Consider the following 57671-nt stretch of genomic DNA (forward strand, 5'->3'; position numbering starts at 1 on the left):
CAGATTCTTTCATGACATCTCCCAATTTTCCGGTCAATGTAAGATTTCCTTTACCAGGATAGATTGAAACTTCAATCGATAACGTATCACCACCAGCGGTCGTATAAGCCAGTCCGGTAGCAGCCCCGATTTGATCTTCCAGCTCTGCACGCCCATACCGGAACTTCGGACGCCCGAGTAGTTCCTCCAGCTGCTTTTCAGTCACGACAACCCGCTGTTTTTCGCCTGATACGATGATTTTAGCCGCTTTTCTGCAGAGGCTTGCCAGTTCCCGCTCCAATCCGCGGACGCCTGCTTCTCTCGTATATCGCCGGATCAATTTCAACAGGGCATCATCACGCAGCTGCAGTTGACCTTTCTTCAAACCATTCTCCTTGACCTGCTTTGGAAGGAGATGCTCTTTAGCAATATGGACTTTCTCAACTTCTGTGTAACCGGCAATTGTAATGATTTCCATCCTGTCTCTCAATGGGCCCGGGATGTTGGATATGTTGTTGGCTGTCGCAACGAACATAACCTTTGATAAGTCGTAATTCTCTTCAATAAAATGGTCACTGAACGTTCCATTCTGCTCCGGGTCAAGGACTTCCAACATAGCAGAAGACGGGTCCCCTCTGAAATCACTAGCCATTTTATCAATTTCATCCAGTAAAAAGACCGGGTTTACGGTTTCTGCACGTTTCATTCCCTGAATGATCCGTCCAGGCATAGCCCCAATATAGGTTCTCCGGTGACCACGAATTTCAGCTTCATCCCGAATTCCACCTAGAGATATTCTGACAAACTTCCGGTTGATGGACCTGGCGATAGACTTGGCAAGGGAGGTTTTCCCTACTCCAGGAGGGCCAGCAAGACATAAAATAGGACCCTTGATCGTCTGGGTTAACTTTTGAACGGCTAAGTATTCCAGTACACGCTCTTTTACTTTTTCCAAGCCATAATGGTCCTCATCCAAGATCTTCTCCGCACGATTTACATTGAGATTGTCTTCCGTCTCTTCCGACCAAGGAAGAGAAACGAGCCATTCAATATAGTTACGGATGACGGAACTTTCTGCAGAACTTTGAGGGATTTTTTCATACCTTCCAAGCTCTTTATAAGCGACTTCTTCGACACGTTCCGGCATGCTGGCTTGCTCGATTTTTTCTTTCAGCTGTGCTACCTCACCGCTTTTTCCATCTTTATCGCCAAGCTCATTCTGAATGGCTTTCATCTGTTCACGTAAATAGTATTCTTTTTGTGTCTTTTCCATCGATTTTTTCACTCGTTTACCGATCTTTTGCTCGATTTGCAGAACTTCCCGTTCATTACCGATCATATCTACGAGTTTTTTCAGACGCTCTTTAACATTTACGGTTTCCAAAACTGCCTGCTTTTCCTTTAGTTTTACAGGAAGGTGGGAGGCTACCATATCAGCCATATGACTTGGCTCATCAATATCGGAAACTGTGTTGAACGTTTCCTGACTTACTTTTTTGGAAACTTTGACAAACTTTTCGAACTGGTCCATCAACGTCCGCATCAATGCTTCTTCTTCGTTTTTATCTGCATGTTCATCCTCAATGACCAGAATATTGGCATGATAGAAATCTTCATCGTCTACCAATTCTTCAACCCGGGCTCTATTTAAACCTTCAACAAGCACGCGATTGGTACCGTTTGGCAACTTAACCATTTGCTTCACCCTGGCAATCGTTCCAATATCGTAAAGGTCTTCTTTCGATGGTTCATCAATGTTTACTTCTTTTTGTGAGACAAGAAAAATTTCATTATCATCCATCATCGACTGTTCCAGGGCTTGTACTGATTTTTCGCGTCCGACATCAAGATGAAGGACCATAGAAGGGTAAACGAGCAGTCCCCTTAGAGGAAGTAGAGGTATCTTTTTTCTCTGTTTGTCCGTCATATCTTGCACCTCCGATTATTGCAACTACGTATTTTCATCATATATAAATGTACATGGAAAGTAAACGAAACGGCACCCATTCATTCCAACACCGAAATCCCTTAACAATCACCGGTCAAGGGGTTCACTCCTATGGTACTTTATTATGGACAGAAACCTGCCTTTCATGCCTATGTACCGCTACTGAAAGCATTTATAAGCCATAACACAGAAGCCGTGCTACTTCACATTCGTAGCACGGCTTCTCAGATTTTTATTCCTTAAGATTTACGCACTCTCTTTAGGAGATTGTTTATTCTCATCTTCAACAGTGCCGTCTGTTAATACCAATTTAGGGCGTCCATTCTCAGCCGTAACGGTATCTTTTGTAATGATGCACTTCTCGATATCATCACGGGATGGAAGTTCATACATAACATCCAGCATGATTCCTTCAATAATTGAGCGCAGTCCACGTGCACCTGTTTTACGCTCAATGGCTAGACGTGCAATTTCACGAAGCGCTTCTTCTTCCATCTCCAATTCGACGTGGTCGATTTGGAATAGCTTCTGATATTGTTTGACGAGGGCGTTCTTTGGTTTTGTCAGAATTTCTACCAATGCTTCCTCATCCAGTTGCTCAAGACTTCCGATAACAGGCAGACGTCCTATGAACTCCGGAATTAGCCCGTAGCTCAGTAAATCTTCAGGAAGTACTTTCGTAAGCAATTCTTTTTTCTCTGCTTCATCCGCCGCTTGTTCAGAACCGAAGCCGATAACTTTGCGACCTAAACGACGTTTGATGATTTGGTCAATGCCATCGAAAGCTCCTCCGACGATGAACAGGACATTTGTAGTATCGATCTGGATGAATTCTTGATGAGGATGCTTACGGCCGCCCTGCGGAGGCACACTCGCTTGTGTACCCTCAAGGATTTTAAGAAGGGCTTGCTGTACACCTTCACCTGACACATCTCTCGTGATGGAAGGGTTTTCTGACTTTCGGGCCACTTTGTCGATTTCATCGATATAGATGATCCCTTTTTCAGCTTTCTCTACATCATAATCCGCAGCTTGAATCAACTTGAGCAGGATGTTTTCAACATCTTCCCCAACATACCCTGCTTCCGTCAATGACGTAGCGTCTGCAATGGCAAATGGAACATTAAGAATACGTGCCAATGTTTGGGCAAGAAGGGTTTTACCACTACCGGTAGGTCCCAGCATGAGGATGTTACTTTTCGCAAGTTCTACATCATCATTTTTTACACCTGCATTGATACGCTTGTAGTGATTATACACCGCTACAGACAGATTCTTCTTCGCTTGATCCTGCCCAATGACATAGTCACTGAGAATTTCACGGATTTCCTGAGGTTTCGGTACCTCTTTGAATTCCACTTCTTCTTCATTACCAAGCTCTTCTTCAACGATTTCTGTACAAAGCTCAATACATTCATCGCATATATATACGCCAGGTCCTGCTACGAGCTTACGGACTTGTTCCTGACTTTTTCCGCAGAAAGAACATTTCAATTGTCCTTTTTCATCGTTAAATTTAAACATACGTTTCACCCCTTATTATAATGACGCAATCGCTGCGACTGAAGTTTCATGATACGACGTCAACGTGTCAACTTCTTTTGCCCATCATATCAGATTAACTTCAAACAAAAAAGCAATACCTTTTCAGAGGTGTGCCCATCTTTTCTTGCACCATCCTCATTATGTAATTCAACTACAGATAAGTCAAACGATGAAGCACCATTACTATTGTATGTAAACATACAGAGAAGTATCAACTATCTTCTCCATTATACTCTTCCTATATACTCTGTTAGATAGAAATATATGAGAAGACAAGGTACAGGTGCACCTTGTCTTCTTAGTTTATTATTCAGCTTTAGAATTTGCAACTAGAACGTCAATAGCTTTGCGCACTTTAAGATCTTCTTTGATCATGTCCGTGTTTCCGCCAAGCATTTGTGTCAGTTGTGCAACATCTGTTTGATACATGGAAGCCATGTTCTCAAGTTCAGCGTTTACATCTTCTTCAGAAGCTTCAACATTTTCCGCTTCAGCAATTGCTTCCAGCGTCAAGTTCGTTTTCACACGCTTCGCTGCATCTTCTTTCATTTGTTCGCGAAGAGCGTCTTCATCCTGACCAGTGAACTGGAAGTACATGTCTTTAGTCATGCCTTGCATTTGCAGGCGCTGTTCGAATTCCTGAACCATACGGTCGAGCTCAGTGTCTACCATGGCATCCGGAACTTCAACTTCAGCATTTTCAGAAGCCTGAGTTACCAAGCTGTCGCGCTTGCTGTTTTCAGCATCTGTTTTCTTTTGTTCTTCCAGACGCTCACGAGTTTTCGTTTGAAGTTCTTCCAAAGATTCGACATCTTCGTCGACATCTTTTGCGAACTCATCATCAAGCTCAGGAAGCTCTTTCCCTTTCACTTCATGAAGCTTCACTTTGAATGTAGCAGCTTTACCAGCTAGATCTTCAGCGTGGTATTCCTCTGGGAAAGTAACCTCTACTTCGGTCTCTTCTCCAGCCTTTTTACCAACAAGCTGTTCTTCGAATCCTGGAATGAAGGAGCCTGAACCAATTTCAAGGGAATAGTTATCTGCCTGGCCGCCTTCGAATGCTTCGCCATCAACGAAACCTTCAAAATCCATAACGACTGTGTCGCCGTTTTCAACAGCCGCATCTTCTTTAACGACAAGCTCTGCCTGACGCTCCTGCATTTGCTTCAGTTCGTTTTGAACATCTTCATCTGTTACTTCTGTATCCTGCTCTTCAACTACAAGCCCTTTATAATCACCCAATTTAACTTCAGGCTTTACAGTTACTTCAGCAGTAAAGACAAGATCTTGACCTTGTTCAATTTGTTTAACGTCTACTTCCGGACGATCGACAGGCTCGATCCCTGTCTCTTCAACAGCTTCTGTATAAGCTTGTGGAAGAACGATATCAAGAGCATCTTGATAAAGGGACTCCACTCCGAAACGCTGTTCGAAAAGTTTACGTGGTACTTTACCCTTACGGAAACCAGGTACCTGTACCTGCTTGACTACTTTTTTGAAGGCCTGGTCAAGTGCTTTATCGAACTCACTTGCAGATACTTCTACAGTCAAAGTACCTTGATTGCCTTCTTGCTTTTCCCATTTTGCTGACATAAAAAATTCCCTCCAACATCTATTCATTCATTTCGTCCGAAGACGATGATCTGATGATTCTATGACTCTTTTTACATACGAATCTCGTTTGCAACCACTACATTATAACATAATCCTACAGCCTTTCAAGCCGAGACCTGCTCATTTATTCCCCTGCTATTAATACGTAATGTTGCTCACATAGTTCAATTTCTGATTTATAATGTTCAACGTTTTCTAAATCCTCTTTTGAAGATAATGGGATCTGCAAATATTCATGCCCCAATTGTTTTAATGCTTCTACAAGAGCGGGAACTTCCTTTTCGTTCGGAAAGAGCGGATATCTGACATAACAATAATGATATAGAAATCGATTGATCATTTCATACATTGTCGGATTGTTTTGTTCCACCTGACCGAGGCGCATTTGAATCTGTTTTATAATATAGTCCGAATGGAGCTGGGTCAACTCACCCGGTATCACTACGGCCGTCTTACCAAATTTATTGATGGTAACCTCCTGGTCCCAATCCTTTTCCCTAAACCATTCCAAAATCGCAGATTTAAGAATCGGATGAACAGATTCATCCTTTAATACCTTTTGCAGCTCTTCTGCAAAAGGTTCTGGGGATTGTTCTTTTAATTGCTGTACAGACCGCCATTGCTTATGTATATCATCAGTTTCCAGAGCATCCATTAACTCATCAAAGAATTTCGTACCCACTTCCTTATGACGATCCTCAAGAAGTTTCCGGCTCACTTCATACATCTGCCATAATTGCGTACGACTTTGGTGAGGGATATCCTCTGTTTCGAATACTTCTTCCAGCAAGTTAATAATTTCTTCGTATTGATTGCTTTGAAATAAAATCGTGATATAGATATGTAAATAATGGTAATATTGATCATAATCTTCTTTCATTTGTTTCTCACACAATTCTTCAGCCTCATCAAAAAAACCGAGTTCAATCCAACTCATTAAAAGTCCAGTCATGACATCCGTACTGGCAGCCCCATATTCCAAAAGTGGTTCAAATGCTTCTGCTGCATCTTTATACCTTTTGTCTTTCAAGGCTTCAAGCCCTACTCGCTCAAGAGTAGTTTTCCATTTAGGGAACATCACGAGATTCCCGTTTTTATTTTCCATAAGACACCCTTCCCTAGCATTACTACTTCCTCATTTTATCCTTATTGTATGTTTTTCAAACCTCTGTTCATTCAGCTTATTAGGATATACTAAAGTATATTCAATCTAAACACAAAGAATATACCTCTTCCTAATGCAAAGGTTACGATCTCTTCCATCATTCATGGAGGGCAGACAAGGGTCGACACAGGTTTTTCCCCTTCAAAATTTTTTTCGTCGAGCTTTGAACAAAATTTGTTTTTTATTCTCAAAAACAGGACTTTTTACTCATGATGATTTCGGTTTTTTTGCTAAAATAAGTGAATGTGAATAAAAAATATACCGAAAATTAAAATGAATAAGGAGATGTATCGTTTTGTCATTGCTTGATGATCAAACATTGCTGGAAACGTACATAGAGTCCGTGAAACTTCAATTAGATGATGAATTCGTCCACTTACTGACGAAGGAAATTGATAAGCGTTCTATGGAATTGCCTAAAGAAAATCTCCAACTGACATGAATAGACACCAAACGGCCCAATGAGGTTGCGTTTTTATAGAAGAAGATGGAAAGAGGGAGTGCTATAGCACTCCCTCTTTCTTTATTGATTAGAGGTCGGTGTATTCTGTTTTTGCCCGGACATTTTTGCAATGCCAGGGATGACATTTTGTAACTGCCCTGCCTGACCAGTCATCATGCTGTAGGTGGCAGCACCGATCCCGATGGAAGCGACAACCGGTAACCATTGAACATTTTTCTTTTCCATCCTGATCACTCCTCAAATCACTTGGCATTGAAGCCATTTCTATTGTGTGTGACCTAAGGGCGTTATATGTGAGTTAAATCCATGTTCCGTTCCCTTCATTTGCCTCTAAATAACAAATGAATTAAGAATAATGGCCAAAGAATCGTCCACCCTAATAAAACAAACATATATAAAGATCGTTCTTCTCTACTCTGGTCCATCGGTTCTTTTTGTTGGAAGCAAAAAAACAGCCCGATAACGATATAGACAAACGCTATCAAATGAATCACTCCTCTACACCATAGCGTATGAAGGAAACGCCGCACGTGCCTCCCCTGAACCAACCTTTTTTATGAATCATTAACCTGCCATGATAAAATGTGGGCAGAGGTGATTAGATATGGAGCGAATTATCCTATTCGACGGGGACTGCCATTTTTGTAATCAGAGTGTACAGTTCATTATTAAAAGAGATCCTGAAGGGCGTTTTAAATTTGCTTCTCAACAAAGCAAGGCCGGAAAGGCTTTTCTGAGGAAACATCAATCTCTAAAAGAATTCGACAGCCTCATCCTTCTTGAAGGTTCAAAGGCTTACCTTCATTCAACAGCTGCTTTGAGAATATGTAAAAGCTTACAAGGCTTTTGGAAAGTAGGATTTTTATTAACGCTCATTCCTAAGCCCATCAGAGATCGGGCATATAATTTCCTATCTAAGAATCGCTACAGGTGGTTCGGAAAGCAAGAGACTTGTTATCTTCCTTCACCAGAGATCAGGAAACGTTTCTTATGAAATATTAAAAGCGTCCAAATCCCTTGGACGCTTCTTTTAGTCTCATTACATAAGCAGAGCACTGTTCTCTCCTTACTTATTTCCTACCTAAGAGCACACACTCCCACATTATAATCAATATCATATTCCTCAGGAAGATCTCATAATCATCGAATTCCGACCGCCGCAATGCTGCTACAGAAGTCTATTGTTTATACAACGTTTGGAACAATGAGCATCCCCGTGTAAAAATAAATAAAGGTGGAGAGTTATTTTCATCTCACAACACTACACCCATGTATTATGTAACATTTTTAAGATAATGCTTTTTAAATTTAGGATAGTACTTTCTTCTAAACACCATAGCTATAAGAACAAATGGCAGGACCGATGCTAATGCTAAAAAGCTGTAAGGATGAATCACAATTCCCCCGATAATCGCATAAAGGCTCGCATAAAGAGCCATGCTGGAAACGACCATAAAAAAGGCATTGGAGTAAGTAAGAGTCATGAAGTTAGCTTTTGCTATATTGGATTCCCTTTTACTACGAAGCCAACATTCTCTACATTCTTTCCATGATTGTTTCAAAGGTTCTATAAAATATATGATCAAAATCTAACATCCTTTGACTAAATGAAATTAATTTCAGACTATCTTCCTTATTGTGATGCTCTCCATTCTTTATTCAAGCTCTCTTCCCTCCATTACTCAACTCTCTACAAAATAGTTTGTTACGAAGTCGGCGAAAGGACATAAATTTCCACCTTTATTAGGTCCCATTAATTTCAATAAATGACTACTAAATGGTATGCCGTTCGCGTATTTTAAAGGAGTATCGATTCTCTTGCTTTGCACGAATTCCACACAAAAGAACTCTGAGCAGACCAGAGATATAAAGAGGAGATCAAATATGAAGATGGAATTATCACTTCATGACCTTACAAACTTATGCGCCAAGCAACTACATAACCTTTATTACTTCCATCAAAAATCCGAGTTTTTACTATTAAAAAGATGTATAATTACGGCTGTTGAAAGAACTCGCTATAATTTTTCTTACAATAACAATAAATACTACACCAAGGATGAGAGAACATACTTCAATCCCTTTCACACCGGACAGTACTGTGTCTTTCTATACTATTTATCCAACACGCTTATGAGATACGGAGCTATTTCATTAGCCGAACGGGTGTACTGTTTAAACAAAGCCTTGAATGGGCTCGACCTTTACTATGAAGTTGAATTACCTGATATTTTCGCACTTGATCATCCTGTAGGATCAGTTCTAGGACGAGCTGATTACGCGGATTATTTCATTTTCTCCCAGAATGTAACGATCGGAAATAACGATAATATATTTCCAGTATTTGAGCCTAAGGTTGCTGTCCTGTCTGGTGCTACTGTGATCGGAAACACTCGTATAGGGACCAACTGTATCATCTCTTCCAGATCATATGTTAAAGATAGTCACATCCCTCCAAACAGTCTGGTTTTCGGGTCCTCCCCCAACTTGATCATAAAATCCCGGGATGACGCGTATTTCCAACAATTTTTCAGTACAAAGTTCAAATGCTCTCCTATAAAATGAATAAAACCTTCCTCTATACAAGTTCTACTACTTTAGCGGGGACTTTACCGGAAAGCATTAATCGGACCTGCAATTGCTTTGGATGCATGCTCCACTGAAATGAACAGAACTTTATCCAAGTCCACTTTAAAATACCTTCCTTTTTCATCGGAGAAATAATGAATTCCATCTGAGGGTATATTCATTAATGCTTTTTCAGCATCATCCGCCTCTACCATTTGTTCCGGGTTTTCAGGAGACCCAAAATGAAAGATGACTTTATATTTTTCCAAATGCCCACCTCCTAAACAATCAACACACAATAAATTCCAATTCTTATTTCACTACCCTCTTACACTATTCGTAAACCTTCCCTCTTTCATCAAGGAAAGACCTTACCTGAATTAGTACAGAACATGGATTATACGTCAGGTGGGGGGGACATAAAAAGCTGAAACCTATGTCATACATAGGTTTCAGTTTTTTATAAGACTCTGTTAAAGTTCAGTGTTGATATTTGCATCAACGGATGGAAGGGACAATGAATGATAGGATGGTAAAAGGGTATTTATTTCCAAGTGACGAATCCTTTAGATTTTCTACTTTCACGATCCAACCATTGAATCTTGTTGGATTATTATCTCGAAACGGAGCCTTTCGCTAAAGGAGCAGGATTGTTGAAGACTTGATTTCGAGACTTCTGTGGCGTGGATAGGGGCTGCGGGGAATGACTCGCTTTCCGCGGGAGCGCGGTGAGCCTCCTCGGACTACGTCCTGCGGGTTCTCATCAAGCACTCTCTTCCTCATAGATATCCGGTTTCTGCGCCTAGCGGCTAGTGTGAGTTCCTCGCTTCTGTACGAGGCGCATGAACACTTAAGATAGGAGTCGCGCCATTCCCCTTCGCCCCTTTGCCATATAAGTGTCTCGAAACTACTTTCAGAAGTAGGCGCTCACTATACAAATGGAGAGCTGTATCCCTTATCTCCATCGTATGGAAGGAGCTCATAACCGCTTGTTTTAGAGCACTTTCTTACTATAGGTAGTAATAGTGGAAGGTGCTTCTTCTTGGTGGGGGTTCGTTTCTCGCACGATCGAATGGGGTGGTTGGGAAGCTGCGAGACTCCCGTGGGAGAAAGGAGATCGGCGAGATGCCGCAGGGCGGTAGCCCGAGGAAGCTCGCCACTCCCCCACAGGAAAGCGAGTGGCTTCCCGGCCACCCCTTACGCTCAACCTGGCAATGACCCCCCTGGAACATCTCGAAATAGAGTCTTCAAGAAGAGGTGGGTTTCGTTGAATAAGCCAAATATAAAAATGAAGAACCTCCATAAAATTGGAAGTTCCTCATTTTGCAGTAATATCAACACTAAACTATAACAGAACCTTTTCTAAAAATAACAAGGGATAAAAATTCATTTGACAAGTTTCTCTACTTTTATGAAAAGAGTAAATTTAAGTCTCCACGCAAAGTTGAATTACGCCTGGTAGTAACTCCTACAAGTTATGGATTGAACCCTTAAGTGATCAATACACTGATAAGCAATGCAATCCACGAAACGATAAATGCCATGATTGTAAAAGGGAAGATATACCTGAGCCATCTTCCATAAGGAACCCGGCATAGACCAAGCATCGCCATTAATCCTCCAAGCGTAGGCGTAACAAGATTTGTAATGCCATCACCCACCTGAAAAGCTGATATAGTAGCCTGTCTCGAAACTCCGACTATATCACCAACGGGAATCATGATCGGCAATGTAACAAGCGCCTGCCCACTTCCACCTGGAATAAATAGATTAATAATCGATTGTGATATTGACATGAAAATGGCTGCAACGGTAGCAGGGAGATGCTCTAGTACCGACACAAGTCCGTATGCAATGGTATCACTAATGTTTCCATGATTCATTACCACTTGAATACCTTGAGCGACGCCAATCAAAATGGCAGCAAGTGCACTTGGTTCAAGGGCTTTGGAGAACGTCTGGGCGATTTGACTGCCGTTCATGCGGGCAATAAGTCCATTTGCAATACCAATCATCAGAAATATAGCTGATATCTCATTGATGTACCAGCCTCTCGTGAATACACCATATAACATGACGGATAGCCCTGCCAAAAATACAAGCAGCATGGCAATATCTTTATTTCTCATTTTATACGTTTCTAGAGGCTGAGTTAATTGCATGTCATCTGTATCGATATCGTCTCCAAGACTTTTTCCCCTGTCCTTCTGTATCTTTTTGAAATACCTTACATTATATGCCGAAAGAAGGCTTAATACGAGAACGACGAGAACGCTTCTGAAGCCCCACCCCGAGAATAAAGACATCTCTGCAATTTGATGGCCGACACCGACGGTATACGGATTAAAGGGGGATAGTCCAAAGCCGATCGATACCCCGCCAATCCCTATTCCAGCTCCAAGAATAGCGTCTCCACCTATTGCAATGCTGAGAAGTATGGCAATGGGAATAAGTGCGATATTATTTTCATACCCGACGAAAATCCCTAACAGACCGTAAATAAACGTCATGATTACGACAGCCAGATATCGTCTGCCTAACCCCAGTTTCCTTACAAAGGTGCCAACAGTTCGCTCCAACATTCCTGTCTTTTCCAATACTCCGAACATCATCGCTGCAGCGAATACGATAAAAACGATATTGGCAATTTCCTGGAACCCTTGCGGTATTGCTGTAAATAAATCAAGTGGATTGACAGGGTTCCTTTCTGTGAGTTCATAAGTTCCCGGGATTGTTCTTGTTGCATCGTCAATTTTCTCTCGATCATAGGACCCGGCTGGAATGATGTAGGTCAGTATTCCTGCAAATACAATAATATAAAACAGCAAAGCTAATGGATGAGGAATCCGATCCAGCCAATTTTTGTTCTTTTTTGACATAAGAATTTACACACCTTCCCGATGAGCTTTTGGACTAGTCTTCCTGGGTAACTTTCTCTAAAAAGTCCTTTAATACATGAACACCCTGTACGCAATCATTCAGCGATGACCACTCTTCCGGATCGTGGCTGACCCCATCCTTACTCCTTACAAACAACATGGAAATCGGCAGATGCCGTCCCAAAATCATAGCATCATGACCGGCTCCACTTGGCAGGAAAACGGGCTTTATACCGTGGTTCTCAACAGATGTTGCCATGGTCTGTTGCAACACCTCTTTGATTGGAACAGGCTTCGTCCGTGTCTTCTCCTCCCACTCCAGAGATAACTCATGCTTTTCCATGATTTCTTCGGCTTTTTCAATAACTAGATCAACGAGCTGGTCACGTGTGGATTCATAAATATCACGAATATCAACGTACATCTCCACTTCACCAGGGATCACGTTTACTCCGTTTGGATTTACGTGAGCCTTCCCTACAGTGGCTACAGCGGATGAGCTCACCTGTGCAGGGAGCGATGGAATGTTGTACACCAACTCACCGGCAGCGACCAAAGCATCTTTTCGATCATTCATTGGTGTGTTCCCTGCATGTCCTGCTCTTCCCTTTATAATAAATTTCAGCCAGCAAGGTCCTGCAATTCCTGTAACTATACCTACAGGGACATCTTCCTTTTCCAACTGTTTGCCTTGTTCGATATGAACTTCTACAAACATTTTAATTTCTTTTAAATGGCGTTCGGCATCAGGGAAGCGTTCAACCGACAAATCCACATGTTTCATAACGTCTTCAAAAGGCAGACCATCAATGTCAAACAATGATTTATGTTCTTCCACATCAAAGTCACCGACTAGAGCTTTGCTCCCTGTAAAGCCACGATTAAACCTTGCCCCTTCCTCATCAGAGAAAACTACAACTTCTAATGTCCTCATTGGCTTATAGTCATTTTCCTTCCAAGCCTCTACCACTTCCAAAGCACTCAGTACTCCGAGTACACCATCAAAATGACCACCGTTTGGAACCGTGTCTACATGAGATCCGGCTAATACAACTGGGAGCGTCTCATCTCGTCCTGTAAGTTGCCCAAAAACATTTCCAGCTTCATCGACCCACGTGTTCATTCCGGCTTCATCCATCCATTGCTTCACAAGGGTTTTTGCCTGTTTTTCTTCTTCGGAGAAACCTATCCGATGTGAACCCCCTTTTTCACCCTTTCCAATTTCAGATACTGACTGAATTCGACTGGCTAATCGTCGTCCGTTTACACCGGAATGATTAAACTGATCATCAAAATCTTTTAACAGATTTTCCTCTATCTCCTTCCATTCATTCACCTATTACAACCTCCTCCAGTTTATTTTTCTTTTAGACAAAACAACATTTTCTGAATCCGCTTTCAAATCTAAATACGGTTTATTTACGGCTATGTCCTTAATGTTATTTCGATTGTGTTTATGTGTCAATAACAAATATTTTAAAAATTAAAAAATGACAGAAACTATTGTTTCTGTCACAAAGAAAAGCGGTATATTTTTCTTGGACGTCCTCGTGGAAACGGGTTTTCTTCACCGACAACTTCCACATATCCCCCGGTTTCAAGTGCCATAATTATTCTTCGTGCACTTCTTGGCATGATTTGCATGTGCTGCGCTAATTCGAGTGCTGTCATTTCCGGCTTTCCCCATTTCTTCAAAATGGACTTAATTTTACTCAACGTTGAAACACTGAGGGAGGTTTTCTCACTGATTTCCTGGAGTTCGACGGAGGCATAAGAGTAAGAGATTTTTTCTGAACTACCGAGGGGACCGTTTATCGTTTTATCTTCATAAAGGACCATCCATGTCCCTTCTCCATATTCCTTAGCGTTTAACAGAGCTCTACCCGCATTGATTTCCGCATCATAAGCAGAATTTCCTATCCCTATACCACAAGTCACGGCATGCTTGCCAATCCGAAGTAGTTCTTCTATTTCGGGAACCACAGAGAAACTTTCAGTGATTGCATCAAGCTCGCCGCGAGTCGTAAAAATGACATATCTACCAGGTCCGGAAGTTTTCAGCGATCCCTGCACTTTCTTTGCATATGTCAATAATTTCTGCATATTTCTCAGTTCAACATTGGTGATTTCATCCGATGAAAATACACCTGTAGACAGGCCGGATAACGGATCGATTTCAAACATTTGAACGGCAATCTGGGTATTCTTAAAACGTACCATCTCATGAGTTCTCAATATGATATCCAAAATAGATTTGATAGCCGAGTTCGCAGGAGTCACCCTGAATACCGGGACTCCAAGGCGTTTCAACTCTGTATAAACAGCCCAGACACAAGTCACCGCCCCCTTCGTGTGATTACTACTCCATAGATCATAGTGATGCTTCACGAATTTACTGACGGACTTTTTGTAATGCTCCAAATAAGTTCGACTATGATCGATTTCGGATTCGTCAATAAATTCCACTAGATAAGATGGGTCATATTCCATTCCCAACTCGTCGAATATAGAATGTAATTCCGAGGAGTCGACGGCATCAAAACTAAGTTCATCAGCCTGAATATCTTCGCTGTTTAATACATGATAGAGGGTTTTATATAAACTTGAACCTGTATAGGGCGTATGATACATCGGTCGATTGGTTTTCCCGGACTTAATTGCCGTCGAGTAGGGAAGAAATCCGGAGAACAACCATACATCCACCTCCTGTGAATGCGCTTCCAAATGGTCTACAAGCTCTTCCTCACCTGAATGCAAAAATGATAAGCAACTGAACTCAGGGTACTCGTCTACAATGGATTGTATTAATCCCAGGTTATCTTCTGCTCCTATTAATCCTAATCTGATTTTCATAATAGCCAACTTTCTAATAGCGAGGTTTCACAGGCATTGCTGCCTATTGTGTAAAATAATAACATGAAAGTATTCCACTAGTAATAATAAAACGAATCAAAATGATTGCCGCCTCAACAGACAAGGTCCTAAAAAGAAAGTGAAGGTATTGGATGTAAGGATGAAGGAAGAGAGGAATTGAAATTGAAGAAAAGGCTATATAAACCTCTCTGTCTTTACTTGTTATTCTGATTCTAAAATTCTCTATAAACTATTATTCACATCCAAATATACCCTGCGATTTCATCCTCTATTGTTCTTATTATTTTCACGAGAAAAAAAGCTGAAACCTTTGTATAAAAGGTTTCAGCTTTTTTTGATAGCGTCCCAGGAGAGATTCGAACTCCCGACCCACAGCTTAGAAGGCTGTTGGAGTGGGTATGATTGGACAGAACGATTAACGAAAAAACACTATTAAATCAATGTTCTTTATGATTAGGCAATATGAATACAAGTAGAAATGGGGCAATAATAATGAAATTCAGCCCCATTTTCTGCCCCACACCATCTTTATACAAAATTCTTCTTAAAGACGAGTTCCTTCCTATTAAAGAATGCTATTTTAGAAAGTATTACAAATATCATATGCTCAACTTTTTAGAGCTGCGTTCAGTTTTATTCAGTGACTTCTTGATTGAGAGAAGCAATTTTGAACTAAAGGAACTTCGCTGGACGCTAAAATCCAACTGCTTTTTGTGAGATTTTTGTGAGTTTTTTATTCACATATTAAAAAGCCACTCTAAATCACATGAATACTCAGGCGTTAGGACGAAAATAAGCCCCCATGTAATTTCAAGGGGGCTCAAAACTTATATCACATTAAAATGATCCCTCTACCCTTATTTGCTTATTTGGCCAAAGAGGGAATAAGTGGTTAAAGCTTTCGTGTTCGTCTCTCATTACAGAGGCTCGAGAACTATAATGTACATCATAACTACCATTACTATACATTCCGTGCAACTCCCCAGGTAAATGACCTGCGTGCATCTCATGTCTAGGCGCACCATCATGCTCTCCCCAAATATTAAAAGAACCATTCTCATAAACATTTGCACTGTATTCATAAGTGATATTAGGAGAAGGGTTAGCTAAAGGGTCACCCGCATTGTGATATATAGAAAAAGAAGCTTTAGAAGGAGAAGTGCTTTTACTGTGTATATACACATCCTTCATGCTAGCTCTATCAGCATCCCATTTCAAACCGGATCCATTCCCATTAGCATAATAGGCTCCGTATGTGGTACCTACACCTTCGTTATATAAAATTTGTGCATTTTGCCCTTCTGGGAAAGTAACTTTAACATGTGTACGTGTTCGATATTTTTCAGAGTGCCCTGTATCATCCCAGCCTCTATTATCACCTTTGTAAAATTCATAAAGCCTTAAAGTGTCAGGTTCTACGTCAGGTAAAATTCCAGCAGGTGGTGGGTCGAAAAGGTTCATTGGAATAAAGGTAGTGTATATAAATTCTACTCCCTTATTATGGCTGTTCCATGATTCAGCGCTAATGAAATTATCGTTACCATCACGCTTTAAAGTTTTAAGAACTCTAGAAATTTTATACTCTTGGTATATATCTTCATTTTTTAATTCTTCAGGTATGCTCCCTTTAAATTCTTTTTCAGCTTTAGCTTTTATCTCTTTCTGCTTTTCTTTAGGAAGCTTCTCTTTAGTCAGAATTGAATACCTATATTTAGTATCAGGTTCTATATTTTTGTCTATAAAGAATTTTTTATTAAGATCTTCATATAGGATCTCTTCATTTTTTTTAACAGTCACCACGCTATCGCTGCTCGGCATATCCTCAATAAGAATTTTTGCTTCTTTGTCAGTATAAATAGCGCTTGTAGAAGCCATATTTATTTTTTTCTTTACCTTATTCTTCATTTCTTGGGTCTTTGAAGTTGATGTTTCAAAACTAATAACGTCAACTTTCTCATGATTTTTATACGCTTCTACCTTTATTTTATATGGTCTATCTTCATCTAAATCCTTAATAGTATATTTGCTCTTATCAATTTCTTCAATAAAATCTCCATCCAAAAACACTTTATAAGAATCTGCAATTGAACCCCAAGATATGTCTATTGATGAACTTGAAGTAATTAATTTAGCGTTATTAGTACTAAAAATGTCGTTTGATGCCCAACTGTCATGTTTAATTCCGGCAAATACAATAGAAAGTGCAATTGTAACAACCAATAAGTATCTTAACTTCCTCAACATCTCAACCCCTTTAGTTATTCTTTATTTTCTCTTCTAACTTTTGTTCAACGGCTTCTGATACTGCGCCAGTACCACCGACAATATAAATGTTATCTAGAAATCTTGCATTTCCCTCTCCCGTTAAATAATTATCAATAGATTCCGGGATACTATCAGTTTTAGTCAGGAAGTTATGGGATCCTTTAAGTGCAGCAAAAACACTGCCAGGAACTCCATCTACGAAATTATTAGAGATTACATATGATCTCGGTTTCCAATCGAAAGCTTTAGCAATTTGGATTCCAGTCTTATACCTGTCACTTCCACTTACCCTACGTACTGTACCGAAGTTATTCAATTCATCCTCAACATCTGTAGAAACAGCTCCAGTACCGCCGATAATAGTGAAATTAGTAAGGTTAGAGTTATCATTTAGAAATGCTTTTATTTCATCCGGCAAACGATTTTCCAATGTATATAGAATCGGTATGCCTCTTGAACCAGCAAAACTTGCTATGGAAATACCATCAGGCTCTGAGCTGCCATTCACAATAATAGCGTTCGAAGAATTATTATCTATCAACCTTTCCGCAACAGCTACAGATGTTGCTTCCCGATTAATCCCTGAGAGCCTTTCAACACTTAATCCCATGGCTATCAACTCATCCTTAACACTATCGGATACTGCTCCGGTTCCCCCTACAATGATAGCTTTAGATGCACCCAATCTATTAATCTCATCTACAACAGCGGAATTAAGTTTATCTTCATGAGTATGTAAAATAGGCGCTTTATTTTTTACAGCCAAAGGTACACTATAGACACCATCCACGAAGCTATACGCATTGGTAATAACTACTGTATCTATATCAAAGCCCTCTTTTTCTATCTCTTTACTAATTGCCACAGCTGACTTATATCGTGTACTTCCGCTTATCCTTTTTAGTCCAATAGAAGTAACTTCTTTTAAGTTGAAGATTTCATTCCCAGATTCTGTAACACCTGAGAAAGTTAAATTGTTAGGCCCTATTAATAAATCAGTATTAAATGAAAAGTTATTTGCTATTGAGACAGGTTCTTGATGATTTAACTTAAAAAAGTTTTGGTAAGCATCAGAATATCCACTTACATTTATATCTAAAGTACCTTTAGATAACCTACTAAAGTCTTTTGTTGGTTCTTCAACTGTTAAATTTGGTAAGTGATTATTACCTGTAAGACTGTCCCCGCCAATATTGATTTCGTACAGGGTAGTATCTTCACTAGCAGTACTAACTGACAATTTATAACTACCTACTGGAACAGTATCTTCGTCACGGTAGGACTGGCCATCGGCTTCTGAAGTGAATTGATATTCTACATCTCCATTTACAATTGAGACTGATAAAGGCCCTTCCTGACCAACATCAATACTATATTTATGCATTTCGTTATCAGTAAGGTTACCTGTATAAGTAAGCGAATCTGTAGCAGCTAATACTGGTCCGTTTAAATAACCTCCTCCTAAAAAACTAAAAACTAAAACAATAGTGAACATAAAATTCCTCATATTTTTCCCCTTTCAAAAATAATAACAACACGAAATTTAACATATCAGTATAAAGCTGTAAATGTTTCAACAACATTTCATTTTAATTTCATCGAATGGTGTAATATAAAAATACAAATAAAGCAAAGGTGAAAATCACACTGAATTTGGCGCTCAAATTTATATATTTTTGAGGTATTTTCTCCACCAGAGTGAGAATAACGGGGAAAACTATAGCTACTATGATAGCCATGGAGCCCCAATGTAATAATACTGGTATAAGTAGCACCATTGGAATTGTACCTAACAAAATATATAATCCTAATTTGACAAAGAACTTCCCTACATAAAGCTTTTCGACTACTTTTTCAATTAAAAATGAAAAAGGAAATGCTAACAAAAACAAACCTAAAAAAACCACACAAAAAATCCCATATAGGTTACTCAGGAACATACCCTAATATTCGTAAAATAAATTGCAAAAATAATTGACATAGCATTACCGCATAATAATGTCGATAGTAACTTGCTCACTTATAATCCCTCCTTTAAAACTAAAAAGTAATAATATCATAGATATACCAACTACTGTATCCCGTAAAAGACACACTAATTCTATAGTCACCGTAAAATTTTCGTAAAAAAATTGAAATAATAGAGATTCATTCTCTTTTTAATTTTCAACACTAAAGTAAATTGTTTAAAATAAGTAATTACTACTATGCGAAATCTGATAAAGTCGAAGCCTCATATGAAAGTGTGATTTATAAGACAAAATTCCCATTAACTAACCCCCTTACAAATGTAAGGGGGTTATTATTTAAGGCATAAAACGCTTTAATATAATAGTCCAAGATTCCAATTGCTCATATACGGTTGTAAATTTCCTAATAAAGGCACACAATATTCCATTCACTATCGCCGCCCTCTTTTATAAGAACGTTTGTTCTGACATTATATATGATATCAGAACTCATATAGTAATAAATTGGAAATTGGAGGCTGTTTATATGAAGATGTTCAGGGATTTAGAGGTGTCCATCTTTTACAATGATTATGCTACAAAAATAAAAATGAACGAAGAGTGGCTGGGAGAACAAATAAGGAACAGACCTGTTCTGGATGATCAAGGCGATCCGCTGATGCTTTCAATGAATTTTATGGGAATACCCGTGGAATTCAGTGAGGATGTTGAGGACTTCGAGTTAATTGTTCAATTTAAAGAAGACTAATCCTGGTATAGATGATTGCTGTATGGGACAATACCGCACTGCATTTTATTTATATGTTCAACACCATTACATGAAAAAAGACCCGCCAGGGGTTAGAAGGCGAGTCTTGCTCTGTTTGGAGACCGATCGATATTCAAAATTGTAAACAGCGTAATCGTATTTTACCAATAACAGGTTTACATATCAAAAACCCCTCTTACACCTAAGAGGGGACCCACTATGTCCTACCAACCAAAGTAAGTTTTGAACCCCACCACTGAGGTTCTTCCAAGAGTGGATAAAAACCATTCTAACTACACGATACTTAAAAGTAAATGGTAATAATCTAAAATAGCCCCTCTTAATCAGAGGGGCTATTAACTTTTAATACCCTTTACCTATACAGTCATAAGAGACAGTCTTATAATACTACAGTTAATTCAGATGTGAATATACACTTCATTCTACTAGAATTTCCTTTCCCGTCGCATACTCTACGCCTCTAACTACAAATGCAGCAGCTTCAGCACGTGTTACTGGACGATTAGGACCAAAAAAACCTTCCCCCACTCCTTCAGTAATTCCTGCCGCTTTGGCTTTAGTAATTTCCTTCTGTAAAAACGAGTCTTTCTCTACATCCTTGAATCCTGTTTCCTTCAAGTTTTTCTCCATTTGCTTTACCTCCTCTGATTTATCTTTTGCAGCTTTGTATCCATTCATAACCTTCTCCATCATGGCTGTTGTATGAGGTCCAAACCATCCGTCGGCTTCAATGCCATAATCTTTTTGAAATTGCTTCAACACACGATCCGTTTCACTTCCAAATAATCCATCAACAGACAAATCGTACCCCGCATCCTGTAGCTTTTGTTGCACCTGGTAAGTTTCATAACCAGAATGACCTTCTTGTAGTACACCTTTGTTCAACAAATGATCAGGACGTTGACCAGCTTTTAAATCACGCCAGGATAGTCCTCCTGTAAGTTCGAGATGAGGGTGGTCCTTCCACTACCAATCTCCTCCCCAGGAGAATCCGAGAGACTTCCCTATCTCAGCGACTCTTCTCCAGTCCTTGTTTACATTCCAAGTGGCTTTAGAACCATCCCAGGTTGTCAGGAAGTAGTCGATAGCTAAGCCATAGTTGTGCACTGACTGGCCCGACTCCGCATGAGTAACAATTATCCCAGGGTTTCCGTACCGCCCTTGGTTGAACAACTCTTTCTGTCTCTGGAAAGAGCGGAATCCTGAACTCATTTGGACATTAATTCCTTCGCCATAAGCTTTTCTGATGATAAGAATGGCTTTGTCTTTAACCGCCGAATGAACCTTTCCCATGTTCCTGATGGATCGATCAAGCAAAGTTTGAAGTTTTACACGCCCCATATTAAGCGTCCTCCTTTATTTTAGTGGTGCGTCCATTCCGTTTCTGGACCAATTCAAAAAGACCGGTTGCTGATAGTCCTGCTCCAGCTCCGGCCCATAATCGTAAAACGACATCCATGTTTGTGAATGGGTATGAAACCAAACCTAGTGTCACACCAATGGTTACTGCAATAAGAGGAATGAAGTTTTTTGGTAATCCTGCCAGACGTTTAATAACCTCAAGTAAACCTGTAACAAAGGGGCTAATAACAGTTGCAAATATCAAAACCTTTGTCATGATTTCATTTTCCATAAAGAAAACCTCCCATTGTAATATTGGTTTCTGGTGACTGCAAAATAAACCCTAAAATAGCCAAAATAATAGCTCCTAGAATAAGGCGCAATATCCATGTCGTATTATCTTCAATCTTGTCCAGCTTCTTCTCCATGTGTTCGACTCTTTGCTTTGTTTTGGTCTGCTCATTTTGCAAACGATCTACTTTTTCGTCCAAATCATTGAACTCTTTACGAGTTATATAGTCCCTATCCATAATTGTCCCCCTATATATCATTTAAGATCTAAATGATATATTCTGTAAATAAAACCCAAATACACTGGTCAAAATTAACTGTTTACTGCATAATAAATTTAGCTCACCCCTTCTGTGTGGAAGGTGGAACTTCCGGTGTGTGAGCATTTTAGGAGTGACTTGTTTAGGCGGTCACTCCTTTTTTTATAAAAAAAACACCTCTAAAGGTGTATATTTACGCTGTGTACTGGTCTCCTGTAATTTCTTGATACTCAGCTTCCGTGATTTCCTCATATCTCACAAAGTCCGCCACATCTGTTTTGTCATAAAAACCCTCGTTATAAAATTTTTTAATCCATTCAAAGTACAATCACATGACCTCCTTTAATTGATACCGTTTCGTGCCATTTTGAGAAGCAAATCGGAAGTGAGTGCCTTTACGCTCTTTGTTTCATTTCTAGCATTTGATATATCTTTCAAATTCATCGCATTAAACATTTTAATGTTTTGCAATTCACTTTCCAACGCTTCTTTGTCAGCCTTCAACTGTTCGAATTCGTCTAACTGGATCGCCGCTCTATCGGGCAGGAATTTTTCCTGTGACCAGGTCCCTGTCTGCGTATCGTACTTGCGCCAGAAAAGGTCGTTATCGGACGCTTCGATCTCTACATAGTTTTCCTTCTCGATCGGCTTCGGTGAAGTTAGAAGCCCGATACACAGATTATTTGTATTTAATTCAGCATATACGATTTCGCTCATCTTTCATCCTCCTTTATGGGTAAACGACCAAAAACCACTGAATCGTATAAGGGTAAGAAGCTACGGCGCGCGTAAATTCTATATAGTTTGTCCCGTACACACGCCCTGCGATATATATATCCCTTACGTCACTACTTGTGATATCGTCAGCTTTATATGTGTAGTACAGCATCGCTTTGTTAGAATCGAAAGACGACGTAAAAATTTTCGAAAAGGTACCCGTCTCATCCATCGAAAATTTCCCTTTCGATACCCTCACGTCGTCAACGAATTCAACGACTTCCCACATTACGACAGGGCGTACGTCTTCCGGGAAATCCCTTACCATAAAACTTATTTCTGTACTGCTGGTAAATTCAGCAAGTACAAAGTTTTCGGGCGGGTTGAAGTATTCTGTCGAAGTCCCGTCGTCAAAACGTAAGCCTGTGATTCTTACAATCGACTTCGGTAGGTCTACAGCGCTGATAGAGACAAGGCGGGTTGTTCCCAGCATTTTAGCTTCGCCACGCTGCATACTATTGATTGGGCTTGTCGTGATCCCATTGACCCCATCCATCAATTCTTGAAAGGTCGGTATTCCGTCACTATCGGCGTCCGCGACTGTTCCCCCTTTGCCAATAACGGCGTCACGGACCTGTTGTTTCCCGTTACTGACAGATTGCTTTAAATTGACACCGCCCACGGTTACGGATTTAAAAGAAACATCGTCCCCTTCACGCGGAAGCTTCTTCCACGCGCTCCAGGCGTTGTTATACCAATAGCGTTGTTGAGGTGCTTCAGTGCCTTGATTGTGATAAATCGTCTGAACGAATCTATTGTCATTGTCTTTGACGTTTAAGGCGGTCCCATAATTAAAAGGGTAAGTTATGTTGTTGGCCCAGTCGAACATAGTTACACCCACGGGGTACGTGTTCCCCGATTGACTTCCGTCAATAACCCCGATATGCGTCACTTGTTCGCTATCAACCGCGTCCGCTCTCTCCTGTGCGCCTGTGGTCGTCTCTAACGTATTCCACGCTTTCCAACTGTTTGTGTTGACGTCCCAAACCCGTTGGTAGATACTATTTCCGGTCGCGAAGAATATCTGCGAAAGGTAGTTTGATCCCCGAGACGTTTGAACAATACCCCATTGTTGCGGGAAAGTATTATCGTCCGTCCTAAACACAGTTAAACCGAAGGGGTATTCATCCCCTCTAGCGCTCGCGGTTTTAAAGTTGTTACTCTCCATGTTCACCTGGTCGCTGTCTACCGTATCCACTTTCGCTTGCGCGCCGTCTGTGGTTTCAATCATTTCCCAATTGCTCCAACTCACCCCGTTATTTATGCTTGTACGAAAATGCATTGTGTTCGCTGAATAGTATATGAGTTGTTGCGAAATGATATTTGTACTCCTATCTTGCACAATTAACAAGCTACTTGCCGCGGACGGTATGTTTGCCGTAGATGCAGAGGTGTTATAAATGCCTGTTGTTTTCACTGTATTAGCATCTGAAACATACCCGAAAGCGGACCCATCATCGTTAGTTAATCTATGCACTTGCGTAGCATCAACTTTCGCCTGTGTACCTTTTTCAGTTTCTAGGTTTTCACTTTTCCATGATATATCCCCTGATCCCGCACTTGCCGTTTTAACCTGGACACCCCCTTGATCTTCGCGTAATTCTATCAAAACAGAATCACTCGTTGGGTCGTGACGCTTCCATGCATTATCAAAATAAGCGTTAGAGGCTATATAAGTCCCGCGTTTTGAAGTTAAAACAAAGTATTCATCAGAAGATACATGAGGGAAGGAATTTCCCGAAAAATTAAGGTCTCCTGTCATGGTGTCGCCTGTTTTCTCAACTCGTTCATCGGCTTTGGCTTGCGCTCCTGCGGTTGTTTCGTGTTCCGTCCACGACTTCCAACCATCAGCGTCCCGAAACCTTGCGTAAAATTGATTCCCCGTTACTTTGTAAAATAGTTGTTTTTTGTAATCATTGTTATAACTCATGTGAATGATGAAACCGTTACCCGCAGGGGAATTCGTTGCGTTCAACGCGTAAACAATCTGCGTTTCGTTTAAGGCGTTTAAATCCTCGCTATAACTATGAGCGTTTAGGCTACCGCCCAAACCAACGTATTTCACCCAATCAATCGCGGATTGTTCTGCATCATCCGCCTTTTGGGTCGCTCCTGCTTTTGTTTCTACATCCGAAGCTGCTGGCATAGCATTCAACTTCGTTTTATCGACCCCAGACATAAAGCCCGATGTTGTTGTTGTCGCGCCGCTGTGACCGTGACCCGTAGGCGAAGCTCCCACCTGAGACGCTGTTACACCGTGGGGGTTCTGACGGTTCTGATTATGAGAATCAAATTCTGTTTTAGATACTTGTTTCACATTATCTACATTGCCTAATCCCACTTGGGCTTTCTTAACTTGGTGAGGATTCGTTTGATTGTTTTTATGATTATCAAAATCTTGTTGAGAAGCTGCCTTTTCAGCTAAGTCGTTTAAGGCGTAATATGACGTTGAAAAGAACCAGTTGAAGTATTCTGCCGCAGGTTTCTGACCTTCTTCCCAACCGTTTGTACGTAAACTTTCAGGAGGTTGCACTCCTGTGGCTAACCAATCGGGTAATGTTGTAGTGATTGGCAATGATACCCCTCCTTATATAGGTAAATCTTCATTTGATGCAGGCACGAATGCAGATCCAAAATAACCTCCACTGTTCGAATTAGCTATGCTTGAGAACCCAGCATCTGCATCTATCTGTAAATCAGTGGATCCAAATTCAAATGTTCCGGAAAGTTCTATGGAATTAACTTTCACACCCGCAGATACCGTTTTTTGGATGATTCTCGCAAACTGATCAGCTGGTAATCCCACCTCATTCAACCTTCTCAACGGAACTTGGATCACGCTTATTCCTGCAGGTCGTGGATTAACGTCGTCGGCCCATGTTTCTTTTATCGAAACATCTGTTGGCTTCGAATCCAAAGCCAATGAAAGAACTCGTATGATTGTATTAATATCCCCCGTTGAAAGGTTACGAGCGATTTTGGACTTAAGTAATACCCGGTATACCTCATCTGTCGCTACACCTCTAGACTGCAGAACGTTTTCCCCTATCAAATCGAGGGCAACGCCCTCAGCATTATCAATTAAACGCCATTCTTTAATGCGCCGATTATTAAACTGTAAGTCTTCAAGCTGTTCTGAGAATATCTTGAATACCTTTCCGATGTTGCTGTCTTCCTTCTTTGCTAAAGAATCGGCAAATTTACTGAGAATGGATGGTAGTTTATACATTGATTGTCACCTCTATATAATCGATATCCGTTTGAGCTACCTCTTCTGGACCCACAGCAATGTTGCTCTGCATAAAGGTGGTATTATCCTTCGATAATTCAAGGGTAAGGTCTTCCACACCCTCCACCTGGAACACTTTAGCTATGAGTCTGGAATAAATAACATCTTCACCCATGTTCAGTCCACTATAGAGAGCCCCACTACCGTCCACTCCTCCGACGAACTGGACGATATTACGACGGATGCGATCAGCCCCGTCTGATGGAAAAGCAGCTGACTTCGATATGGTAATCCGAGAGTATATGGGAATTTCAACCGCCCGTGTAAAACCAACAGTGTGAACTTGGCCACTTTCATCCATTACCTGTCTGGTTGTTACTCCATAGGGACGTATGCCGCCGGCTTTTGTGTTAAAAATCGTCTCCGCAATGACTTGGTCATCTCCACCTAACACAAAAGCTTGGATTGAATGAGGAGGCTGACCATTCACAACTTCATTTTCATAGTTTTCTATGACAGTCGCAGCTCGTATATCCGGCCTTTCCAAAAGTCGCGCACGAATCGATGGAACCGTTGCAGCACCCAATCCTTCGATTGAGATATCCCTACGTTGCCGAACTTCCAAATCGGTTTCTTTCTCCCTACCTTTTGTTGTTGGTTCATTATTAATGACAGTTTCCACATTGGCATCTGGATTTACAATCGTATTGATATCTCCTGAAGCAACATTACCTGCACGCCCAACTTCCAAAGCTCGAATCCTTGCTGTTCCAGTCCCTGTATTATCTAAAGTGATATCTTGAGTCGTCTCAAAGAAGACACCTGAAGAGGTCGTTACTTGAAACCCTTGTTCAACGACATATCCAGCCGTCCCGGTCAGGGTCACTTCGCCCTTTGCGAACTGAGACAAATTACGAGTGATTCCCGAATAAGGTAAAAGACGGTCCAGGTTAACTCCGGTCGCCTGGTTGGGGTGTGCTGAATGGTAGACATCCTCGTTATCCTTCCAGACTAATGAAAGGAACCAGGCCATCAGCATTATAAAAAGCCCGACTGGAGAACTTTTGGTGAGATTAATTTTCTCTCCAAACAGCTCTCTTGCCCGGCTTTGCATCTCTTCTAAAATTTCACCGTATGTCTTTCGTCTATAACCATTTTCATCAAGCATTGACGCTCACCTCACTCTCCACCTGTTCATTCGTTGAAGTCGTCACTTTGAAATGAATATAGATAACACGTTTTTGTCTGTCCTGGATGATTTCTATGTGATCAATAGACTGAACCCTCGGCTCCTGGCTAATAGCTTCAATCACTGCAGCTCGAATACGAGCGTCTGTAGGCTTATCTAACAAAGCACTAAAATCCAATCCCATTTCAGGATCCAAGAACCACTCGCCTTTGTTAGTAGATAGTATAAGAGAGAGTGATTGTTTTATATCTTCAACCTCTTCAATAACAACAAATTCGCCATCTTGAAATAACAAATCCCCTCGATCATCCAAAGCAAATGTCTTCATGCAATCACTCCAATCACAACGGCATCCCTTAACCTGAACAGTTTTGAAACATCTGGATAAGAAGCTTGCCCATTCAGAACGTCATCAATAGCACGCTGATTAATGGCCACTTGAACCACCTGCCCCTTATAAAGCACAGGATAATAGGTTTCAATATTTTCATTCACCTCGGATGCTAGCCATTTTACTTTGTATGCTGCCCTCCCCTATCACATGATTAAACGGTATGACCTTGACGATCCTGAGATCCTTGATCGATGGGCTCATGATTTTAAGGTGTCATATGAATTATGTGAGGAACGTCTTGCACAGATAAAGAGGCGTTCAGATTGTACCAATCAGTTTTATGTAAGCTATTAAACTATTATTAGGAGGTGAGACCATGGGAAGCATTGAAAAGCGTGGAAAGGGGTCATTTAGACTTTCAGTGGTGACTGGTTACGATGCGAAAGGGAAACCAATACGTGAAAGAAGGAACGTCAAGGTGAAGAATAAAACCTTAGCTCGACAGGAACTTGCAAAATTCGAATCTGAAGTGTTGAGTGGGGACTATATAAAGCCCAACTACTTACGGTTAGAAGACTTTTATCCTGAATGGGTTAAAAAGTATGCCGCGGACAGACTCTCACCTAGGACCTTGAGTGAGAGTATAAGTATCATAGAAAAAAGAATCTTACCTGAGTATGGGCATCTTAAATTGTCGGATATTAAGCCTATGCACATTGTTAACTTTCTCGATGATTTAAAGGGTAGTTCTAGAAGATTAGACGGTAAAGAGGAGTCCTTGTCCCCTTCTACCATTAGAAACTGCTTCAAAGCTTTTAAAAGCCTACTAACAGCAGCTGATGAATTTGACTTAATAAAGAATAATCCTGCTCGAAATATTAAGCCACCAACTGTAAAACAAAAGAAACCCCTCTCCTACTCCAGAGAAAAAATAGATCATCTCATAAAGTGTATTAACCGGGAGCCGTTCGAAAAACAGGTGTTATTTTGGATTGCTTTTGTAACTGGATGTCGGGAGGGTGAACTTGTTGCATTAGAAGAAAAACATATACTTGAAGAGAAAAGCGCTATTCGTTTCGAACAATCGCTTTCTCAACAAAAGAGCGGCGAATTACTTATAAAAAGCATTAAGAATGGGATGGAAGGCACAGCTTCTATTCCTGGTGAACTGCTGGAGATGGTTACTCAGGTTAAAAAGAGGCGCAAGAAAGAATTTTTACGTACTAGGGACTTACAGTACGATCCTAATAGAGTTTTTCTTTTTGCTAATGAACTAGGTAAGCCCATGAGACCCGATAGTGTTAGTCAATGGTGGAGCAGGTTTAGAAAGCGTCATAATATAGAGGGCTTAAGGTTTCATGATTTAAGACACTACTCTGTTACTTACTTGATACAACAAAATGTACCTACCAAGTCCATAAGTCAACGTGTACGTCACAGGAAAATTGGAACTACGATGGACATTTACGGCCATCACATTGAAGAAGTTGATCAAGTAGCTGCAGATCACTTTAGTCAATTTTTTCAAAAGAAAGATCTTTCATAATGTAACAGCCTCCTTTAAGTCAAGGAGGCTGTCATTTCTTATTGCATGTTATTATATATATATCCTGTATTAGGATCCACTGCGTACCATCCCCATGTTGCCGTATGCCCCTCTTTTGTTTCAGGATCATCAATTACCACTTCATATACTCTATATACCCAATCGCCATGCTGATTATCATGGTCATATTCTACAAAGACATTCGGGTTATCTATTGGGACTTGAGCATACTCTACTACGTAGCTCACAGCCTGTTCTTTATTTAACTTAGAAGGTGTGGATTCTTCATCACTTTCTTTTTCTTGTTCCTTTTCCTTCTCTGCCTCAGCCTCTTTTGCAGCTTTTGCTTTTGCCTCTTCTTCTTTTTTCTTTCTTGCTGCCTCTTCAGCCTTTTTCTCAGCTTCTAATTTAGCTAAACGTTCTTCTTCGGCTTTCTTTAACTCCAACTGCTCAGATTCATGGTCTCTTTTGTTATTTGCAACACTTTCAATGGAAGAATCGATATTACTCATCAACTTCTTCTTATTAGGATGTGTGGTATTCTCGTTCTTTAACTCATTCAATAAACTCAGTGCATCATCATAATTATTTTCTTCTGCATATGAAAATGCGGTTTGTATCGATTTATTAATTTCATCTTCTTGAGTTATCCAACTGTTAACCTGTTCATGACTTTGATTTGCATACCGTTTAATTATAGATATCGATTTGTAATTATGTTCATTATTGTAACTTAGAATATCTTCATACAATAACTTTGCTGAAGCAAGCTCATCATCATTTTCAGTTTCTATAGCATACAATAATGAGTCCAAAAGATTTTGAGTTTCAGTGCTCTCCTCAGTTTCTTTAACTTCTATCACTTCACTCAATTTCACTTGTGCTTGATCAAATTTTTGCTCCTCCAGCAACAATTCTAAATCCTGCATTCCTTCAGTGTATTTCTGATTAGAACACGCACAAAGAATAAATAAAAGGATAACGCCTATTATTCCTTTTTTCAATATCTTCCCCCTCTTCTCTCACTTTGTAATACTATTATGTATATAGAATATTTTAACATTATTTCCCTTAAGTAGATGATCATCAGCAAAAATAATTAGTTTAAAATCACCACTTGAGATAAAAAAATGAGAAGGTTAAAGTACTTATAAAAAATCCTGCCCCATTTCTGCCCCAAATGGGGTTTTTTAATAATTACAACCTATATTGGTATCCATAAAGAAAAAAGCTGAAACCCTTATATATCAAAGGTTACAGCTTTTTCGCAGTTAGCGTCCCAGGAGAGATTCGAACTCCCGACCCACAGCTTAGAAGGCTGTTGCTCTATCCAGCTGAGCTACTGGGACATGAAATAGTATAAAATTGGTTGCGCAAACTTTTGTCGGCTGTCGTCCCGATTTCCTGGGTGGATTCAAGATGTGTTGAAATCGGTACGTTGTAGCATCGCTTCGAAGCATATTCGATCATGCTCTATCCAGCTGAGCTACTGGGACATCCTATTAAAATTAAAAAATATGTAATGGAGCGGGTGAAGGGAATCGAACCCTCGTCATCAGCTTGGAAGGCTGAGGTTTTACCATTAAACTACACCCGCATAATTTTTCACTATAGCCACATTGTCTTTCAATTTATGTATTGCCTTGTGAAGCGGACAAGAATTATTATATTAAGAATCTCCAATAATGTCAACAGATTGCAGCAAAGAATTTTAATTCTTCGCTGCAAGGGCTGTTGTCATGTGTAAATCGGGCATTGGATCTCCGTTTACATGATAAAACTGTACATGTACATCACGGATATCTTCCCATTGCATAATTACATAAGTTGGTTCCTTACGATCCCTTGGAAGTCTTGCGCTCCCAGGATTGATGAAAAGGGTCTCTCCTACCTTTTCTGCTGCTGCAATGTGGGAATGACCGAAACAAGCAACCTGTGCTCCGACTTCTTCCGCCCGGTATGAGAGTGGCATCAAGGTAGATTTGATTTGATGAAGGTGGCCGTGAGTAACCAGAAACGTTAAGTCTCCCACTCGAACGACTCTCTCCTCCTCCATAGCGGGCTCGAAATCACAATTGCCTTTGGCATACGTAAAGCCTTCCAGCTCTTCCGAATCATACGAAAGTTCAGAGTCCCCGCAATGAATCATAACATCGACATCATGATGTCTTTCTTTAATTTCGATTACTTCTTCTTTCAAGCCGTGAGTATCACTCACAATCAAAACTTTAGGCATAGTAACACCTCGCTCAGCTTTGTGTTTTCAACCATTCCTCAATTTTTTGAATGGCATGGTGACGATGACTGATGGCATTTTTCTCTTCCGAGGCATGTTCTGCCATCGTACGAGACGACCCTTCCGGAATGAATACAGGATCATAACCGAACCCATTGGTGCCTTGGGGTTCTGCAGCGATTTTCCCTTCACATGTCCCTCTTTCGACAAATGTATCTTTCCCGGGCCTGGCCACAGCAACCGCACATACGAAACGCGCCGTTCGCTTTTCTTCCGTAACAGCCTGAAGTTCTCTTAAGAGTTTTTTTGTATTTTCATCATCATCTTTTTCTATTCCTGCATAACGAGCGGAATAAACGCCTGGTTCACCGTTTAAGGCATCCACTTCTAAGCCGGAATCATCCGCTACGACTGGAACTTGGAAATGCTCAGCCATTGCTTCAGCTTTTATGATGGCATTCTCTTCGAATGTGGTACCTGTTTCTTCTATCTCAATCGAGCGATCGATGTCTAACAAGGATTTCACTAAAATCTCATATTTAGAAAACATCTGACGGAACTCATTTACTTTCCCTTGGTTCTTGGTCGCCACAATTAATTCTTTCATTTATTTCGCAGCCTCCGCTTTTGTACGGATGACATCCGACCATTCCCCGATAGCTTCTTCCTGAAGTTTGATTAAATTCGCAACTCCTTCTTCAGCGAGGGACAACATCTTCGTCAGTTGCTGCATGGAGAATGTCGCTTCTTCCCCTGTTCCCTGGAGCTCTACGAATTCACCTTTCCCCGTCATAATGACATTCATATCCACTTGTGCTTTACTATCTTCTTCATAGCACAGGTCAAGAATTTCGTTTCCATCAGGCAGTACCCCTACAGAAATGGCCGTTAAAAAGTCCGTAATTGGAAGTTCTTTGATAGCGTTCTTTTTCACCAATTTACCGAGGGCTAGGACTACGGCTACGAATGCACCCGTAATGGAAGCTGTACGTGTTCCACCGTCCGCTTGAATGACATCGCAATCGACCCAAATCGTACGCTCTCCAATCTTATCCAGGTCTACGACAGCGCGGAGAGAGCGCCCGATGAGCCGTTGAATCTCCATGGTTCGTCCTGAAACCTTTCCTTTGGAAGACTCACGAATATTCCTTTGTTCTGTTGCTCGTGGAAGCATCGCATATTCTGCGGTGATCCACCCTTTCCCTTGTCCACGTAAAAAAGGAGGTACACGGTCCTCTACACTCGCATTACAAATTACTTTTGTATCTCCAAAACTGATTAGTACAGAACCTTCTGGGTGCTTCACATAATCCGTTTCGATTGTCACTTTCCTAAGTTCGTTGACTTCCCGATGATCATTTCTCATCAGTAATGACCTCCTTCTCCTACACCATTATCCTTGCCCATCTTAACACAAAATAAATGCTGGAGGTAGTTAAAGCTTGAAATGGAAAAACGCTTCAAAAGTTTACCACTTTTGAAGCGTCCCATACATTCCCCTACTGTTTACATCGCTTCAGCACCGTTGATGTCCTGGCGTGAAACAGGTTCAGCCAGCGGCTCTCCTGCTTCATTGAAGACTTGCTCAGTTCCATCTACGTGCACTTCTACAGACTCAACTCCATCCTGGTCCGTCAGACTCATGACTAAACTTGCCAGGGCGGCATCCGACAAGGATGGCTGCTCCTCTACGCTCGTTAAAATATTCTCATTGAACGATACCATTAAAACACCATTTTCAAGTTTAGACTTAACCAGTTCAGCACCTTCATTGAAAGGATTAGCTAATGCACTACCTAATTCTGGTCCATCCAATAAGGCCTGTACCATAGCTGTGTACTCATCGCTTGCTTTAGCTACTCGGGTGGTTACAGGGACCTGGTATATTTGTTCACCGTTTTGTGCTGGAAAATATACCGTCACGGCTTCACTGTTCATGATATCTATTTTATTCCCCAAGCTATGATTGATCCCATCTGCACGGGAAACCCCTTTGGAGATCGGGGTCCCGTCGACAGGCATCACTTGTTGTTCATGACCGTTGATCCAAAGCTTGATTCGTTTAACACTATCAAACTGTGTTAAAGTGTAAGTCATCGCCTGAAGAATTTTTTGTTCATCTTCAGCTGCGTAATTTTTGAATTCCTCTGAAACGTCGACCACCAGTGTGCCGTCTTCTTTAGCATTCACCCCAAGAATTTCTGTACCTGCAGGTAGAACCGCCTCAAATCCATTAGGCAGTAAATTGGTGACTGGCCCGTCTTTCACCATATACTCAAGCGCCTGGGCTGCTACTTCTTCAGATACCGGCAGTTCAAGAGTTTGCGGAGCTACCATGCCGTTTGCGTCCATTAAATACAACTCACGAGCAACGGTAGCGGATGAAGCTTCTTCTTCTGCACCTTCTTCATCTTCTCCTTCTGTATTTTCACCTTCTCCTTCAGGTTGAGGTTCATCACTACTCGGATCGGGCGTTGTTGTAACCGCCTCTTCAGGTGTATCCATCTTTTCTAATGATTGTTCTCCTTCAAAAAGGCAGCCTGAAAGTAACCCTGCACTTACAAGCAGCAATACTGCCAAAATGAAGGGTTTGTAGCCGTATTTCTTCATAGTTTTCCCTCCTGAGATAGATTGTACTACCATATATACGAGCCCCTGGATGGATTAGACCAGAGAATTTTATGCTCCAAATAACCAATCAGTCTTCAGGAATATGCTAATTCCGTTGAAAGTATGGGGATAGACTTCCGTTTTCAAACCATGATCCGTCCATGTTTCATGTTAATATATCCAAAAAAAAGCTCTGCTTTAGTAAGCAGAGCTTGATACATGATCGATTTGTATAGATTTCAATATTCTTACCGGCTCTTCGAACCAGGTATTTGCCACAACTCGAAACTTCTCCAAATTACCGGTTGTATAAAATTCATGCACAGGACGTTCGCGCCCTTGTTCTAACAATTTGTGATAAGCAAGAATTAAACTTGCTTCACGAGCCGTCTCTTCTCCGGAGCTGATCACTTGTATATGATCTCCCATTTCGTTTTGGACAAGATTTTTGATCAATGGGTAATGAGTACAGCCCAATATTAAAGTATCGATATGATTCATCTCTTTCAACGGCTGCAACGTATGATGCACAATTCTTTCTGCCCGGGGACCTGAGAGAATTCCATCTTCCACCATCGGTACAAAAGGAGGACAGGCAAGACCATTAACCTTAATGGTCTGGTCGATGGATAAGAGAGCGTTTGGGTAAGCTTCACTTTCAATAGTCCCTTCCGTTCCGATGACCCCAATCCTTTTGTTGCGACTGACTTTGATTGCAGCCCGGGCTCCCGGCTCAATGACTCCTATGACAGGAATATCAAGCGTCTCTTGTAGCTCTTTGAGCGTGTAAGCAGTAGCGGTATTACAGGCAATGACCAGCATTTTAATATTTTTCTCCAACAGGAAGTTGACCATCTGCCAGGTAAAGGCACGGACTTCTTTCTCTGAACGGGGGCCATAGGGACACCTTTTCGTATCTCCTAAATATAGAAAGGTTTCATTTGGCAGCTGCCTCATTAATTCTCTAGCTACTGTAAGTCCTCCTACGCCTGAGTCAATGACTCCGATCGGCTGTTTCAATTCGCATCCCTCATTTGTCTCTTAGTTGTCTGTCTCTTTCATGTTTTCATGAAGCACGTGAAGCAGGCGGTTAAGAGTCTTCACATCCTCTTCAGGAACACCTTCCAAAACTTCTTCTAGATAATGTTGTCGTTTCTCGATCACTTCATGGATGATTCTTTGACCTTTATCTAAAACGTGAATGCGGACAACACGGCGGTCCTTAGGGTCACGAACCCTTTCGACAAGCTCATTCTTCTCCATACGATCCACAAGGTCTGTCGTCGTGCTGCACGCGAGATGAATATAGTTGGACAACTCACCAATTGTCATGTCTCCCTTTTCCAAAAGCCACTGCAAGGCCACAAATTGAGGAGCTGTAATTGGATAGTTGTTTAAAATGACTCGTCCTCTTTGTTTTATGATTCCGGCTATGTATCTCAATTCTTTTTCTACATCAGCCACCATGGTCGTCTGTTGTGAATTTGTCACATTCAGCACTCCTAACAAAATACTTTATAAAAACCATTCTCGTGGTTTACGAGGAAAAATTCAAGGTTTAACTATTCGTTATAAGAAAAACCCTTTCAGGTAAGGCTGCGTTAAACGCCACCCTACCTGAAAGGACCCCCTCCACCCCGAAGCAATGTTTTGCTTTTTCTATGGAGATCACAATTCCAGTTCCCCCATTCGCAACAGTTCTACAACTGCCTGGGAACGTCCTTTCACCCCTAGCTTTTGCATTGCGTTCGAGATGTGATTCCGCACAGTCTTCTCTGAGATGAAGAGCTCTTTTGCGATCTCACGTGTCGTCTTATCCTGTACTAGAAGCTCGAAAACTTCTCGCTCCCGCTTGGTAAGAATTTGTGTTGGCCGATAGCCGTCCTCCTTCACAAGCGTACCCCTCCTTGTTGTTCCTGAGCTTATATGAGGGGAATTATTTAGTCCCTGTATCGTATGAACGGAACGGCCGCCCTGTGCTACGCTTTCATGATTTAGACACAAGCCCGAGTTCCTGGGCTTTGAATAAAGCCTCGGTACGGGACCTCACATTAAGTTTATTAAAGATTCCAGTCAATGTGTATTCTACACTCCGTTGAGACATATGAAGGGTCTGGGCGATTTCCCTGTTCGTATAACCTGAAGCCACTTCCTGTAATATGGACTGCTCCTTTTCATTCAAGGAAAGTCCGATCCCCTCACTTGATTCTGAAGAAATACTGACACTCGCTTCAGACCTTCTCAATTGCTTAAATAAGTGTAAGGGGATAACGACTTCATCCCTCCATGCACATCGAATGGCTGTAGCCAACTGTTCACTCGTTGCCGTTTTACTGACGAAACCGTTGATATCAGCTTCAACCAGCATGTTAAAATGAGTGTTTAAGTCAAAACCGGTATATATTAAAAGCTTCAAATCAGGATGAGAATTTCGGATTTTCTTAGCCAGCTCTATTCCGTTCATTCCCGGCATATACAAATCCAATAGGACAATGTCATATGCTTTATCTTTCAATAACACTTCTACTTTCTCATTCTCATAAGTGACGTCTACTTGCATATCTCCTTCTAGTTCAAGCATCGACTTCGTACCGGCTCCCACGGCTGGATGATCATCAACGATTAATACGTTCATCATACTTGGACCTCCCTTTTGACTTCTATTGGAAACGTAATCAGTGTCTTGAACCCTTCACCAGGAGCTGTTTCAATATCCAAATGCCCATTCAAACCATGGACTCTTTGCTCAATGCCAGATAAACCGATATGGGAAAACAGATCCCGCTGAATGGAATAATCCATACCTCTTCCATTGTCGGAATAGAAAAGAGCGATTTGATTATCCCGGTTCGCCAACGATAGTTTGACTATTTTAGCATCTGAATGTTTCATAGCATTTGTCAATAGTTCCTGTACAATCCTGAATATCGCAAGTATCCGCTCCTGGTCAAGCTCAGCATTAAACCGGTCATCTGTAAAATAAACGGTGAAATTGGATCGCAGCTGGTATTGTTGAATTAAGTTCTTCAATGATTGAACAAGTCCCATTTCCTCAATAAAAGCTGGACGTAATTCATTGCATGTTTCCCGGATCAAATGAATGCTGTCCAAAAGAGACTCTTTATACATGACAAGTTCCGCATGAAGACTCTGTGTCAGATCTTCGCGATGCTGTACGAGATCATCCATCTTCCTATAAAGATAAAGCTGTTCCTGTAAGACAGTATCATGCAAATCAATCGAAAGCTGTTTCCTTTGATTTTCTGCAATCGAGAATAACAACCGGGAAAGCCAAGTGGGGTACTTTTGTGTCTGATCACTTCTCAACTTCCGAAGCTCTTTCAACAAATCTTCGATGGTATTCATATTTTGAATCGCGATATTGGCGTTATGAGAAATCGTTTGTAAGTAGGTTTTCTCATCACGATTTAAGTTCGTATAGTCTTTTTTCCCTTCACACCAGAACATCGTTAGTTTTTCAAGGGAATACCCAACGATGACTCCGAACCCCTTATCTGTTTCAATAACAGAACCCACATCATGATCTTTATTCAAATATTCGTCAAAGTGATCAATGATATCCTGTGGAATCTGATCATATACGCAATACATGTTTCTCTTATTATGTTTCGAATAGATATAAATGTCTCTGACATTCAGCACATTCTTCACTTCATCACGCATGACTTTCATTAAATCCACTGCATTGGACTGATCTTTCATATCCTGAGCCATTCTGTGCATACTTTCCTGATACCCATACCTTGCAGAGAACAAGTAGCGCTGAAGCTTAAAATCCAGAACTTCCTTTAACGAGAGAAATAGAACAAGTGACGATTGGAACAACAAGAACATTTGAATATAACTAACCACATATAAATCTTCGTCCACCAGCCAGCCAATGGTAAACATTAATGAAAGACTCGGTATAACAGATAGAATCATATAATAACGAACCCGTGTCATCACGAAATCAATATCAATTAATCTTTCACGCGTCACCAAATACATAAATGTAATGGGTAAAGCGATCAGAAAAGCTGCAGCTACTTCAAGAGTGATGACTTTGACTCCAAAAACAAGTGCTGGTATTAAATACAAAAGAATATATGGAAAAAACGCAACCATGCTTCCAATTGACATATATTTAAAAATAGGACCCACGGCTGTCCCTCTATGGATATAAAGTCCACGGTAAATTACAAAAAAGAAGATTATATAAAGAATTAATAAAAGCGCGCCAGGCACCGGTTCAAAAAATGGCGGATATGACTGTGTGAGTAAAAAATATCCCTCCAGCACTGATACTGAACCTACTGTGAAATATAAAAAATAAATAAGTTTTTTAGAAAACCAATAAATATTCAACTCTTGAAAATAATTGTACAGAAAATGAATTAAAATCACGGGTGAAAACAAAAAAAGTCCGGTATTTAAAAACAGACTGTACAAGTCATCCCGAACAGCTCCACTGTTGCTTAAGTAACCAGTAGCAATCGCCAAAAAGAACAAAATCAACTGTCCTGCTGAATATCTTTTCGGGACCCGTTTATGGACTAAATAAGATATTCCAAGAATAACCAAAAAGAAAAGTACAGGGAGAACAATATATAATAGCCAATGCAGAGGACTGGAATTATCGATATCATCGAAAAGGATTTCCTCACCATTGTGCCTTAAAGTAAAAGATTCCGCTCCTTCAAGCTCATCAAACATCGCTATGGAACGATGAGCTTCCGGAGACTTTTCATTTATAGCCATGACCTCCCCTCCAAGAGGAACCCCATGGCTATTTCCCCAGCTTCCGCGTTCAACCGAGGAAACTACCCATTCTCCGTTTCTTTCATTTACACTGATTCCTAAATACGGCTGAGTGACTGATAAAACGATCATATAACATGCGGATAGGATGAAAAACGATAAAACCAGCCACTGCGACCATTTAAAATTATTCATGTATTCATCCACCTTCGACATTATTCAACCATGTCTATTATACTACGAACCAAACTGTCTACAACCCACTAAATATATGGACATAAAGAAAAGAAGCCTCCATCAGCAATGGAGACTTCTTGAATCGTAGGTTTATACTCGCTGGTCGCTTCCGAAAAAGCTTTTGAAAGATTCAATAGCGGTGTCACGGTTGAGAGCAGCGATAGAAGTCGTCAAAGGAATACCTTTCGGGCAGGCTTGCACACAGTTTTGCGCATTTCCGCAACCCATGAGTCCTTCTTCATCCATGATGGTTTGCAGACGTTCACTCTTGTTCATTTCCCCAGTCGGGTGGGAGTTGAACAAACGGACTTGTGAAAGAGCTGCCGGGCCGATGAAATCCGATTTGTCGTTAACATTCGGACAAGCTTCCAGGCAAACCCCGCACGTCATACATTTTGACAGTTCATAAGCCCACTGCCGTTTACTTTCAGGCATTTTTGGCCCCGGGCCAAGATCATGTGTCCCGTCAATTGGAATCCACGCTTTTACTTTCTTCAATGAATCGAACATCCGGCTACGGTCCACGGCAAGGTCGCGGTTGACCGGGAATGTCGTCATTGGAGCAAGACGAATAGGCTGTTCCAGTTGGTCGACGAGAGCTGTACAAGATTGACGCGGCGTTCCATTGATTACCATGGAACACGCTCCGCATACTTCCTCAAGACATCCCATATCCCAATAAACAGGAGTTGTCGGTTCCCCGTCAGCGTTCACGGGGTTACGACGGATTTCCATAAGCGCAGAGATGACGTTCATATTTTCACGATACGGAATCTCAAATTTTTCTTCATAAGACGCTTCATCAGGATGATCCTGACGAGTGACGATAAACGTAATCGTTTTATTTTCGCTCATGATCGTTACCTCCTTTATTTACTTTTCGAGTAGTCACGTTTACGAGGCTCGATTAAGGATGTATCGACTTCGTCATAACGGAATACCGGCTTGTTGTTTTCCTTGTCATAGCTTGCAACCGTTGTTTTCAAAAATTCTTCATCATTCCGTTCAGGGAATTCCGGCTTATAGTGTGCCCCGCGGCTTTCATTACGATTGTATGCGCCTTGAGTTATGACACGTGCAAGCTGAAGCATGTTCCAAAGCTGGCGCGTAAACATCGCACCCTGGTTGCTCCACCTGGAAGTATCGTTAATGTTAATGCGGCTGTATCGCTCCATCAGTTCCACGATCTTCTCATCTGTTTTCAACAGTTTTTCGTTTTCACGGACGACTGTAACATTATCAGTCATCCATTCTCCAAGTTCCTTGTGAATCTGATAGGCATTCTCATCGCCATCCATGGCAAGAATTTCTTCAAACTTATCTTGTTCTTCCTTCACTTTTTCTTCAAACAGTTTCGATGTCATATCGTCAGCCAACTGTTCTAAACCGTCTACATACTTAACGGCGTTCGGTCCTGCGACCATACCTCCAAAAATGGACGAAAGCAGAGAATTCGCTCCCAGTCTGTTCCCGCCATGCTGAGTATAATCACATTCTCCGGCAGCAAAGATTCCGGGGATATTAGTCATTTGATCGTAGTCAACCCACATTCCACCCATGGAATAGTGGACAGCAGGGAAAATTTTCATAGGTACTTTACGTGGATCATCCCCAACGAACTTCTCGTAAATCTCGATGATTCCACCAAGTTTAACATCCAATTCTTTTGGATCTTTATGAGAAAGATCCAAGTAGACCATATTTTCGCCGTTGATCCCCAACTTTTGATTCACGCACACATCAAAAATTTCACGTGTCGCTATATCACGAGGAACGAGGTTACCATATGCCGGATATTTTTCCTCTAGGAAATACCAAGGTTCACCATCTTTATACGTCCAGACACGTCCACCTTCCCCACGAGCAGACTCACTCATAAGACGTAATTTATCGTCTCCAGGAATCGCAGTCGGGTGAATTTGAATGAATTCACCGTTGGCATAATCTACGCCTTGCTGGTAAAGTGATCCGGCTGCAGAGCCAGTGTTGATGACAGAGTTCGTTGACTTACCGAAAATGATTCCAGGCCCGCCAGTTGCCATGATCACAGCGTCTGCCGGGAAAGCTTTGATTTCATGGTCACTAAGGTTCTGGCCGACAATTCCACGACCTACTCCTTGTTCATCTACAATCGCAGAAAGAAATTCCCAGTTCTCATATTTTGTAACGAGACCGTTCACTTCGTGACGACGGACCTGCTCGTCCAATGCATATAGAAGCTGCTGTCCTGTCGTTGCCCCTGCGAATGCTGTACGGTGATGCTGGGTTCCACCAAATCGACGGAAGTCGAGAAGACCTTCCGGCGTACGGTTAAACATAACACCCATACGGTCTAATAAATGAATAATGCCAGGCGCTGCATCACACATCGCCTTGACTGGGGGCTGGTTTGCTAAGAAGTCTCCCCCATAAACTGTATCGTCAAAGTGTTCCCATGGGGAATCGCCTTCCCCTTTCGTGTTAACTGCCCCGTTAATTCCGCCCTGGGCGCATACAGAGTGAGAACGCTTAACAGGAACAATGGAAAGCAAGTCCACGTGAACCCCTTGTTCTGCTGCTTTAATTGTTGCCATTAGGCCGGCTAAACCACCACCGACAACAACAATATTACGGTTTGTCATGATTGAAGCTCACTCCCTTGAATACTCGAAATCTACCATTTCGTATTTAAAATCTTCATTGATTATATGCCATATGCGAATTGAATCAGTGTACGAACACCAACATAAGAAATCGCAAGGAAAATGATGATGCTTGCATAGGTCATAATCTTCTGTGAGCGAGGTGATACTGTAATGCCCCAGCTGACAAAGAACGACCAAAGACCATTAGAAAAGTGGAAGGTCGTTGAAATGACCCCTACTATGTAGAACCAGAAGAAGAAAGGTTCAGTAAGGATGCCTTCCATCAATGAATAGTTCAGTTCTGCCCAACCAAAACCAATGGCAATTCTCGTTTCCCATACATGCCAAGCAATGAATATGAGTGTGATGATTCCAGTGATCCGTTGGAAAATGAACATCCAGTTCCGGAAATAACCGAAGTTTGATAAGTTACTTTTTGCTGTGAAAGCAATATACACTCCGTAAATAGAGTGAAACAACAGTGGTAAAAAGATGATGAAAGTCTCCAATACATAACGATATGGCAAACTCTCCATAAAGTGAGCTGCATCGTTAAATGCTTGTGGTCCACGTGTTGCAAAAAAGTTCACAGTCAAATGCTGGATCAAAAAGATCCCGATTGGGAGGACCCCCAATAGTGAATGCAGTCTTCGATTAACGTATCCGCGTGTTCCCGCCATATTTACCCCCCTCAAGATGATAACAGTTAGAATATGAACATTTTTCAGACAGTTAAGCGCTTTAATTCAGCGAAAAAAATATAGGAAAAGCCCCTTTTTCCCCAACTTGTCTGACCAATGTACAATTTGTGACATGTTTATTGTACTTCTATCCCGTATGAGCGTCAAGAAAGCACGTTCATTATTTGCTTGAAAATACACATTTATTTCCTTTCGATGAAAAGGAACAATTTTCATTGCACCGAGCTTCATTTCGAGTGATAATGTAGAGAGAAAGGAATGAGCGTTTTGAAAGAATCTACAAAGCTAACAACGAGCAACATTTCATCGCTTGTAGGGACAGGCGCAGGTTTTGATCTGATGCGTTACTATACCCTCCCGGATTTCTTAGGTAAAGATGCCCCTTACCTCCTTTACTATATGGGGAAAAACATGGCCAGACAAACGGAGATATCCTCTTTGGAGGAGCTTTATGAGTTTTTCCAGTATATGGGTTGGGGAGAGCTGGTCCAAGTAAAGGAAAAGAGAAAAGAAATGATTTTCATGTTGAGCGGGCATATGATCGAGAAGCGTCTCAATCAAAAAATATTTAACGTCGAATTCCGTCTCGAATGCGGTTTCATGGCTGAAGTCATCCGCCAAATTACTGACCATACATATGAATGTTTCGAAGAAAAGAACCATAAAGAAAATACGGTCGAAATCAAAGCCCTGAAAGGCTAAGAGAAGCATAAAGAACCAGCTGTCATTCTTCAGCTGGTTCTTCTACGTTTTCCTGATTCAAATGGATGAGGATCGTATTGGCTACAGGCTCTGGTATCCCAAGCTTAGTTATATCCTCTATTTCTGCTTGTTTAATATCAGTTACGGATTTGAAATGCCTTAACAATAAACGTCGACGCTTCTGACCCACTCCCGGGATCTGATCGAGCTCAGACTGAATGGCCCCTTTTCCTCGCAGTTGGCGGTGAAAAGATATGGCAAAACGGTGGACTTCGTCCTGAATTCTTTGAACCAGGTAAAACTCTTGAGATTGTCGGTCCAGATCGACCGGTCTTGGAGGCTCACCGTATAACAATTCACTGGTTTTGTGCTTATCATCTTTGGCTAGGCCGCAAAGAGGAATGTCTACACCGAGTTCATTTTCCAAAACATCAAGAGCTGCGGTCATTTGTCCCTTCCCTCCATCAACTACGATTAGATCTGGGAGAGGGAGGTTTTCCTTCAGCACACGTTTGTATCTTCTTCGGATAACTTCTCTCATCGTGTCATAATCATCAGGTCCTTCAACATCCTTAATCTTATATTTTCGGTATTCTTTTTTATTCGGTTTCCCGTCAATGAATACCACCATCGCGGAAACAGGATCCGCTCCCTGGATGTTGGAGTTGTCAAATGCCTCGATTCGATGAGGGGTTTCAATATGCATATGCCCTCCAAGGGCTTCGACGGCTTTGATTGTCCGTTCCTCGTCCCTTTCAATAAGAGCGAATTTCTCTTCTAAAGAGATTTTAGCATTTTTCATCGCAAGCTCGACTAACTCTTTTTTTCGTCCGCGCATGGGGATATGCACCTTTGTATCCAAAGCACCTTCTAATACATTGACATCCGTAGCGACGGGTACAAGGACCTGCTTAGGATAAGGGTGGTTTTGATGCAGATAAAAGCGACCGATATAACTGATGAATGTTTCTTCAGGATCATCAAAGAATGGAAAAAGCGTGACGTCTCTTTCGATCAATTTGCCTTGACGGACGAAAAAGACTTGGACACACATCCAGCCTTTATCATAAGAATATCCGAATACATCTCTGTCCACTTGATCGTTCATGGTCATCTTCTGCTGTTCCATGACGGATTCTATATGTTCGATTTGATCTCGCAATTCCTTTGCCCGTTCAAAATCCAATTCCTCAGAAGCCTCAAGCATCCGCTTTTTTAAGTCTTTCTTTATTTCTGTATGACCTCCGTTTAAAAAGGAGGTTATATTTTGAACAATTTCTTCATTCGTTTTTTTAGAAACCTTGTATTCACAAGGACCCAAACATTGATGCATATGATAATAAAGACAAACACGGTCGGGCATCTTATTACATTTCCTTAAGGGATACAACCTGTCCAGCAGTTTTTTCGTTTCTCTTGCTGCGATGACATTGGGGTATGGCCCGAAGTATTTACCTTTATCCTTCTTCACATTCCTCGTTACGATCAATCTTGGATGCCTTTCTGAAGTCACCTTTAGATAGGGATAAGTTTTATCATCTTTGAGAAGTACGTTATATTTTGGATCATACTTCTTGATTAAGTTCATTTCCAAAATCAGGGCTTCAATTTCAGAGGTGGTTACGATATATTCAAAATTAACAATTTCTCTGACCAATCGCTGTGTCTTTCCATCATGAGCCCCGGTGAAGTAGGAACGCACACGGTTTTTCAGCACTTTGGACTTTCCTACATAAATGATGGTATCATTTTTATCTTTCATCAAATAACAACCCGGCTGATCTGGAAGAACCGCCAGTTTTTCTTTTATCGTCGAATTCATGCAAATTCACTCCATGCCTTACAGATTATATATAGAAAATACCACGAAGAAGGGATAAGTATGCAGGTTCAATGCCTTGAGAGCTTAAGCAGCGCTTTGGGTATCCACACAAAAAGCTGCTTAAGCTATTGAGCCTGAATCATATCAAAGATAAGGAAAGCCGCGTTGCAAGGCAACGCGGCTTTCTTCGTACATTTTTACGAATGCTTCTGAATCAATTCTGCTAACGCTTCTTTTGGTTGGAAGCCGATCACTTGATCAACCACCTGACCATCTTTGAAGAGAAGCAGTGTTGGGATACTCATGACTCCAAATTTTCCTGCTGTTTCTTGGTTCTCGTCAACATCAAGTTTAACGATTTTTACTTGGTCGCTCATTTCCGCATCCAATTCTTCCAATACAGGTGCAATCATTTTACAAGGGCCGCACCATGGTGCCCAAAAGTCTGCCAGGACTAGTCCCTGACCTGTTTCTTCAGTAAATGTTTGGTCAGATGCTTTTACAATTGCCATTCTATAATTCCTCCTCGACCTTGTAGTCTGTTAAGAGTATATCACTATCTATTTTTAGTGACTAACAATTTGTTTATACCTTATTTAAACATGGAATAAAGCCGAAGCCAAATATTTGGCTTCGGCCTGCTTCTCAATTATGCGTTTACTTTCATTTCTTTGATTTCTTCAATCAACTTAGGCACAACGTCGAACAAGTCCCCGACAATGCCATAATCCGCTACATTGAAGATGTTGGCTTCCGGATCTTCGTTAATCGCAACAATTACTTTGGAATTCGACATACCCGCTAAGTGTTGAATAGCTCCGGAAATCCCGCAAGCAATGTATAAATCAGGAGTTACGACTTTACCTGTTTGACCAATTTGCAAGGAGTAATCGCAGTATCCTGCGTCACAGGCTCCTCGAGAAGCCCCCACGGTCCCACCTAGGGCTTCTGCCAATTTTTCTAGAGGTTCAAACCCTTCAGAACTCTTGACTCCCCGGCCTCCTGCAACGATAACTTTCGCTTCAGAGAGGTCAACGCCATCCGAAGATTTACGAAGGACATCTTTGATTATTGTACGGATATTGGAAATTTCCACATCCTTCTCAGAAATGCTTCCTGCCAAGGCTTCATCTTTGTTTAGGGATGGTATATTATTCGGACGAATGGTTGCGAACACCAGACCGTCCGTTACTACTTTCTTTTCAAATGCTTTACCCGAGTAAATCGGTCTGGTGAAAACAATGTCGCCTCCTTCAGAGACCACTTCTGTTGCATCTGAGATCAAACCAGATTCAAGCTTACTTGCAAGTTTCGGTGTCAAATCTTTGCCGATGGCTGTATGTCCCATGATAATTCCATCAGGTGACTCTTCCTGGATGACTTGGTGTACCGCTTGACCATACCCATCAGATGTATACGTTTTCAATTCTGGGTTTGAGACAGTGATTACTCTGGAAGCCCCGTAATAAACCATCTCTTGACCCATTTCTTTCAAGTCGCCATCACCACAAAGGACTCCGACAACTTCTCCTCCATCACTTACAATGTTTGCCGCTGCAATAGCTTCGAAGGTTACATTACGAAGCGTTCCCTCTCTAGATTCCCCAATCACTAAAACTTTTTTACTCATACAGATTCTCCTTTCCCTTGTCTATTTATAGTACTTTCGCTTCTGTTTTTAATAAGGATACTAACTCTTTAACTTGATCATCGACCTCTCCCTCAAGTACTTTTCCTGCTTCTTTAGCAGGGGGCAGAAAGATTTCTGTCGTTTTCGTTTTTGGTTCCACGTCATCTTCATCAAGATCAAGATCGTCAATTTCCAACTCATCCAATGGTTTTTTCTTCGCTTTCATAATTCCAGGAAGAGAAGGATACCTTGGTTCGTTCAACCCTTGCTGACAGGTGACTAATACTGGAAGGGAAGTTTCCACTTTTTCGACATCTCCTTCAACGTCCCGTTCAATATTTACTATCGTTCCGTCAATTTTGATGTCCGTAATCGTTGTCACACATGCCATATCCAAACGTTCAGCAAGACGAGGCCCTACTTGCCCACTTGCTTCATCGATCGCTACATTACCACCTAAAATGATATCCACTTCTTTCCCCTCAAAGAAAGCTTCTAAGATTTTGACTGTTGTAAACTGATCTCCCTCTTCAAGATCATCTTCCGTATTAATGAGGACAGCTTTGTCTGCTCCCATAGCCAGCGCCGTCCGAAGCTGTTTCTCTGCTTCTTCCTCACCGATGGTTACCACGGTAACTTCTCCACCATGCTCATCGCGCAGATTGATGGCTTCTTCCACCGCATACTCATCATATGGGTTAATGATGTACTCAGCGCCATCATCAGCAATTACTCCATTACTGACGGATATTTTTTCCTCTGTGTCAAACGTTCTTTTCAGCAAAACATAGATATTCATATCGATAAACCTCCTGGATTATTGATTTTTAAATGCTGGTTTTCTCTTTTCAATGAAAGCTTGAATTCCTTCTTTGGCATCTTCATTCCCAAAGACTTCACCAAAAGCCTGTGCCTCCGCATTGTTGCCCGCTTCAAACTGGGAAGTATGAGCATACGGAATGAGTTTCATGACATGATGAATTGTCGGTCCACTCTTTTCTGCAATGAGATGAGCAAGTTTCTCGGCTTTCTCAAAAAGATCATCCATCGAAAAGCTTTGGTTGGCAAGACCAAAGCGGGCAGCTTCCTCACCCGTAATAGGCACCCCTGTCAAAATCATTTCATAGGCTTTCGCTGGTCCAACATATCTTGGAAGCCTCTGTGTGCCAGCAAACCCGGGGACAATGCCCAGGTTCAGTTCCGGCAACCCAAGCTTCGCATCATCTGCTACATAGCGAATATGACAGGACATGGCAAGCTCCAGTCCACCTCCAAGAGCTGCTCCATGTATAACAGCAATGACCGGAATATGGAAATTCTCGATTCGATTGAATAAATGCTGTCCTTTGGCTGCAAGCCCCTTATAATCCTCTTCCCCTTGAAGGGAAGTGAACTCCTTAATGTCAGCACCAGCAGAAAAGAATCGCCCTTCTCCTTTCAGGAGGATGGCTTTGATGGAAGAATCCCTTTCAATTTGATCCAATTCGTTGGAAAGGTCCTTGAGAATAGAACTAGATAATGCATTGGCCGGTGGACTTTGAATAACAATCTCTGCTACATTCCCTTTTACATGTGAGGCTAAAGTAGACAATTCATATTCCCCTTTCTTATTTATCTTGGCGGGCTAACCCATTAACAATCAAACTATGGACTTCTTTCGCCTGGTCTTCTATGTTATAACGCTGTTCTTTCATGACCCAGTTGGTCACCGTCTCATCCATCGTGCCAAAGATCATCTGGCGGACAAGGCGGCGATCCAGGCCACTGCGGAACAACCCCTCTTCAATCCCGTCTTCTACAATTTGATCAATGACATTTAAATAGCGCTTCAATACAAAGTTGATTTTCTGCCTCAACTCCTTATTGGACTGGCGCAATTCCAACTGTGTCACGATAGCAAGATGGTGATCGGCAGCCAACTGTTCAAAATGTGTATGGATTAAAGTTAGCAACTTTTGTTCAGCTGACTGCTTAGAGGTTGTAGCATGCTCAATCTTTTCTATGAATTGGCCCATTTTTTCTTGAAACAATGAAACCAAAATGTCTTCCTTGTTTTTAAAATATAGATAGATGGTTCCGTCCGCAACTCCTGCTTTTTTTGCAATTTTGGATACTTGGGAAGAGTGGTAGCCATTTTCAGCAATGACTTCGACAGCAGCATCTATAATCTGTTTGAACTTCGGCTTGTTTTTTTTCATTGGAATATCTCCTTGCTATATCGAACTAAAAATGAATGAACCATCATTCACTTATTATTCTACAAGCAAAGAAATATTCTGTCAACTTTCTTTTTTTTACTGAATGCTTTCAGATTCCTCATACTTTCTTTTCTCTTCTTCCACTAAAGTGCGTCTCAAAATCTTTCCAACTGCCGTTTTCGGCAACTCTTCCCGGAACTCATATAAGCGCGGAACTTTAAATGCGGCCATGTTTTTGCGACAGTATTCATTCAATTCGTCTTCTGTAATTTCACTTCCTTGTTTCTTAACGATAAAGGCTTTTACAGTCTCACCCCGGTATGGATCAGGGACACCTACAACGACCGCTTCCTGTACCTCCGAATGCTCATAGAGGACTTCTTCCACTTCACGCGGGTAAATGTTATAGCCACCAGCGATAATCATATCTTTCTTCCGATCTACAATGTAAAAATAGCCGGCATCATCCATATAACCCATATCCCCCGTACGGAACCAACCGTCATCGCTCAAAACTTGTGCGGTTTCTTCAGGCCTGTTCCAATATCCTTTCATGACCTGCGGCCCTTTGACGACAATTTCACCTATTTCTCCGTTTTCCGCCGTCTTATCTTCATCCATTTTAAAAATGGTGGCATCTGTATCTGGCCATGGGACGCCGATACTGCCGCTCATGCGATTGCCCCACACTAAATTGGAGTGAGTGACCGGCGATGTCTCAGTCAAACCATACCCTTCAACAAGGCGGCCTCCAGTTACAGCTTCAAATCGTTCTTGGACCTCCACCGGTAAAGGAGCTGATCCACTTATGCACGCTTCAATGGATGAAAGGTCATATTTTTTCAAATCTGGATGATTCAATAAGGCGATATAAATGGTAGGAGCACCAGGAAACAGTGTTGGCTTTTGCTTTTCAATGGTTTTCAAAACGTCCTCCGGCTCGAATTTAGGCATGAGGATCATCTTATTCCCCATCATGACCGAGAGATTCATAACCGATGTCATACCATAGACATGGAAAAATGGCAGAATAGCAAGAACTGTTTCTTCTCCATCTTGGCATTTATACAACCATTTTTTCGACATTTGAGTGTTTACAATCAAGTTATAATGCGTCAGCATGACACCTTTGGGAAACCCTGTGGTCCCCCCAGTGTATTGCAGTAAAGCAAGATCCTCCTTAGGATCGATGTCCACTTTCTCAACTTCCCCACTGGAATTTTTCAATAAATGAGTCCAAAGGTGAGTGTCTGTCGACTGTTCCGCTTTAACAAGTACTTGATACTGCCGTTTTTGAATGAATGGGTAAATCTTATTTTTAGGAAAAGGGAGATAGTCCTTAATTCCCGTAACGATGATATGTTCAAGTGGAGTATCCGCTTTGATATTAGCAGCTTTCGGATATAATATATCGAGGCAGATAATCATCTTAGCGCCTGAATCATTCATTTGATACTCTAATTCTCTTTCCATATATAGAGGGTTGGTCTGAACAACAATCCCTCCGGCCATGAGGACACCATAGTAGGATATGACAGACTGAGGACAATTGGGGAGCATGATGGAAACTCTGTCACCCTTCTCCAGACCAAGACTTTGTAAATAGGCAGCCACTGCTTGGGCTTGCTCATAAACTTCTTTATAATTCAACTCCTTCCCCATAAAATAAAGCGCTTTCTTTCCGCCGTATAATTCAGCACTTTCTTTCAGGTAATCCTGGAGTGGTTTTTCTTGATAATCGATGGTGACAGGGACTTCTGGTGGATATAACTTGTGCCAGGGGCGTTGAAAATCACTCATTTAACAGACCTCCCTAATAAATGTCTTCCCTCCTATTATAACGACAAAAGGAGCATATTTGAATTATTATTTAAAAAATTGAAAATATTACCCATTATTCCCGCCCTTTCACATATGCCTTCGATTTGTAAAAGTCAGCTTCAAGACTATTGTACAAGATGAGACTGCGGGGATGGATCGTTTTCCGTGGGAGCGCGATGAACCCTCGTTTCCCACAGGATTATCCCCTACTCCGGCCACCCTTCCCATATAATGAATGGAGTTCAAATATCCTGCCATGAATATCAAAAAAACAAGAAGCCCTGTAGATGTCAGGCTTCTTGTTTCTTGATAAATTTCAGCCTTATATGATAAAAAACAGGATGCCGACGATGAGAAAGGCCGCGGCGACAACCATTAATATTTTCGCTAAGGTTTCCACTGTCTCTCTCCTTAAAGGATATTTGCTCCAATGACATAAGAAAGGCCTATGGATATGACTAAGGATATGAACCCTACGGCTCGGTTATCATTGGCAATTTCTTCATCAATTTTAAATGATGGGGTCAAAAACTCGAAAATAAAATAGCCACATAATAGAAGTGCAAATCCATACAAACCCCAGCCCATGGTTTGGGTCAGCGAGTCATTATGTTCAATTGAAAAACGAAAGATGTTTGCAATCCCAAAAAGTTTGCCTCCTGTAGCCATCGCTACAGCCATGTTTCCTTTTTTGATTTGCTCCCAATTATTATAAGAAGTTACGATTTCAAAAATCGCCATGAATAAAACCAAACAAAGGACGACTACACTGTAGCGGGCTGCGGTTTCCACTAGTGTGTATTCCCAAAAATTACTCATTCTTCCGCTCCCTTTTCAACGATTTAACCAAGCTCCAGAACAGTTACTCCACTTCCACCTTCATTCATACCACCTGCTCGATGAGCAGAAATGCTACGATGATTCTTCGCATAGTTCTGAACAGCTGTCCGAAGAGCTCCTGTTCCTTTTCCATGGATGATCGATACTCTCGGGTAACCTGCCAGAAGTGCATCATCAATATATTTTTCCAATCGATTTAATGCATCCTCATAACGTTCTCCACGCAGATCGAGTTCTGTCTTCACATGGAAGTTCTTTCCTTTCACCGTTGCCATGGGCTTTTCTTTATACGGCTGTTTGGCTTTAACAAACTCAAGTTCTTTACGTTTGGCTTTCACTTTCATTACCCCGACCTGGACTTGATATTCGTTCTTCCCGGTCTTTTCAACGATTGTTCCTTGTTGGTTCAACGTAAGCAGTTTCACTTCATCTCCTTGATTCAATTCCTTCGTCTCATTCTTAGAAGGGGGAGCTGCTTTAGGCTTTTTCTTAGCGAGTTCCGGTTTTGCTTCATCAAACATTTTACGGGCTTCAATCCACTCATGCTCTTTTAATTGAGCATCTGTTTTCATATTTCGAATTTCGCCTACAATGGTTTCTGCTTCTTCTCTTGCCTGGCGGATCGCTTTATCCGCTTTTTCTTCTGCTTTTTCATAGAGCTTTTCACGTTGCTCTTCAAATTGATTCCATTTCTGTTCCAATTCATTACGGAGTTCTTCCGCTTCAGAAAGCAGACGCTCTGCTTCTTCGTAATCACGCTCAGCCCCACGTTTTGACTCTTCTAAAGATGCGATCATATTTTCCACACTTTGAGAGTCGACGCCGATATGACTTTTCGCTGATTCTATAACCGACTCACGTAGTCCCAGGCGTCTGGATATTTCAAAAGCGTTACTCCGCCCAGGCACTCCGATTAAAAGCCGGTAGGTCGGTTTAAGCGTCTGGATATCAAACTCAACCGAAGCATTGATGACATCCGGACGGTTATAACCATATGCTTTAAGCTCCGGATAGTGGGTAGTAGCGATGACCCTTGCTTTCCGGGTTACAACTTCATCAAGGATGGACATGGCAAGAGCCGCCCCTTCCTGGGGATCGGTACCCGCACCAAGTTCATCAAATAGGACTAGGGATTGGTCATCCACTTTGTCCAGGATGTCTACGATATTAGTCATATGAGAAGAAAACGTGGACAAGCTCTGCTCAATGGACTGTTCGTCTCCGATATCCGCATAAACTTCTTTGAAGACAGCCATTTCACATCCATCCAAGGCAGGTACTTGTAAACCGGACTGTGCCATCAAAGTACATAAACCTACAAGCTTCAACGTGACGGTCTTACCACCTGTATTCGGTCCAGTGATGACGATCGATGTATAGTCTGAGCCGATTTCAATATCATTTGGAACAACTTCTTCCTCCGATATCAAAGGATGTCGTGCCTGTTTCATATCGATACGGCCTTCATCATTCATTTTAGGCATAGCTGCCCTCATTTGTTTCCCTAGTTTCGCCCTCGCAAACATGAAATCAATATGGCCCAGCACATGGACATTTTCATACAAGACTTCATGATTCTCAGCAATCGCTTCAGAAAGCTCTTTGAGTATTTTTTCAATTTCATTTCTTTCCTGAACCCGGGCTTCCTGAAGCTGATTATTCAGGTCGACGACGGATTGAGGTTCAATGAACAATGTCGCACCAGAAGAAGACTGATCATGGACGATTCCACCGATGGATCCTCGATATTCCTGTTTCACGGGGAGGACATAACGTTCATTCCTAATGGTCACAATAGCATCTGAAAGCATTTTGGATTTGGATCTGGTGAACGACTCCATTTTGTCTCTCACTCTGCTTTCATACGTGCGATATTCGATCGAATGCCTTTCAACTTTTCTGACGCACCATCCATTACCCCGCCATGTTCATCAATGCAGTTTCTTATTTCCGTTTCCAATTCTCTTAATGGTGTGACAGAACTAACCTTCTCTCTCAAAATCGGCATGTCAGGCTCTTCCATATCTTCTATGAATCGCTTAAGCTGCCTGCCGCCATAAATGGTGCTTGCAATATCAAGACATTCCAGAGCACTCAGCGTGCCGCCAATAGTCGTACGCTTCAAACTCGGCTTTATATCAAAAATGCCCCCAAGAGGTACATGACCTTTCAATCGCAGCACTTGTCTTGCTTCATCCGTTTCCAATTGCATGTGGCGAACCATTTCAAGGTCAGAAGAAGGTTTTAATGCGGATGTCTTCTCTTTACCTAAGGAAGAGGCCGCTTGCTCATTTAATTGTTCAATGATTTTCTTAAATTCCAGTACATGAAGGATGCGTTGATTCATGTGTAACCGTCTCCTTTATTGCTCCTTCTGGATCTTGAATAGATCCATCAGCTGTTGTTTCGTCCAAGTGTTAATAACTGTATCTTTCCTTAGCCATCCTTTACGTGCGGCCCCGATTCCAATTCTCATATGATCTAACATTGGATAACTGTGAGCATCCGTGTTCACTGCTATTTTCACACCTTCTTCTTGAGCTCTCATCAGCCATTCCCAATTCAAGTCCAAACGATTAGGGTTAGCGTTCAGCTCAAGAACCGTTCCTGTTCGTTTAGCCCCTTCGATTAAAGTTTCAAGGTCGACATCATAACCTTCACGACGGCCAATCAAGCGACCGGTTGGGTGGGCAATCATATGCACATTTGGATTTTCAAGTGCTGTGGTTAACCTTTGCATAATCTGTTCCTGTGATTGCTGAAAACTTGAATGTATAGAAGCGATCACGAAATCCATCTCTTGTAAAAAGTCATCCTCAAAATCCAGGGTTCCGTCCGGAAGGATATCCATTTCAATACCGGCAAAAATATGGAAGTCGTCCATTTCTTGATTGACTTTATCAATTTCCTGTCTTTGAAGACGCAGACGCTCTTCATTCAATCCGTTAGCCACTCTCAAAAACTTAGAGTGGTCCGTGATGGCAATATATTCATATCCTTTTGCTTTTGCCTTTTCAGCCATCTCTTTAATGGATTGGGCCCCGTCACTCCACGTTGAGTGCATGTGAAGATCTCCTCGTACATCCTCCTGGGCCACTAGATCTACGGGTTCTTGGAATTTTTCGACTTCCCCATAATTCTCTCTTACTTCAGGCGGTATGAAGTGCAGTCCAAAATGATGGAAGAATGCCTCTTCAGTTTCAAACGTCTTGAGTTCTCCCGTTTCTACATTTTCAATGCCATATTCACTAATCTTTTCATCATTCTCTTTAGCAAGCTGACGCATCGCAACATTATGATCTTTAGACCCGGTAAAATGATGCAAGGTCGTTGCAAATGCTTCTGGAGCTACAATTCGAAAGTCAATTCCGATATCATACCCTTCATTTACGACCATAGAAACTTTCGTCTCACCTGAAGCAATGACCTCTTTGATGTCTGGATAAGAAAGGAGTTCATCACGAGTGGCGGCAGGATTCTCTGAGGCCAGGATAAAATCTAAGTCTTTGATGGTTTCCCGCATTCTCCTTAAGCTTCCAGCTCGTGAAAAACGTGAAAAGGTATCGCCCTCTTTCAGAAAAGCTTCAATTTTCTCAGCCAGTGGAAGCATAATGGCGATTGGCAAACGCTCTGGACGGGCTCCTGCTTCTTCAATAGCCTTCAACATCTTCTCAGCTGATTTTTTTCCAAAGCCTTCTAACGCTTCTACTTTTCCTGCCTCAAGAGCTTCTTTTAATGTCTCTGCATCTGTAACTCCCAATTGTTGGTACAGCTTTGCAAGCTTCTTCCCTCCGAGTCCAGGTAAATCGAGCAGAGGGACAAGACCTGCCGGGACTTCTGCCTGCAATTGCTTGAGGGTATCTGATTCTTCATTGGATAAGTATTCATCAATGACGGCAGCGGTCCCTTTTCCAATCCCCTTCATTTTTGTGAAGTCTTCCATTTCACTCAAGGATCTGTCATCTCGTTCCAGCGCCTGGGCAGCTTTTCGGTAAGCGGATATTTTAAAAGGATTTTCTCCCTTCAACTCTAAGTACACTGCGATCTTTTCCAATAACTTAATCACTTGCTTTTTATCAATCGCCATAGGTTATCTTCTCCTCTTGTTCTATTATGTTTTCTGAATGAAAAAGAGCCGCCATGATCATGATCACAGCGGCTCTACCTGTACCTTTATCCTAACGTCTTCCTCAGCCAGCTACATGATCAATCCACAGCGTTTTCAATTGGTCAGAAAAAACTGGTGTATGTTCAATGATCAGCTGCGCAAGTATCGATCCATCCAAAGCACCCTGCACGCCTGCCAAGGGTACAAGTGCCGCTATGTACAGCACCACAAATAAAATAACATAATTTTCGATAAAGCCTAATATTCCACCTAGTAACGTATTCAATGAGTTTAAAATCGGCAGTTCCGATACAAAATCCAACATAGACGCAATGATATGTAGAATGATTTTAGCCCCGAAAAAGATGATAGCGAATGCAACTGCATTATAAAAGGCCTGCTCCAAAGGCAGATTTTCTAAAAAGATCGCCCAGGAAGAATCCTGTGGCAGTTCAGGGTAGGGAACCCATAACGTTAGTTTTGGAGAAAGGTCATCATAGTAGAGCACAGCTAGTACGAAAGCCACTACAAAACCGATGAGATGGAAAAGCTGGAGGATGAACCCCCTTTTCAACCCTGTTATTACACCTATAAACAAAATGAAAAGCAACAATAAATCAATCATTTTTTACCCTCTGTCCTCTTTCTCTTTCTCTTTCTTTTCGATATAATTCATAAGTTCTGTACATTCTTCCTTTAATTTCATATATTCATTCATTGTATTCACAGCGGTCAAAACAGCGAGCTTGGCTGTATCCAGACTAGGATTCGCTTCATGGATCTCGCGCATTTTCTGATCCACCAGACTGGATACCATACGGATATGATGGGGCTCTTCATGACCAACTATAGTGTAAGACCGTCTGTTGATCTCCACTGTAATTCTTTTTTTCTCTTGGTCTGACTGCGACACATTCATACCCCCTAGTTTCTCTCAATCCTAAACTTAATATTAACACGAAGCTTGACAAATAGGAAACCAATACGGATGTTTTTCACAAATGTTCTCTTTTATCATCGTGTTTGCTATACTAATCCTATCATTTTTGACAGAAAGGAACCGATTATGCCCCAAGTCGTCTTAAAATTACCAGCCTCAAAATTAGAGGATATGAAGAAACATTATACTTCCCAGTTAAAGCATAACCCGCCGCCCAGTGCCTTGTTTGCAGCCAAGACTGCTAGTTGCACCATCACCGCCTACAAATCAGGAAAAGTTTTGTTCCAAGGTCAAAAACCTGAAAAGGAAGCAAAAAAATGGGGGGATGCATCTTCTTCCTCCACCGGAACTTCAAAGCACCAAGAAAAGAAACGGCACGCCTTTCACCCTGACGAACTATTGTTTACAAGCTCACACATCGGCTCTGATGAAGCCGGGACAGGAGATTATTTCGGTCCGATCACTGTAGCGGCAGCTTATGTTACCAGAGAACAAATATCCCAATTGAAAGCTATTGGGATTAAAGATTCAAAAAATCTTACGGATGCCCAGATCACGAACCTAGCGAAAGATATTGTCGCCTTGAAAATACCCTACAGCCTGCTCAGATTACCGAATAAAAAATACAATCAGTGGCAGCGGAAAGGCTGGAGCCAGGGTAAAATGAAAACCATGCTCCACCACCAGGCCCTGAATCGTCTCCTTGAGAAAATTGAACCTGAGAAACCTGAGGGAATATTGATTGATCAGTTTTCGGAGCCCCATGTGTATAAAAAACATCTAAAAAGCGAAAACCAATATCTCCAGGAACACGTTTACTTTATGACAAAAGCTGAAAGCTATTCAATCGCTGTTGCCACAGCTTCCATCATTGCTAGATCCGCTTTTGTCAAAGCCATGAACCAGATGGAATTTGATACTGGCCTCCCCGTTCCCAAAGGCGCTTCTTCAAAAGTGGACCGGGCAGCTGCTTCCATTATTGAAGCTTATGGTGAAGAAAAACTTGAAGAGTTGGCAAAAGTCCATTTCGCGAATACAGAAAAAGCGAAAAAATATTTGAAGTGATCCGTGACCGATCGGTTCGGCTGGGAGAAGTCCATGACTTGTCCGAAGAAAATGCCAATGGTTCTTTCCTCCCTGGCATGAAAGGTCATTCACAGATCTTAAAATAAAAGCTCAGAGTGTCTACACTCTGAGCTTTTATGATTGATCAGCCTCGAAGTTCAGCTTGATGTTGAGTTTTCACTGCTTCTAAAATAGATTTGTGTGTTTCTTCCACTTCCTGATCCTTTAACGTACGTAGAGGATCTTGGTAAAGCAAACGGAAAGCCAGGGATTTTTTCCCTACATCTAAATGTTCCCCTTGATAAAGATCGAAGACTTGAACATCTTTGACCAATGGATTACCCGCTTCCGCAATCGTCTCCTCAATCGC

53 protein-coding genes, 2 tRNA genes and 2 pseudogenes (2 of these 57 cut by a window edge) are annotated in these 57671 nt (G+C 41.4%); 7 read left to right on the plus strand and 50 right to left on the minus strand.

Annotation, left to right across the window (positions count from 1 at the left end; translation table 11 throughout):
• The 4 genes from lon to ACXADE_RS13955 all read right to left on the minus strand — a co-directional run.
• Positions 1-1906, minus strand: the 5' portion of a protein-coding gene (gene lon, locus ACXADE_RS13940; RefSeq protein WP_474981056.1) for an endopeptidase La. It extends 425 nt beyond the left edge of the window; the window shows 1906 of its 2331 coding nt (coding positions 1-1906); it begins with the start codon at positions 1904-1906; the stop codon falls past the left edge of the window.
• A 267-nt stretch (positions 1907-2173) separates the two neighbouring features.
• The gene (clpX, locus tag ACXADE_RS13945) at positions 2174-3451 is read right to left on the minus strand and encodes an ATP-dependent protease ATP-binding subunit ClpX (protein ID WP_474981057.1); all 1278 of its coding nucleotides are present in this window, start codon (positions 3449-3451) and stop codon (positions 2174-2176) included.
• Between the two features lie 327 nt (positions 3452-3778).
• Positions 3779-5065 (minus strand): trigger factor, encoded by a 1287-nt coding sequence (gene tig / locus ACXADE_RS13950; RefSeq protein ID WP_474981058.1) that lies wholly within the window; start codon positions 5063-5065, stop codon positions 3779-3781.
• A 145-nt stretch (positions 5066-5210) separates the two neighbouring features.
• A complete protein-coding gene (locus ACXADE_RS13955) occupies positions 5211-6191 on the minus strand; it encodes a tetratricopeptide repeat protein (RefSeq protein ID WP_474981059.1) in 981 nt (326 codons plus the stop codon).
• Positions 6192-6546: 355 nt separating this feature from the next.
• On the opposite strand from ACXADE_RS13955, the gene sda reads away from it, so the two are divergent.
• The gene (sda, locus tag ACXADE_RS13960; RefSeq protein WP_202410038.1) at positions 6547-6693 is read left to right on the plus strand and encodes a sporulation histidine kinase inhibitor Sda; all 147 of its coding nucleotides are present in this window, start codon (positions 6547-6549) and stop codon (positions 6691-6693) included.
• An 81-nt stretch (positions 6694-6774) separates the two neighbouring features.
• Here the strand turns inward: sda and ACXADE_RS13965 are convergent, their stop codons facing one another.
• Positions 6775-6939 carry a hypothetical protein gene (locus ACXADE_RS13965; RefSeq protein WP_474981060.1) on the minus strand — a complete coding sequence of 55 codons (165 nt, stop codon included), beginning with the start codon at positions 6937-6939 and terminating at the stop codon, positions 6775-6777.
• 379 nt (positions 6940-7318) lie between these two features.
• Between ACXADE_RS13965 and ACXADE_RS13970 the strand changes: the two genes are divergently transcribed.
• Complete coding sequence (locus ACXADE_RS13970) at positions 7319-7708, plus strand: thiol-disulfide oxidoreductase DCC family protein (RefSeq protein WP_474981061.1); 390 nt, start codon at positions 7319-7321, stop codon at positions 7706-7708.
• A gap of 280 nt (positions 7709-7988) precedes the next feature.
• On the opposite strand, the gene ACXADE_RS13975 is transcribed toward ACXADE_RS13970, so the two are convergent.
• Positions 7989-8198 carry a hypothetical protein gene (locus tag ACXADE_RS13975; RefSeq protein WP_474981062.1) on the minus strand — a complete coding sequence of 70 codons (210 nt, stop codon included), beginning with the start codon at positions 8196-8198 and terminating at the stop codon, positions 7989-7991.
• Positions 8199-8598: 400 nt separating this feature from the next.
• On the opposite strand from ACXADE_RS13975, the gene ACXADE_RS13980 reads away from it, so the two are divergent.
• Positions 8599-9279, plus strand: coding sequence for an LbetaH domain-containing protein (locus ACXADE_RS13980; protein WP_474981063.1), 681 nt, complete (start codon positions 8599-8601; stop codon positions 9277-9279).
• A gap of 44 nt (positions 9280-9323) precedes the next feature.
• Here the strand turns inward: ACXADE_RS13980 and ACXADE_RS13985 are convergent, their stop codons facing one another.
• From ACXADE_RS13985 to ACXADE_RS14010, 6 genes are all read right to left on the minus strand, one after another.
• Entirely contained in the window at positions 9324-9551 is a 228-nt protein-coding gene (locus tag ACXADE_RS13985) for a hypothetical protein (protein ID WP_474981064.1), read from the minus strand.
• Between the two features lie 1221 nt (positions 9552-10772).
• Entirely contained in the window at positions 10773-12161 is a 1389-nt protein-coding gene (locus ACXADE_RS13990; protein WP_474981065.1) for a YfcC family protein, read from the minus strand.
• Between the two features lie 34 nt (positions 12162-12195).
• A complete protein-coding gene (locus ACXADE_RS13995; protein WP_474981066.1) occupies positions 12196-13497 on the minus strand; it encodes an allantoate amidohydrolase in 1302 nt (433 codons plus the stop codon).
• A 176-nt stretch (positions 13498-13673) separates the two neighbouring features.
• Positions 13674-15014 carry an ArsR family transcriptional regulator gene (locus ACXADE_RS14000; protein WP_474981067.1) on the minus strand — a complete coding sequence of 447 codons (1341 nt, stop codon included), beginning with the start codon at positions 15012-15014 and terminating at the stop codon, positions 13674-13676.
• Between the two features lie 858 nt (positions 15015-15872).
• Positions 15873-17276: a DUF3238 domain-containing protein gene (locus ACXADE_RS14005; RefSeq protein WP_474981068.1), complete on the minus strand. Its 1404-nt coding sequence runs from the start codon at positions 17274-17276 to the stop codon at positions 15873-15875.
• A 13-nt stretch (positions 17277-17289) separates the two neighbouring features.
• Complete coding sequence (locus tag ACXADE_RS14010; RefSeq protein ID WP_474981069.1) at positions 17290-18795, minus strand: cell wall-binding repeat-containing protein; 1506 nt, start codon at positions 18793-18795, stop codon at positions 17290-17292.
• 1001 nt (positions 18796-19796) lie between these two features.
• Between ACXADE_RS14010 and ACXADE_RS14015 the strand changes: the two genes are divergently transcribed.
• Positions 19797-20018 (plus strand): hypothetical protein, encoded by a 222-nt coding sequence (locus ACXADE_RS14015; RefSeq protein ID WP_474981070.1) that lies wholly within the window; start codon positions 19797-19799, stop codon positions 20016-20018.
• A 438-nt stretch (positions 20019-20456) separates the two neighbouring features.
• Here the strand turns inward: ACXADE_RS14015 and ACXADE_RS14020 are convergent, their stop codons facing one another.
• From ACXADE_RS14020 to ACXADE_RS14065, 10 genes are all read right to left on the minus strand, one after another.
• Positions 20457-20927 (minus strand): peptidoglycan-binding protein, encoded by a 471-nt coding sequence (locus tag ACXADE_RS14020; RefSeq protein ID WP_474981071.1) that lies wholly within the window; start codon positions 20925-20927, stop codon positions 20457-20459.
• Positions 20928-21005: 78 nt separating this feature from the next.
• Positions 21006-21380, minus strand: coding sequence for a M15 family metallopeptidase (locus ACXADE_RS14025; protein ID WP_474981072.1), 375 nt, complete (start codon positions 21378-21380; stop codon positions 21006-21008).
• A gap of 1 nt (position 21381) precedes the next feature.
• Positions 21382-21672: a holin gene (locus tag ACXADE_RS14030; protein WP_474981073.1), complete on the minus strand. Its 291-nt coding sequence runs from the start codon at positions 21670-21672 to the stop codon at positions 21382-21384.
• On the minus strand, positions 21662-21910 hold the full coding sequence (locus ACXADE_RS14035) for a hemolysin XhlA family protein (protein WP_474981074.1): 249 nt from the start codon (positions 21908-21910) through the stop codon (positions 21662-21664). The genes ACXADE_RS14030 and ACXADE_RS14035 overlap by 11 nt, the downstream gene beginning before the upstream one ends.
• 214 nt (positions 21911-22124) lie before the next feature.
• Positions 22125-22259 carry an XkdX family protein gene (locus ACXADE_RS14040; protein ID WP_474981075.1) on the minus strand — a complete coding sequence of 45 codons (135 nt, stop codon included), beginning with the start codon at positions 22257-22259 and terminating at the stop codon, positions 22125-22127.
• A 14-nt stretch (positions 22260-22273) separates the two neighbouring features.
• Positions 22274-22648 (minus strand): hypothetical protein, encoded by a 375-nt coding sequence (locus ACXADE_RS14045; protein ID WP_474981076.1) that lies wholly within the window; start codon positions 22646-22648, stop codon positions 22274-22276.
• Between the two features lie 13 nt (positions 22649-22661).
• Positions 22662-25283, minus strand: a complete 2622-nt coding sequence (locus ACXADE_RS14050; protein ID WP_474981077.1) for a pyocin knob domain-containing protein — start codon at positions 25281-25283, stop codon at positions 22662-22664.
• Between the two features lie 12 nt (positions 25284-25295).
• Positions 25296-25937 (minus strand): hypothetical protein, encoded by a 642-nt coding sequence (locus tag ACXADE_RS14055; protein ID WP_474981078.1) that lies wholly within the window; start codon positions 25935-25937, stop codon positions 25296-25298.
• Positions 25930-27105, minus strand: coding sequence for a baseplate J/gp47 family protein (locus ACXADE_RS14060; protein ID WP_474981079.1), 1176 nt, complete (start codon positions 27103-27105; stop codon positions 25930-25932). Before ACXADE_RS14060 ends, ACXADE_RS14055 begins: the two co-directional genes overlap by 8 nt.
• A complete protein-coding gene (locus tag ACXADE_RS14065) occupies positions 27098-27454 on the minus strand; it encodes a contractile injection system sheath initiator (protein WP_474981080.1) in 357 nt (118 codons plus the stop codon). Before ACXADE_RS14065 ends, ACXADE_RS14060 begins: the two co-directional genes overlap by 8 nt.
• A 382-nt stretch (positions 27455-27836) precedes the next feature.
• Between ACXADE_RS14065 and ACXADE_RS14070 the strand changes: the two genes are divergently transcribed.
• A complete protein-coding gene (locus ACXADE_RS14070; protein WP_474981081.1) occupies positions 27837-29006 on the plus strand; it encodes a tyrosine-type recombinase/integrase in 1170 nt (389 codons plus the stop codon).
• A gap of 38 nt (positions 29007-29044) precedes the next feature.
• Here the strand turns inward: ACXADE_RS14070 and ACXADE_RS14075 are convergent, their stop codons facing one another.
• The 15 genes from ACXADE_RS14075 to ACXADE_RS14145 all read right to left on the minus strand — a co-directional run bounded on the left by ACXADE_RS14075 (position 29045) and on the right by ACXADE_RS14145 (position 42154).
• Positions 29045-30010, minus strand: a complete 966-nt coding sequence (locus ACXADE_RS14075; protein WP_474981082.1) for a hypothetical protein — start codon at positions 30008-30010, stop codon at positions 29045-29047.
• A gap of 271 nt (positions 30011-30281) precedes the next feature.
• Positions 30282-30355 (minus strand) — tRNA-Arg (locus ACXADE_RS14080).
• Positions 30356-30529: 174 nt separating this feature from the next.
• Positions 30530-30603, minus strand: a tRNA-Gly gene (locus tag ACXADE_RS14085).
• Between the two features lie 114 nt (positions 30604-30717).
• Positions 30718-31242, minus strand: a complete 525-nt coding sequence (locus ACXADE_RS14090; protein ID WP_474981083.1) for a YfcE family phosphodiesterase — start codon at positions 31240-31242, stop codon at positions 30718-30720.
• A gap of 13 nt (positions 31243-31255) precedes the next feature.
• On the minus strand, positions 31256-31849 hold the full coding sequence (locus tag ACXADE_RS14095; protein ID WP_474981084.1) for an XTP/dITP diphosphatase: 594 nt from the start codon (positions 31847-31849) through the stop codon (positions 31256-31258).
• Complete coding sequence (gene rph, locus ACXADE_RS14100; RefSeq protein ID WP_474981085.1) at positions 31850-32608, minus strand: ribonuclease PH; 759 nt, start codon at positions 32606-32608, stop codon at positions 31850-31852. It lies immediately after the preceding gene.
• A 140-nt stretch (positions 32609-32748) separates the two neighbouring features.
• Entirely contained in the window at positions 32749-33852 is a 1104-nt protein-coding gene (locus ACXADE_RS14105; protein WP_474981086.1) for a GerMN domain-containing protein, read from the minus strand.
• A gap of 198 nt (positions 33853-34050) precedes the next feature.
• Entirely contained in the window at positions 34051-34872 is an 822-nt protein-coding gene (gene racE, locus ACXADE_RS14110) for a glutamate racemase (protein WP_474981087.1), read from the minus strand.
• Between the two features lie 21 nt (positions 34873-34893).
• On the minus strand, positions 34894-35319 hold the full coding sequence (locus ACXADE_RS14115) for a MarR family winged helix-turn-helix transcriptional regulator (protein WP_474982234.1): 426 nt from the start codon (positions 35317-35319) through the stop codon (positions 34894-34896).
• Positions 35320-35520: 201 nt separating this feature from the next.
• Positions 35521-35745, minus strand: coding sequence for a helix-turn-helix domain-containing protein (locus ACXADE_RS14120; RefSeq protein WP_008635211.1), 225 nt, complete (start codon positions 35743-35745; stop codon positions 35521-35523).
• Positions 35746-35839: 94 nt separating this feature from the next.
• A complete protein-coding gene (locus tag ACXADE_RS14125; RefSeq protein ID WP_474981088.1) occupies positions 35840-36490 on the minus strand; it encodes a response regulator transcription factor in 651 nt (216 codons plus the stop codon).
• A complete protein-coding gene (locus tag ACXADE_RS14130) occupies positions 36487-38808 on the minus strand; it encodes a sensor histidine kinase (RefSeq protein WP_474981089.1) in 2322 nt (773 codons plus the stop codon). The genes ACXADE_RS14125 and ACXADE_RS14130 overlap by 4 nt, the downstream gene beginning before the upstream one ends.
• Positions 38809-38940: 132 nt before the next feature.
• Positions 38941-39705, minus strand: a complete 765-nt coding sequence (gene sdhB / locus ACXADE_RS14135; RefSeq protein ID WP_474981090.1) for a succinate dehydrogenase iron-sulfur subunit — start codon at positions 39703-39705, stop codon at positions 38941-38943.
• 14 nt (positions 39706-39719) lie between these two features.
• Positions 39720-41471: a succinate dehydrogenase flavoprotein subunit gene (gene sdhA, locus ACXADE_RS14140; protein ID WP_474981091.1), complete on the minus strand. Its 1752-nt coding sequence runs from the start codon at positions 41469-41471 to the stop codon at positions 39720-39722.
• Between the two features lie 62 nt (positions 41472-41533).
• Entirely contained in the window at positions 41534-42154 is a 621-nt protein-coding gene (locus ACXADE_RS14145; RefSeq protein ID WP_474981092.1) for a succinate dehydrogenase cytochrome b558 subunit, read from the minus strand.
• 279 nt (positions 42155-42433) lie between these two features.
• Here ACXADE_RS14145 and ACXADE_RS14150 point away from each other — a divergent pair, with 279 nt between their 5' ends.
• Positions 42434-42877, plus strand: a complete 444-nt coding sequence (locus ACXADE_RS14150; RefSeq protein WP_474981093.1) for a YslB family protein — start codon at positions 42434-42436, stop codon at positions 42875-42877.
• A 22-nt stretch (positions 42878-42899) separates the two neighbouring features.
• Here the strand turns inward: ACXADE_RS14150 and uvrC are convergent, their stop codons facing one another.
• The 12 genes and pseudogenes from uvrC to zapA all read right to left on the minus strand — a co-directional run bounded on the left by uvrC (position 42900) and on the right by zapA (position 56215).
• Positions 42900-44699: an excinuclease ABC subunit UvrC gene (uvrC, locus tag ACXADE_RS14155; RefSeq protein ID WP_474981094.1), complete on the minus strand. Its 1800-nt coding sequence runs from the start codon at positions 44697-44699 to the stop codon at positions 42900-42902.
• Positions 44700-44896: 197 nt separating this feature from the next.
• Positions 44897-45214: pseudogene (gene trxA, locus ACXADE_RS14160) on the minus strand (thioredoxin); the annotation flags it as partial.
• Between the two features lie 134 nt (positions 45215-45348).
• On the minus strand, positions 45349-46329 hold the full coding sequence (locus tag ACXADE_RS14165) for an electron transfer flavoprotein subunit alpha/FixB family protein (RefSeq protein ID WP_474981095.1): 981 nt from the start codon (positions 46327-46329) through the stop codon (positions 45349-45351).
• Between the two features lie 25 nt (positions 46330-46354).
• Positions 46355-47128, minus strand: a complete 774-nt coding sequence (locus ACXADE_RS14170; RefSeq protein WP_474981096.1) for an electron transfer flavoprotein subunit beta/FixA family protein — start codon at positions 47126-47128, stop codon at positions 46355-46357.
• Positions 47129-47146: 18 nt separating this feature from the next.
• On the minus strand, positions 47147-47920 hold the full coding sequence (locus tag ACXADE_RS14175; RefSeq protein WP_474981097.1) for an enoyl-CoA hydratase: 774 nt from the start codon (positions 47918-47920) through the stop codon (positions 47147-47149).
• A 16-nt stretch (positions 47921-47936) separates the two neighbouring features.
• Positions 47937-48527, minus strand: a complete 591-nt coding sequence (locus tag ACXADE_RS14180; RefSeq protein ID WP_474981098.1) for a TetR/AcrR family transcriptional regulator — start codon at positions 48525-48527, stop codon at positions 47937-47939.
• A gap of 96 nt (positions 48528-48623) precedes the next feature.
• Positions 48624-50327 (minus strand): long-chain-fatty-acid--CoA ligase, encoded by a 1704-nt coding sequence (locus ACXADE_RS14185; RefSeq protein ID WP_474981099.1) that lies wholly within the window; start codon positions 50325-50327, stop codon positions 48624-48626.
• A 432-nt stretch (positions 50328-50759) separates the two neighbouring features.
• Positions 50760-51167, minus strand: coding sequence for a DUF350 domain-containing protein (locus ACXADE_RS14190; protein ID WP_474981100.1), 408 nt, complete (start codon positions 51165-51167; stop codon positions 50760-50762).
• Between the two features lie 23 nt (positions 51168-51190).
• Positions 51191-53535: pseudogene (locus tag ACXADE_RS14195) on the minus strand (endonuclease MutS2).
• Positions 53536-53550: 15 nt separating this feature from the next.
• On the minus strand, positions 53551-55275 hold the full coding sequence (gene polX, locus ACXADE_RS14200) for a DNA polymerase/3'-5' exonuclease PolX (protein WP_474981101.1): 1725 nt from the start codon (positions 55273-55275) through the stop codon (positions 53551-53553).
• Positions 55276-55378: 103 nt separating this feature from the next.
• Positions 55379-55921, minus strand: coding sequence for a CvpA family protein (locus tag ACXADE_RS14205; RefSeq protein ID WP_474981102.1), 543 nt, complete (start codon positions 55919-55921; stop codon positions 55379-55381).
• Between the two features lie 3 nt (positions 55922-55924).
• Entirely contained in the window at positions 55925-56215 is a 291-nt protein-coding gene (gene zapA, locus ACXADE_RS14210; RefSeq protein ID WP_474981103.1) for a cell division protein ZapA, read from the minus strand.
• 147 nt (positions 56216-56362) lie between these two features.
• On the opposite strand from zapA, the gene rnhC reads away from it, so the two are divergent.
• Positions 56363-57301 carry a ribonuclease HIII gene (gene rnhC, locus ACXADE_RS14215; RefSeq protein WP_474981104.1) on the plus strand — a complete coding sequence of 313 codons (939 nt, stop codon included), beginning with the start codon at positions 56363-56365 and terminating at the stop codon, positions 57299-57301.
• Positions 57302-57446: 145 nt separating this feature from the next.
• Here rnhC and pheT read toward each other — a convergent pair whose 3' ends face one another.
• A protein-coding gene (gene pheT / locus ACXADE_RS14220; RefSeq protein WP_474981105.1) for a phenylalanine--tRNA ligase subunit beta crosses the window boundary here: on the minus strand, positions 57447-57671 show its end. 2202 nt of this gene lie beyond the right edge of the window; the window shows 225 of its 2427 coding nt (coding positions 2203-2427); its start codon lies beyond the right edge, outside the window — the gene reads right to left on this strand; its stop codon occupies positions 57447-57449.

The sequence above is a fragment of the Halobacillus sp. ABR2_026 genome, assembly GCF_056158545.1.

Excerpts from the sequence above, each read along its gene's own strand:
- clpX (WP_474981057.1), bottom strand. The coding sequence starts at position 3,451 with ATGTTTAAATTTAACGATGAAAAAGGACAATTGAAATGTTCTTTCTGC.
- tig (WP_474981058.1), bottom strand. The coding sequence starts at position 5,065 with ATGTCAGCAAAATGGGAAAAGCAAGAAGGCAATCAAGGTACTTTGACT.
- ACXADE_RS13955 (WP_474981059.1), bottom strand. The coding sequence starts at position 6,191 with ATGGAAAATAAAAACGGGAATCTCGTGATGTTCCCTAAATGGAAAACT.
- ACXADE_RS13965 (WP_474981060.1), bottom strand. The coding sequence starts at position 6,939 with ATGGAAAAGAAAAATGTTCAATGGTTACCGGTTGTCGCTTCCATCGGG.
- ACXADE_RS13970 (WP_474981061.1), top strand. The coding sequence starts at position 7,319 with ATGGAGCGAATTATCCTATTCGACGGGGACTGCCATTTTTGTAATCAG.
- ACXADE_RS13975 (WP_474981062.1), bottom strand. The coding sequence starts at position 8,198 with ATGACTCTTACTTACTCCAATGCCTTTTTTATGGTCGTTTCCAGCATG.
- ACXADE_RS13980 (WP_474981063.1), top strand. The coding sequence starts at position 8,599 with ATGAAGATGGAATTATCACTTCATGACCTTACAAACTTATGCGCCAAG.
- ACXADE_RS13990 (WP_474981065.1), bottom strand. The coding sequence starts at position 12,161 with ATGTCAAAAAAGAACAAAAATTGGCTGGATCGGATTCCTCATCCATTA.
- ACXADE_RS14000 (WP_474981067.1), bottom strand. The coding sequence starts at position 15,014 with ATGAAAATCAGATTAGGATTAATAGGAGCAGAAGATAACCTGGGATTA.
- ACXADE_RS14010 (WP_474981069.1), bottom strand. The coding sequence starts at position 18,795 with ATGTTCACTATTGTTTTAGTTTTTAGTTTTTTAGGAGGAGGTTATTTA.
- ACXADE_RS14015 (WP_474981070.1), top strand. The coding sequence starts at position 19,797 with ATGAAGATGTTCAGGGATTTAGAGGTGTCCATCTTTTACAATGATTAT.
- ACXADE_RS14025 (WP_474981072.1), bottom strand. The coding sequence starts at position 21,380 with ATGGGGCGTGTAAAACTTCAAACTTTGCTTGATCGATCCATCAGGAAC.
- ACXADE_RS14030 (WP_474981073.1), bottom strand. The coding sequence starts at position 21,672 with ATGGAAAATGAAATCATGACAAAGGTTTTGATATTTGCAACTGTTATT.
- ACXADE_RS14035 (WP_474981074.1), bottom strand. The coding sequence starts at position 21,910 with ATGGATAGGGACTATATAACTCGTAAAGAGTTCAATGATTTGGACGAA.
- ACXADE_RS14045 (WP_474981076.1), bottom strand. The coding sequence starts at position 22,648 with ATGAGCGAAATCGTATATGCTGAATTAAATACAAATAATCTGTGTATC.
- ACXADE_RS14055 (WP_474981078.1), bottom strand. The coding sequence starts at position 25,937 with ATGTATAAACTACCATCCATTCTCAGTAAATTTGCCGATTCTTTAGCA.
- ACXADE_RS14060 (WP_474981079.1), bottom strand. The coding sequence starts at position 27,105 with ATGCTTGATGAAAATGGTTATAGACGAAAGACATACGGTGAAATTTTA.
- ACXADE_RS14065 (WP_474981080.1), bottom strand. The coding sequence starts at position 27,454 with ATGAAGACATTTGCTTTGGATGATCGAGGGGATTTGTTATTTCAAGAT.
- ACXADE_RS14070 (WP_474981081.1), top strand. The coding sequence starts at position 27,837 with ATGGGAAGCATTGAAAAGCGTGGAAAGGGGTCATTTAGACTTTCAGTG.
- ACXADE_RS14090 (WP_474981083.1), bottom strand. The coding sequence starts at position 31,242 with ATGCCTAAAGTTTTGATTGTGAGTGATACTCACGGCTTGAAAGAAGAA.
- ACXADE_RS14095 (WP_474981084.1), bottom strand. The coding sequence starts at position 31,849 with ATGAAAGAATTAATTGTGGCGACCAAGAACCAAGGGAAAGTAAATGAG.
- rph (WP_474981085.1), bottom strand. The coding sequence starts at position 32,608 with ATGAGAAATGATCATCGGGAAGTCAACGAACTTAGGAAAGTGACAATC.
- ACXADE_RS14105 (WP_474981086.1), bottom strand. The coding sequence starts at position 33,852 with ATGAAGAAATACGGCTACAAACCCTTCATTTTGGCAGTATTGCTGCTT.
- ACXADE_RS14115 (WP_474982234.1), bottom strand. The coding sequence starts at position 35,319 with ATGGTGGCTGATGTAGAAAAAGAATTGAGATACATAGCCGGAATCATA.
- ACXADE_RS14125 (WP_474981088.1), bottom strand. The coding sequence starts at position 36,490 with ATGATGAACGTATTAATCGTTGATGATCATCCAGCCGTGGGAGCCGGT.
- ACXADE_RS14130 (WP_474981089.1), bottom strand. The coding sequence starts at position 38,808 with ATGAATAATTTTAAATGGTCGCAGTGGCTGGTTTTATCGTTTTTCATC.
- sdhB (WP_474981090.1), bottom strand. The coding sequence starts at position 39,705 with ATGAGCGAAAATAAAACGATTACGTTTATCGTCACTCGTCAGGATCAT.
- sdhA (WP_474981091.1), bottom strand. The coding sequence starts at position 41,471 with ATGACAAACCGTAATATTGTTGTTGTCGGTGGTGGTTTAGCCGGCCTA.
- ACXADE_RS14145 (WP_474981092.1), bottom strand. The coding sequence starts at position 42,154 with ATGGCGGGAACACGCGGATACGTTAATCGAAGACTGCATTCACTATTG.
- ACXADE_RS14150 (WP_474981093.1), top strand. The coding sequence starts at position 42,434 with ATGAGCGTTTTGAAAGAATCTACAAAGCTAACAACGAGCAACATTTCA.
- uvrC (WP_474981094.1), bottom strand. The coding sequence starts at position 44,699 with ATGAATTCGACGATAAAAGAAAAACTGGCGGTTCTTCCAGATCAGCCG.
- ACXADE_RS14165 (WP_474981095.1), bottom strand. The coding sequence starts at position 46,329 with ATGAGTAAAAAAGTTTTAGTGATTGGGGAATCTAGAGAGGGAACGCTT.
- ACXADE_RS14170 (WP_474981096.1), bottom strand. The coding sequence starts at position 47,128 with ATGAATATCTATGTTTTGCTGAAAAGAACGTTTGACACAGAGGAAAAA.
- ACXADE_RS14180 (WP_474981098.1), bottom strand. The coding sequence starts at position 48,527 with ATGAAAAAAAACAAGCCGAAGTTCAAACAGATTATAGATGCTGCTGTC.
- ACXADE_RS14185 (WP_474981099.1), bottom strand. The coding sequence starts at position 50,327 with ATGAGTGATTTTCAACGCCCCTGGCACAAGTTATATCCACCAGAAGTC.
- ACXADE_RS14190 (WP_474981100.1), bottom strand. The coding sequence starts at position 51,167 with ATGAGTAATTTTTGGGAATACACACTAGTGGAAACCGCAGCCCGCTAC.
- polX (WP_474981101.1), bottom strand. The coding sequence starts at position 55,275 with ATGGCGATTGATAAAAAGCAAGTGATTAAGTTATTGGAAAAGATCGCA.
- ACXADE_RS14205 (WP_474981102.1), bottom strand. The coding sequence starts at position 55,921 with ATGATTGATTTATTGTTGCTTTTCATTTTGTTTATAGGTGTAATAACA.
- zapA (WP_474981103.1), bottom strand. The coding sequence starts at position 56,215 with ATGAATGTGTCGCAGTCAGACCAAGAGAAAAAAAGAATTACAGTGGAG.
- rnhC (WP_474981104.1), top strand. The coding sequence starts at position 56,363 with ATGCCCCAAGTCGTCTTAAAATTACCAGCCTCAAAATTAGAGGATATG.